This window comes from Azospirillum sp. CT11-132 (assembly GCF_047302835.1).
GTDB lineage: Bacteria > Pseudomonadota > Alphaproteobacteria > Azospirillales > Azospirillaceae > Azospirillum.
Genome location: NZ_JBGLZA010000002.1, coordinates 425515 through 475000 on the forward strand (window position 1 = coordinate 425515; position 49486 = coordinate 475000).

General features: G+C 67.6%; 43 protein-coding genes and 2 rRNA genes (2 of these 45 running past the window's edge). 32 read left to right on the top strand and 13 right to left on the bottom strand.

Going from position 1 to position 49486, the window contains the following annotated elements; genetic code table 11:
- Positions 1-241: the start of an aldehyde dehydrogenase family protein gene (locus tag ACCD06_RS03755; RefSeq protein ID WP_413338901.1), read on the bottom strand. It extends 1232 nt beyond the left edge of the window; the window shows 241 of its 1473 coding nt (coding positions 1-241); the start codon lies at positions 239-241; the stop codon falls past the left edge of the window.
- 63 nt (positions 242-304) lie between these two features.
- On the opposite strand from ACCD06_RS03755, the gene crtI reads away from it, so the two are divergent.
- Genes crtI through ACCD06_RS03780 form a run of 5 tightly spaced genes read left to right on the top strand, consistent with a single transcriptional unit; the run spans position 305 to position 6488 of the window.
- Positions 305-1858, top strand: coding sequence for a phytoene desaturase family protein (gene crtI, locus ACCD06_RS03760; RefSeq protein ID WP_413338902.1), 1554 nt, complete (start codon positions 305-307; stop codon positions 1856-1858).
- Complete coding sequence (locus ACCD06_RS03765; protein WP_413338904.1) at positions 1855-3381, top strand: phytoene desaturase family protein; 1527 nt, start codon at positions 1855-1857, stop codon at positions 3379-3381. Before crtI ends, ACCD06_RS03765 begins: the two co-directional genes overlap by 4 nt.
- Before the next feature lie 31 nt (positions 3382-3412).
- Complete coding sequence (locus ACCD06_RS03770) at positions 3413-4228, top strand: lysophospholipid acyltransferase family protein (protein WP_413338906.1); 816 nt, start codon at positions 3413-3415, stop codon at positions 4226-4228.
- Complete coding sequence (locus ACCD06_RS03775) at positions 4225-5376, top strand: glycosyltransferase (protein ID WP_413338907.1); 1152 nt, start codon at positions 4225-4227, stop codon at positions 5374-5376. Before ACCD06_RS03770 ends, ACCD06_RS03775 begins: the two co-directional genes overlap by 4 nt.
- Positions 5373-6488 carry a sulfotransferase family protein gene (locus ACCD06_RS03780; protein ID WP_413338909.1) on the top strand — a complete coding sequence of 372 codons (1116 nt, stop codon included), beginning with the start codon at positions 5373-5375 and terminating at the stop codon, positions 6486-6488. The genes ACCD06_RS03775 and ACCD06_RS03780 overlap by 4 nt, the downstream gene beginning before the upstream one ends.
- A gap of 4 nt (positions 6489-6492) precedes the next feature.
- On the opposite strand, the gene mazG is transcribed toward ACCD06_RS03780, so the two are convergent.
- A complete protein-coding gene (gene mazG / locus ACCD06_RS03785; RefSeq protein WP_109074218.1) occupies positions 6493-7302 on the bottom strand; it encodes a nucleoside triphosphate pyrophosphohydrolase in 810 nt (269 codons plus the stop codon).
- 286 nt (positions 7303-7588) lie between these two features.
- A complete protein-coding gene (locus ACCD06_RS03790) occupies positions 7589-8101 on the bottom strand; it encodes a hypothetical protein (protein ID WP_413338911.1) in 513 nt (170 codons plus the stop codon).
- A 69-nt stretch (positions 8102-8170) separates the two neighbouring features.
- Between ACCD06_RS03790 and ACCD06_RS03795 the strand changes: the two genes are divergently transcribed.
- The 19 genes from ACCD06_RS03795 to ACCD06_RS03885 all read left to right on the top strand — a co-directional run bounded on the left by ACCD06_RS03795 (position 8171) and on the right by ACCD06_RS03885 (position 26331).
- Positions 8171-8623 (top strand): MarR family winged helix-turn-helix transcriptional regulator, encoded by a 453-nt coding sequence (locus ACCD06_RS03795; protein ID WP_413338913.1) that lies wholly within the window; start codon positions 8171-8173, stop codon positions 8621-8623.
- A gap of 91 nt (positions 8624-8714) precedes the next feature.
- Positions 8715-9632 carry an efflux RND transporter periplasmic adaptor subunit gene (locus ACCD06_RS03800; protein ID WP_413338915.1) on the top strand — a complete coding sequence of 306 codons (918 nt, stop codon included), beginning with the start codon at positions 8715-8717 and terminating at the stop codon, positions 9630-9632.
- 10 nt (positions 9633-9642) lie between these two features.
- Positions 9643-11730, top strand: a complete 2088-nt coding sequence (locus ACCD06_RS03805) for an FUSC family protein (RefSeq protein ID WP_413338917.1) — start codon at positions 9643-9645, stop codon at positions 11728-11730.
- Complete coding sequence (locus ACCD06_RS03810) at positions 11727-11936, top strand: DUF1656 domain-containing protein (protein WP_295833976.1); 210 nt, start codon at positions 11727-11729, stop codon at positions 11934-11936. The genes ACCD06_RS03805 and ACCD06_RS03810 overlap by 4 nt, the downstream gene beginning before the upstream one ends.
- Before the next feature lie 44 nt (positions 11937-11980).
- Entirely contained in the window at positions 11981-13360 is a 1380-nt protein-coding gene (locus ACCD06_RS03815; RefSeq protein WP_413338919.1) for a sensor histidine kinase, read from the top strand.
- A complete protein-coding gene (locus tag ACCD06_RS03820; RefSeq protein ID WP_413338921.1) occupies positions 13357-14367 on the top strand; it encodes a HupU protein in 1011 nt (336 codons plus the stop codon). Before ACCD06_RS03815 ends, ACCD06_RS03820 begins: the two co-directional genes overlap by 4 nt.
- A gap of 4 nt (positions 14368-14371) precedes the next feature.
- Positions 14372-15835, top strand: a complete 1464-nt coding sequence (locus ACCD06_RS03825) for a nickel-dependent hydrogenase large subunit (RefSeq protein ID WP_413338923.1) — start codon at positions 14372-14374, stop codon at positions 15833-15835.
- A gap of 475 nt (positions 15836-16310) precedes the next feature.
- A complete protein-coding gene (locus tag ACCD06_RS03830; protein ID WP_413338925.1) occupies positions 16311-16961 on the top strand; it encodes a HyaD/HybD family hydrogenase maturation endopeptidase in 651 nt (216 codons plus the stop codon).
- A 15-nt stretch (positions 16962-16976) separates the two neighbouring features.
- Positions 16977-17288: a HypC/HybG/HupF family hydrogenase formation chaperone gene (locus ACCD06_RS03835; protein WP_109157276.1), complete on the top strand. Its 312-nt coding sequence runs from the start codon at positions 16977-16979 to the stop codon at positions 17286-17288.
- Positions 17289-17293: 5 nt separating this feature from the next.
- Entirely contained in the window at positions 17294-17722 is a 429-nt protein-coding gene (locus tag ACCD06_RS03840) for a hydrogenase (protein WP_109157277.1), read from the top strand.
- Complete coding sequence (locus ACCD06_RS03845) at positions 17719-18588, top strand: hydrogenase expression/formation protein (RefSeq protein WP_109157278.1); 870 nt, start codon at positions 17719-17721, stop codon at positions 18586-18588. Before ACCD06_RS03840 ends, ACCD06_RS03845 begins: the two co-directional genes overlap by 4 nt.
- Positions 18585-19430 (top strand): [NiFe]-hydrogenase assembly chaperone HybE, encoded by an 846-nt coding sequence (locus tag ACCD06_RS03850; RefSeq protein ID WP_109157279.1) that lies wholly within the window; start codon positions 18585-18587, stop codon positions 19428-19430. The genes ACCD06_RS03845 and ACCD06_RS03850 overlap by 4 nt, the downstream gene beginning before the upstream one ends.
- Before the next feature lies 1 nt (position 19431).
- Complete coding sequence (gene hypA, locus ACCD06_RS03855; RefSeq protein ID WP_413338928.1) at positions 19432-19764, top strand: hydrogenase maturation nickel metallochaperone HypA; 333 nt, start codon at positions 19432-19434, stop codon at positions 19762-19764.
- 30 nt (positions 19765-19794) lie between these two features.
- Complete coding sequence (locus tag ACCD06_RS03860) at positions 19795-21282, top strand: sigma-54-dependent transcriptional regulator (RefSeq protein WP_413338930.1); 1488 nt, start codon at positions 19795-19797, stop codon at positions 21280-21282.
- A gap of 100 nt (positions 21283-21382) precedes the next feature.
- Positions 21383-21931 (top strand): HupE/UreJ family protein, encoded by a 549-nt coding sequence (locus ACCD06_RS03865; protein WP_413338932.1) that lies wholly within the window; start codon positions 21383-21385, stop codon positions 21929-21931.
- A gap of 191 nt (positions 21932-22122) precedes the next feature.
- The gene (locus ACCD06_RS03870; RefSeq protein WP_413338934.1) at positions 22123-23196 is read left to right on the top strand and encodes a hydrogenase small subunit; all 1074 of its coding nucleotides are present in this window, start codon (positions 22123-22125) and stop codon (positions 23194-23196) included.
- Positions 23197-23198: 2 nt separating this feature from the next.
- Positions 23199-25013: a nickel-dependent hydrogenase large subunit gene (locus ACCD06_RS03875; protein WP_109151994.1), complete on the top strand. Its 1815-nt coding sequence runs from the start codon at positions 23199-23201 to the stop codon at positions 25011-25013.
- Between the two features lie 24 nt (positions 25014-25037).
- Positions 25038-25832 (top strand): Ni/Fe-hydrogenase, b-type cytochrome subunit, encoded by a 795-nt coding sequence (gene cybH, locus ACCD06_RS03880; protein ID WP_413338937.1) that lies wholly within the window; start codon positions 25038-25040, stop codon positions 25830-25832.
- Between the two features lie 136 nt (positions 25833-25968).
- The gene (locus tag ACCD06_RS03885) at positions 25969-26331 is read left to right on the top strand and encodes a hypothetical protein (protein WP_109157283.1); all 363 of its coding nucleotides are present in this window, start codon (positions 25969-25971) and stop codon (positions 26329-26331) included.
- On the opposite strand, the gene hypF is transcribed toward ACCD06_RS03885, so the two are convergent.
- Complete coding sequence (gene hypF, locus ACCD06_RS03890) at positions 26301-28541, bottom strand: carbamoyltransferase HypF (RefSeq protein ID WP_413338939.1); 2241 nt, start codon at positions 28539-28541, stop codon at positions 26301-26303. The two genes, ACCD06_RS03885 and hypF, sit on opposite strands and share 31 nt — an antisense overlap.
- A gap of 150 nt (positions 28542-28691) precedes the next feature.
- On the opposite strand from hypF, the gene ACCD06_RS03895 reads away from it, so the two are divergent.
- From ACCD06_RS03895 to ACCD06_RS03925, 7 genes are all read left to right on the top strand, one after another.
- Positions 28692-28925 carry a hypothetical protein gene (locus ACCD06_RS03895; RefSeq protein WP_109157284.1) on the top strand — a complete coding sequence of 78 codons (234 nt, stop codon included), beginning with the start codon at positions 28692-28694 and terminating at the stop codon, positions 28923-28925.
- Between the two features lie 206 nt (positions 28926-29131).
- Positions 29132-30190, top strand: a complete 1059-nt coding sequence (locus tag ACCD06_RS03900; protein ID WP_413338941.1) for a type III polyketide synthase — start codon at positions 29132-29134, stop codon at positions 30188-30190.
- 2 nt (positions 30191-30192) lie between these two features.
- Entirely contained in the window at positions 30193-30774 is a 582-nt protein-coding gene (locus ACCD06_RS03905) for an isoprenylcysteine carboxyl methyltransferase family protein (protein WP_413338943.1), read from the top strand.
- A gap of 26 nt (positions 30775-30800) precedes the next feature.
- Complete coding sequence (locus ACCD06_RS03910; protein ID WP_413338945.1) at positions 30801-31826, top strand: SDR family oxidoreductase; 1026 nt, start codon at positions 30801-30803, stop codon at positions 31824-31826.
- Positions 31827-32130: 304 nt separating this feature from the next.
- Positions 32131-33114 (top strand): C4-dicarboxylate TRAP transporter substrate-binding protein, encoded by a 984-nt coding sequence (locus tag ACCD06_RS03915; protein ID WP_109157288.1) that lies wholly within the window; start codon positions 32131-32133, stop codon positions 33112-33114.
- 149 nt (positions 33115-33263) lie between these two features.
- The gene (locus ACCD06_RS03920) at positions 33264-33782 is read left to right on the top strand and encodes a TRAP transporter small permease (protein ID WP_109152004.1); all 519 of its coding nucleotides are present in this window, start codon (positions 33264-33266) and stop codon (positions 33780-33782) included.
- Positions 33779-35056, top strand: coding sequence for a TRAP transporter large permease (locus tag ACCD06_RS03925; protein WP_413338948.1), 1278 nt, complete (start codon positions 33779-33781; stop codon positions 35054-35056). Before ACCD06_RS03920 ends, ACCD06_RS03925 begins: the two co-directional genes overlap by 4 nt.
- Before the next feature lie 344 nt (positions 35057-35400).
- Here the strand turns inward: ACCD06_RS03925 and ACCD06_RS03930 are convergent, their stop codons facing one another.
- The 7 genes from ACCD06_RS03930 to ACCD06_RS03960 form a co-directional block, all read right to left on the bottom strand.
- Positions 35401-36393, bottom strand: a complete 993-nt coding sequence (locus tag ACCD06_RS03930) for an SDR family oxidoreductase (protein ID WP_413338950.1) — start codon at positions 36391-36393, stop codon at positions 35401-35403.
- A gap of 70 nt (positions 36394-36463) precedes the next feature.
- On the bottom strand, positions 36464-38278 hold the full coding sequence (locus tag ACCD06_RS03935; RefSeq protein ID WP_413338952.1) for a thiamine pyrophosphate-requiring protein: 1815 nt from the start codon (positions 38276-38278) through the stop codon (positions 36464-36466).
- 114 nt (positions 38279-38392) lie between these two features.
- Entirely contained in the window at positions 38393-41500 is a 3108-nt protein-coding gene (locus tag ACCD06_RS03940; protein ID WP_413338954.1) for a molybdopterin dinucleotide binding domain-containing protein, read from the bottom strand.
- A gap of 46 nt (positions 41501-41546) precedes the next feature.
- A complete protein-coding gene (gene nrfD, locus ACCD06_RS03945) occupies positions 41547-42662 on the bottom strand; it encodes an NrfD/PsrC family molybdoenzyme membrane anchor subunit (protein WP_413338956.1) in 1116 nt (371 codons plus the stop codon).
- A complete protein-coding gene (dsrO, locus tag ACCD06_RS03950) occupies positions 42659-43393 on the bottom strand; it encodes a sulfate reduction electron transfer complex DsrMKJOP subunit DsrO (RefSeq protein WP_413338958.1) in 735 nt (244 codons plus the stop codon). Before dsrO ends, nrfD begins: the two co-directional genes overlap by 4 nt.
- Positions 43394-43561: 168 nt before the next feature.
- The gene (locus tag ACCD06_RS03955; protein WP_109157294.1) at positions 43562-44200 is read right to left on the bottom strand and encodes a response regulator transcription factor; all 639 of its coding nucleotides are present in this window, start codon (positions 44198-44200) and stop codon (positions 43562-43564) included.
- Positions 44197-46002 (bottom strand): PhnD/SsuA/transferrin family substrate-binding protein, encoded by a 1806-nt coding sequence (locus tag ACCD06_RS03960; RefSeq protein WP_413338960.1) that lies wholly within the window; start codon positions 46000-46002, stop codon positions 44197-44199. Before ACCD06_RS03960 ends, ACCD06_RS03955 begins: the two co-directional genes overlap by 4 nt.
- A 201-nt stretch (positions 46003-46203) precedes the next feature.
- Between ACCD06_RS03960 and ACCD06_RS03965 the strand changes: the two genes are divergently transcribed.
- A complete protein-coding gene (locus ACCD06_RS03965; RefSeq protein WP_413338962.1) occupies positions 46204-46623 on the top strand; it encodes a hypothetical protein in 420 nt (139 codons plus the stop codon).
- Positions 46624-46739: 116 nt separating this feature from the next.
- Here the strand turns inward: ACCD06_RS03965 and rrf are convergent.
- Together rrf and ACCD06_RS03975 are read right to left on the bottom strand one after the other, a co-directional pair.
- Positions 46740-46855 (bottom strand): 5S ribosomal RNA (gene rrf / locus ACCD06_RS03970).
- A gap of 130 nt (positions 46856-46985) precedes the next feature.
- Positions 46986-49486, bottom strand: a 23S ribosomal RNA gene (locus tag ACCD06_RS03975); it runs 244 nt beyond the window's last position.

Sequence of the window (49486 nt, forward strand, 5' to 3'; positions counted from 1 at the left end):
CCGCCAGCGGCAGGATTTCGGCACTGACGCTCTCCGCGGCATGTCGGCCCGGTCGAGTTTCCAGTGATCGAACAAGTCTCTCGGCATTGGCCGCAATGCGGTGGCGAAGTCCGTGAATAACCGAAAGTCGTAGTGAGATGTCCTGGGCGGACCAAGCCTTAAACTTGGCGGGCGAGCCAAATTTTTCATTGCCCATCGAAAGGGTTACGACATCAGGAGAGGAGCTGTTGTTGCGATCCATTTTCGACCCGGCTTCGTAACCACGAAGACAGAGTTCGGCAGCGCAGGAGCGTTTGGCAAGCGGATGGAACGACAAGTCGTGATCATCGGCGCGGGACCGGGCGGATTGGCATCCGCGATGCTCCTGGCGCTTACGGGTGCGAAGGTGACGGTGCTGGAGCGGCAGGACCGCATAGGCGGCCGGTCGGCCGGCTTCTCGATGGACGGATACCGCTTCGACAGCGGCCCCACCTTCTTCCTCTATCCCCGTATCCTGGAGGAGATCTTCGAGGCCTGCGGGCGGCGCCTGTCGGACGAGGTCGACCTGATCCGCCTCGACCCGCTCTACCGGCTGGTGTTCGAAGGCGGCGGGGAACTGCGCGTCCAGGCCCAGATGACGGCGCTGATGGCGGAGATCGCCAAGCTCAGCCCGCGCGACGCCGAAGGTCTGCCGCGCTTCCTGGCTGACAATCGGGAGAAGATGGAGCGCTTCCGCCCGGTTCTGGAGTCCGACTTCTCCAGCCCCTGGGCGTTGGCCTCGCTGCCGATGCTGAAGGCGTTGGGCCGGCTGTCGCCGCACCGGTCGGTGGACCGCGACCTGTCCCGCTATTTCCAGGACCCGCGCATCCGCCTCGCCTTCTCGTTCCAGAGCAAGTACCTAGGCATGTCGCCCTTCCGCTGCCCCAGCCTGTTCACCATCCTGTCCTTCCTGGAGCATGAACACGGCGTCTTCCATCCCCGCGGCGGGACGGAGGCGGTGATGGAGGCGATGCGCCGGGTGGCGGAAAGCCTGGGCGTTACCGTGCGGCTGAACGAGACGGTGCGCCACATCAAGTTCCGGGGCCGCCGCGCCGTCGGCGTGCGGACGGAGGCCGGCGACTATCCGGCCGATGCGCTGGTCATCAACGCCGACTTCGCGCGGGCGATAACGACGCTGGTGCCCGACGATCTGCGCCGGCGCTGGAGCGACGCCCGCCTCGCCACCAAGAAATTCTCCTGCTCCACTTTCATGCTGTATCTGGGCATCGAGGGCAGGTTGGACGGGCTGGACCACCACACCGTCTATCTTGCGGAGGATTACGCCCGCAACCTCGCGGAGATCGAGGAGTGCCGGGAACTGCCGCGCCGCCCGTCGATTTATGTGCAGAACGCCTGCGTCACCGATCCGGAGATGGCGCCGCCGGGCGGCAGCACGCTCTATATCCTGGTTCCGGTCGGCCACCAGCGCGGCCACATCGACTGGCAGGCGGAGGCACCGCACTACCGCCGACTGGTGCTCGACCGGCTGGCAGGCTTCGGCCTGACCGATCTTGAGCGCCGCATCCGGGTGGAGCGGGTGGTGACGCCGGCCGATTGGGAAAGCCGGTTCGCGGTCCATCGCGGCGCCACCTTCAATCTGGCGCACAGCCTTGACCAGATGCTTCACCGCCGCCCGCGCAACCGGTTCGAGGATCTCGACGGCGTCTATCTGGTGGGCGGCGGCACCCATCCCGGCAGCGGATTGCCGGTCATCTTCGAAGGCGCACGGATCACGGCGCGGCTGCTGGCCCAGGAACTGGGCCTGCCGACGCCCTGGCGCACAAAGACCATCGGCGTGTCCGGCATGCTGCGGCAGGCCATTGCAGGGGGAATCGCATGACGGATCGGATCGCGGTGATCGGTGGGGGCCTTGGCGGTCTGGCGGCGGCGGTGGTGCTGGCGGCGCGCGGGCACAAGGTGACGCTGCTGGAAAAGAACGCCTGGGTCGGCGGCAAGGCGGCGGTGCTGGAGGACGCCGGCTTCCGCTTCGACATGGGGCCGACCATCCTGACGGTGCCGCGCGTGCTGCGCCGCATCCTGGAAGAGGCCGGCTGCGACCTCGACCGCGAGTTGGAGCTGGTCAGGCTGGAGCCGCAATGGCGCTGCTTCTTCGACGACGGCACGGTGCTGGACCTGTCGGAGAATGTCGGGACCATGGCGGCCGAACTGGACCGGCTGGCGCCCGGAAAGGGGGCGGGGGAGGGCTATCGCCGCTTTCAGGCGATGTCGGAACGGCTGCACGGCATCTCCGAACGATTCTTCTTCTGGAAGTCGGTGGAGGATCTTGGCGACACGCTGAACTTCCGCAACAGCTTCAACGCCAGCACCCTGTCCGACGTGCTGGCCCTGCGGATGGGCAGCACGGTGGCGGGTACCATCCGCAACCATGTGCCGGATGCGCGGGCGGCGCAGATGCTGGACCATTTCACCCAGTATGTCGGCTCCTCCCCCTACGGCTCGCCGGCGGTGCTGTGCGCCATCGCCCATATGCAGACCAACGACGGCGTCTGGTACCCGATCGGCGGCACCCGCGCGGTGCCGGCGGCGCTGGAGCGGGTGGCTGGGCGGCTGGGCGTGGACATCCGCACCAACACCGGCGTCCGCCGCCTGCAGGTGGAAGGTGGGCGCGTCGTCGCTGTCGAGACCGACGGGGGCGAGCGCATCCCGGTTTCCGCCGCGGTGTCGAACATGGATTCCGTCCGCACCTATCAGGAACTGGTGGGCGGGCAGCCGGCCAAGCGGTTCGCCAAGCGCCGCAGCTACGAGCCGGCCTGTTCCGGCGTGGTGTTCTATCTGGGGCTTGACCGTGCGTACGATCACCTGCTGCACCACGACTTCGTCTTCTCCCGCGATCCGGAGGAGGAATTCGACTGGATCTATCGTCAGGGGGAGCCGGCGCCCGACCCGACCTGCTACATCGCCGCGCCCGCCCGCACCGAACCGGGCGTCGCGCCAAAGGGTGGAGAGGCGCTGTATGTGCTGGTCCACACCCCCTATTTGCGCGAGCGCCATGATTGGAGCCGCATGCTGCCGGCCTATCGCCGGGTGGTGTTCGACAAGCTGAAGCGCACCGCCGGCATGGCCGATCTGGAGGACCGCATCCGCGTCGAACATGTGCTGACGCCGCAGGACATCCACGACCGATACAATGTGCTGAACGGCGCCATCTATGGCTTGGCGAGCCACGGCCGCTTCATGGGCGCCTTCAAGCCGGGCAACCGCTCACGCGATGTGGAGGGGCTGTATCTGGCCGGCGGGGCCGCCCATCCGGGGCCGGGCATGCCGATGGTGCTGATGTCGGGGTGGATCGCCGCCGACAGCCTGGATCAGGACATGCGCGGCTCCGCCCGTGCCGTGGCCTGACGGAAGGCGGCCCAGGGGATTGACGAACGGCATGACGGACGATCCGGTTGCGTTACGATCACAGTTTCTCTGCTGGTTCTTCGGCGGCGTCATGGCGCGGCGCCTGCGGCGCGGCTTCCATGCGGTGCGGCTGGCGCGGCCGGGCTGGCCGGTGCTGCCGCCGGGCCGGCCGGTCATCGTCTATCTGAACCACCCGTCCTGGTGGGATCCCGCCCTGCTGATCGTGATGGGAACCACCCGCTTCCGCGGCCGGCCGGGTTTCGGGCCGATCGATGGGGAGATGCTGCGCCGCTACCGCTTCATGCGCCGGATCGGCCTGTTCGGGCTGGAACCCGGCCGGGCCGGGGCCGTCACCTTCCTGCGCACTGCCGAGCATATCCTGGCCGATCCGCGCGCCATGCTGTGGATCACCGCGGAGGGCGCCTTCACCGATCCGCGCCGACGTCCGGTGACCCTGCGGCCTGGAATCGCCCATCTGGTCCGCCGCATGCCGTCGGCCTCGGTGGTGCCTTTGGCGGTCGAATATCTGTTCTGGGACGAACGCACGCCGGAGGCCCTGCTCCGTTTCGGCGAGCCAATGGAGGCCGCCTGCTTCGCCGATCTGCCGGTGCCGGAGATCGCCGTGGATCTGGAAAGGCGGCTGGAGGCGGTGATGGACCAACTGGCGCTCGACGCGCAAAGCCGCGACCCGGCGCGTTTCCTGACGCTGATGGAGGGAACGGTGGGGATCGGCGGAGTTTACGACCTGTGGCGCCGGGCGCGGGCCTGGGCCGGCGGACGGGCATTTTCCGCGGCACACAACGATGGGCAGAGGCCGATGCCGCAGCGGGAGGTGAAACGGCCATGAGCGTCATCGACCTGATCGCCGGACTGTCGCTGGTTCTGGCTATGCTGCCGCTGGGGCAGGGGATCTTCAACCTCTATCTCTATCGCCGTCCGACAGCCGCCCCGCCGCTGGGTACCGCCGTCAGCATCCTGATCCCCGCCCGCAACGAGGAGGCCGGCATCGCCGCCGCCGTCGAAGCGGCGCTGCTCAGCCGTGGTGTCGAGGTGGAGGTCGTGGTGCTCGACGACCACTCCACCGATCGCACGGCGGACATCGTCCGCGCCATCGCTGCCCGCGACCCGCGCGTCCGGCTGGAGCCTGCACCGCCGCTGCCGCCGGGCTGGTCCGGCAAGCAGCATGCCTGTCAGATGCTCGCCGGGCTGGCGCGCCATCCGGTGCTGCTGTTCCAGGATGCCGACGTGCGTTTGTCCCCCGCCGCCGCCCGTCTGACCAGCGGCGCCCTGCTGTCGGGCGGAAACGGCTTGGTCAGCGGCTTCCCGCGCGAGGAGACCGGGACTCTGGCCGAGGCCCTGGTGATCCCGCTGATCCACTTTCTGCTGCTGGGCTACCTGCCGATGGCGGGGATGCGGCGATCCACCGACCCGCGTTTCGGCGCCGCCTGCGGCCAACTGATCGCGGTGAGGAAGGAGGCCTATCTGGCGGCCGGCGGCCATGCCGCTATCGCCGCCTCGCTGCATGACGGGGTGACGCTGCCGCGCGCCTTCCGCCGGGCCGGGCAGGGTACCGACCTGTTCGACGCCACCGGCCTTGCCCGCTGCCGGATGTATCGCGGGTGGCGCGAGCTGTGGTCCGGCTTCTCCAAGAACGCGACGGAGGGGATGGCGACCCCGGCCGCCCTGCCGGTCTGGACCCTGCTGCTGTTCGGCGGCCATGTGCTGCCCTGGATTCTGTTGGGCTGGGCGGCTCTGCACCCGCTGCCCATGGCGGCGGTCGTCATGGCCGGGCTGGCGGTGCTGGCCGGGGTGATCTTCTGCCTTCTGCTGGCCGTCCGCTTCCGCCAGAGCATCGTCGGCGCCCTGCTGCACCCGGTCGGAATCCTCATCATGCTGGCGATCCAATGGGTGGCGCTGCTGCGCGCGCGCCATGGCAAGCCGGCGGAATGGCGGGGCCGGGCCTATCCGGCCGGACCGGGACCGGACGCGCCATGACACCCTGGCTGCGCCGGAACGGGCACCGCATCTTCCACCCGCTGGCGGGAGCCGACGCCGTCACTTTGGCGACCGTGCTGCGCGACGGTGGCGGAGTGGGGCCGCTGCACCTGCACCGCGTCGCGACCGCCGCCGGCGCCGCCGCGATCCGCGCGCCCTTCGACCTGCTGGAGCAGCGGCGGGTGAAGCGGCTGGCGGGGCAGGGCCGCCGGGCCGCCGAGCCGCCGCCGCTGTTCATCCTCGGCCATTGGCGCAGCGGCACCACCCATTTGCTGAACCTGCTGGCCCAGGATCCGCGGTTCGCCGCCCCCGATCCGCTGGCCGTCGGCCTGCCCTGGGGCTTCCTCGGTTTGAGTTCCTTCTGGCGGTCCCGGCTGGAGGAGTGGCTGCCGCCCGACCGCATCATCGACGCCATGTCGGTCGACCCGACCTCCCCGCAGGAGGACGAGCTGGCCCTGGCCCTGATGCAGCCGCTGTCCTATTACCACGGCATCTTCTTCCCCAAGCATCTGCGCCGCGCCTTCCGCCAGGGCGTGCTGTTCGAGGATTGCCGCCCGGAGGCCATCGACCTGTGGCGTCGCCGGATGGACCTCTACCTGACCAAGATGCAGATCTATTGCGGCGGCCGGCGCCTGCTGATCAAGAATCCGGCCCACACGCCCAAGCTGGCGGAGTTGCTGGCCCTGCGACCGGACGCCGTTTTCGTCCACATCCACCGCGACCCTTACGAGGTCTTCAGCTCCACCCGCCGCATGCTGCTGACCCTGCTGCGGGAGTTCTCGCTGCAATCCTACGATCCGCGGGTGGTCGACGGTCTGGTGCTGGACCTCTACCCGGCGATGATGGCGCGGTTCGATCGCGACCGGGCGCTGCTGCCGCCCGGCCGGCTGGTGGAAATCCGCTATGACCGTTTCGTCGCCGATCCGCTGGAGACGCTGGCCGCGGTCTATGACGGGCTTGCTCTCGGCCCGTTCGAGCCGGTACGTCCGCGGGTCGAGCGCTACCTCGCCGACGTCCGCGACTACCGCCGGGCCCGTCACGACCTGGAGGACCCGGCCCGCAGCGCCGTCCGCCGGCGCTGGGCCTTCGCCTTCGACCGCTGGGGCTATTGAGCCGTCACGCCTCGCCGCGTTCCTCGCGCTTGGCCTGCTGCCACAGGCCTTCCATCTCGTCCAGCGTGGCGTCCTGCGGTTTGCGCCCGCCGTCGGCCAGCAACGCTTCGATACGGTGGAATCGGCGCTCGAACTTGGCGTTGGTGCCGCGCAGCGCCGCTTCCGGCTCCACCTTCAGCCGGCGGGCGAGGTTGACCAGCGCGAACAGCAGGTCGCCCAGCTCGTCGGCCACCCGTTCCTGCGCCGAATTGGCGTCCATCTCCGCCCGCAACTCCCGCACCTCCTCCTCGATCTTGTCGAGGATGTCGCGGGCGTCGGTCCAATCGAACCCGACGCGCGCCGCGCGGTTCTGCAGCTTCAGCGCGCGGGTCAGCGCCGGCAGCCCGGCGATCACGCCTTCCAGCGCCGATGGCGCCCGGCCTTCCTCCGCCGCCTTCGCCGCGCGTTCGGCCGCCTTGTGGTCCTCCCAGCGCGAGGTCTGCTGGTCGGACGACTTCACCTCTTCCGGTCCGAAGACGTGGGGATGACGGCGGATCATCTTGTCGGTGATGACGCCCGCCACCTCGTCGAAGTCGAACAGCCCTTCCTCGCGCGCCATCTGGCTGTAATAGACGACCTGGAACAGCAGATCGCCCAATTCCTCGCGCAGGGCGACCTTGTCGTCCTTCTCGATGGCGTCGGCGACCTCATAGGCCTCTTCGATCGTGTGCGGCGCGATGGAACGATAGGTCTGCTCCAGATCCCACGGACACCCGCCGTCGGGATTCCGCAGCCGCGCCATCACGTCGAGCAGCCGGTCGATGTTGCGGGTCATGTCGTGCCGTCTCCGATTGCGGGGAGGGGAAAGTCCGCGACGATAGCGGACGGGCGGCGGCGGGGGAAGGTTCGCCGCACCGGCACTGACATTCCAACTTTGCGGGCACTCGTTCCGCACATAATCAACATTATGGAAATCACTTTTTCGATCGGTATGGGTCGGCTTGATCCAAGGCTTATAAGGCGCTACTGTATTCCGCAGGGCGTTGACGTGAATTGTTGCGATACCGGGTAGCCTTCGGGTCCGCTGGGGTGCTTCGCTCCCAGGTCAACGCCCTGTCCCTTCAGAGTTTCCTCGCTTCCCTGACCAAGTTTCCCTTTGCGGGGAAGTCTATCACCTGCTTCTTACGCATTCGATGTAAGGACGAAAGATAGACCTCATTCAGGTTGCCGGTCACCTTGAGAATGGCACATCGCCAAACCCCGCGGAGATGAGCAACCACAACATGTTTATCGCGGTCGGTCCGAACTTCTCCGCTGTCTAAAATTTCTTGAAGATGGTCGAAGTCTTCACTTGTCCATCGATGCTTCTGATGAGAATCGCGGGTGTCGGATGAGAGAAGCACGCGCATCGTCTTCGCCTTCAGATGCGTCTGTATATCAAGCGGCAGCTTGGCGACCACGATCACGCCCGACGCATCCCCCTCCAGAAAATCCTTCACGCCGACGGATCCTTCACCACGGTTTGCGATCGTGACGCTAGCGCAGTCACCGGAAACGCGAAAGCGCGCGCCCGCATACAACCGCGCGACAAATGGCCTGCCCTTTTCCCTCCCGCACCGCAGCAATCCAGCCATGCGGCAAGCGGAGCCGCAGGCGCACTCTGCCCCCTTGCCAAAATTAGATAGCAAACCTATTAAATAGGGATGCTACAAGATAAGCTTCTACGCCTTCCCCCCAATTTCGGCCTGCACCTGTTCCGCGCCTCCCATCTGTGGCGGCGGGCGGCGAACAAGGTGCTGGCGGACAGCGGGTTTTCCACCTCCGCCATCGCGCCGCTGATGTTGCTGGCCGAACTCGGCGACGGACTGCGGCAGCGCGAATTGGCGGAAGAGATGGGCGTCGAAGGCCCGTCGCTTGTCCGTCTTCTCGACGGGCTGGAAGCGGCCGGGCTGCTGCAACGGCGCGAGGATGCCTGCGACCGCCGGGCGAAGACCCTGCACATGACCGACGCCGGCCGTCATCTGTTGGTTCAAGTGAACGAGGCGTTGAACGACGTCCGCCAGCGGTTGATGGCAGAGGCAACGGAGGCCGACGTGGAGGCCTGCTATCGCGTGCTTTCCATCATCGAGGCCAACGCCAAGCGTGAACAGAACTGACCGGTGCGTGTTCTCCGGGGATGCGCCACGGCCAGGATCGGCCGCGCTGCGCCTCCGGCCGTATCGGTGCGGTGATCAAGGAACCCAGACCGTGAATTTTCTTCCTTCCTTCCGGGCCGTGGCCCGGATCGCCGTGACCCTGCTGGCGACCGTGGCGGCGGTCGGCGGCGGATTGTGGCTGTGGGACTACTATATGAACGAGCCCTGGACCCGCGACGGCCGCGTCCGCGCCGACATCGTCCAGATCTCCTCAGACGTCGCCGGTCTGGTGACCGACGTGCGTGTGGCCGACAATCAGCTGGTCCACAAGGGCGAGGTGCTGTTCGTCGTCGATCCCGGCCGCTACCGGCTGGCGGAAGAGCAGGCGCAGGCCAACCTCGACAGCGCCAAGGCCGAGCTGGCCTATCGCACCGCCGAGGCGCACCGGTACGAGCAGCTGGGCAACAACGTCGTCTCCACCGCCCAGCGCCAGGAGGTGATGGCGGCGATGGCCAAGGCCGCCGCGGCCGCCAAGCAGGCGGAGGCCGCACTCGATCTCGCCCGCTTTAACCTCGACCGTACGGAGGTGAGGGCGACCGTCGACGGCTATGTCACCAACCTGCAGATGAAGGCCGGCAACTATGTCGCCGCCGGGCAGGCGGTCGTGGCGCTGATCGACAGCCATTCCTTCTACGTCATGGGCTATTTCGAAGAGACCAAGCTGCCGCGCATCCATATCGGCGCCCCCGTCTCGGTCCGGATCATGGGCGTGAGCACCGAACTGCGTGGGCGGATCGACAGCATCACCCGCGCCATCGTCGACCGCGACCGGGCGGAGGGCACCGGGCTGGTCGCCAACGTCAACCCGACCTTCAACTGGGTGCGGCTGGCCCAGCGCATCCCCGTGCGCATCGCCCTGGACGAGGTGCCGGAGTCGCTCCAGATGGTTGCCGGGCGCACCGCGACGGTGTCGGTGGTGGGGGGCCCCGACAGAACGCCGAAGGTCGCCGAACTGCCGGCCGGGCAGTGAGCGCCCGCCGATGCCCAAAGCCCCTATCCTCGACGAGCTGGTCTTTTCGCTGAAGTCGTTCGCCGCCTCCATGCTGGCGCTCTACATCGCGTTCGGCATGGGGCTGCCGCGTCCCTTCTGGGCGATGCTGACCGCCTATGTGGTGTCGAGCCCGCTGTCGGGCACCGTTCGGTCGAAGGCGGTCTATCGCGTCGCCGGGACGGTGGCCGGCAGCATCGCCGCCATCGTCCTGACGGTCGAACTGGTCAATGCGCCGGAGTTGCTGTCGCTGGCGGTCGGGCTTTGGGTCGGCGGCTGCCTGTTCATCTCGCTGCTGGACCGCACGCCGCGCAGCTACGCCTTCATGCTGGCGGGATACACCGCCGGGCTGATCGTCTTTCCCGGCGTCGCCAACCCGGAGGCGATCTTCGACACCGGGCTGGCCCGGGTGGAGGAGATCATCCTCGGCATCGTCTGCGCCACCGTCATCCACAGCGTGATCCTGCCGCGCGGTATGGGTCCGGTGCTGCTCGGCAAGCTCGACGCCGCCCTGCGCGATGCGGAGCGCTGGACGCTCGACGCGCTGGAACAGGTCACCACCGACACGCGCCTGCAAGACCGCCACAGGATGGCGACCGACCTGACCGAACTGCGGGTGATGACCACCCACCTGCCCTACGACACGTCCGACCTGCGCTGGATGACCCGGCCGATGCGGGCCTTGCAGGACCGCATGGTCTATCTGCTGCCGGTGCTGACCGCCGTGCATGACCGGCTGGGTGCGTTGCGGCGGCCGGACGGGGCGATGCCGCCGGATGTGGCGCCGGTGGTGGCTGCCGTGCGGGACTGGATCGCTGCCGGCGCCGATGCCGATCCGGCGGACGCCGCCCGGCTGATCGGCTGGCTCGATCGGCTGGAAGCGGAGGAAGCGGGGCGGGCTTCGGCCGGCTGGCAGGCGGCGACACGCTTCAGCTTCATCCGGCGCCTGCGGTCGCTGGTAGAGATCCACCGCGACTGCCGGGACCTGCGGGCGCACATCGCAACCGGCGACCACGACCTGCCCGATCATCTGGACCCGCTGGCCCGCAAGCGCTCCCGCGGCGTCTTCCATCTTGACCAGGGCATGGCGGCTTGGTCGGCGGCGGCGGCCCTGCTGGGCATCACCACCGTCTGCGCCTTCTGGATCCTGACCGGCTGGTCGTCCGGGGCGGCGGCGGCGATGATGGTGGCGGTCTTCACCTGCTTCTTCGCGTCTTTCGACGATCCGGTGCCGGGCATCCGGCTTTTCCTGGTCTACACGCTGGCGTCCATGCCGCTGTCCGCCTTCTATCTGCTGGTGGTGCTGCCATCCTTCGACAGCTTCCCGATGCTGGTGCTGTGCCTGGCGCCGACGCTGGTGGGCCTGGGCATCTTCGTCGCCCGGCCGGCGACAATGGGCAAGGCAATGGCGCTGATCTTCGGCGTCGGCGGCTCGCTCAGCCTGCTCGACACCGGAAGCGGCGATTTCGCCTCCTTCCTGAACAGCAGCACCGGGCAGATCGTCGGCATCGTCACCGCGATGCTGGTCACCCGCATGTGCCGGTCGGTGGGCGCGGCCTGGAGCGCGCGGCGCATGCTCCACATCGGCTGGCGCGAGATCGCCGATCTGGCGCGGATGCGCGGGGTGCCGGCGAATGACGGGTTCGAAAGCCGCATGCTGGACCGCGTCGGGCTGCTGTCGGCCCGGCTGGCGCAGGCCGGCGGATCGGTGGATGTGGACGCCATCGACGCGGTGCGCGACCTGCGCGTCGGGCTGAACGTGGTGGAGCTTCAGCGGGCACGCCCGGTCCTGGGCCATGCCGGCGGGGCGGCTCTGGAGCGTCTGCTGCGCGGCGTCGCCACCCATTTCCGGGCTCTGTCCGCCAAGCGGCCCGACCCGGCGCCGGCCGGACTGCTGGACAGCATGGACGATCTGCTGTCGGCCATCGACGCCGCCCCGCCGTGTCCCGAGCGCGACCGCGCCGTGGTGGCGCTGGCCTCCCTGCGGCGCAGCCTGTTCCCGGACGCTGCCCTGGAGGTGCTGCCGATCGCCCCGGATGGGACCCAAGAGCCGATGCATCAGGAAAGGGCGCGCGCATGATCGGTGAAATCGACGTCTATGGCCTGTTCCTGCCGCCCTTGCTGATCCTTGCCGTGGTGGCCTGGGCGGTATCGGCCCTGCTGCGCCGGGGGCTGCGCGCCGTCGGCGCCTATGGCTGGGTCTGGCACGCGCCGCTGTTCGACTTCGCGCTCTATGTGCTGGTGCTGAGCGGCCTTGCCGGCCTGTGGTCGATCTGGTCGGCCTGAAATCGTCCACACCAGGGCTGTTATGGCGTGCTAGTCTGCGCGCCATGACCGCCCCGCTGTCGCAGCCATTTTCCATGCCCGGCATGACGCCCGATGCCGACGCCGAGAGCGCCTGGATCGACGTGATCCGGAAGATGGACGAGACCTATGCCAATCTCGTGACGCAGCAGGTGGAACTGGAACGCAAGAATGCCGAGTTGGAGGAGGCGCAGGCCTTCATCGCCAGCGTCCTCGGCTCCATGACCGACGTTCTGATCGCCTGCGACCGCGACGGCCGGATCGAGCAGACCAACCCGGCGGCCGAATGGGCGCTGGGCTGTGCCGGGCGCGAGTTGACCGGGCGGCCGCTGCGCGATTTCCTTGACCCCGCCTTCCATCCCGCCTTCGCCCGGCTGTGCAGCGCCGCCCTTCAGCGCGAGGAGGTCAGCGATGTGGAACTCTCCTTGCGCGGGCCGGCCGGCCCCTTCCCCATCGCGGTCAACAACACCGTGCGCTACGACCAGCGCGGCCATGCCATCGGGCTGGTTCTGGTCGGCCGGCCGGTGGGCGAGTTGCGCCGCGCCTACCGCGACCTCGCCGCCGCCCATGAAGGACTGAAGCAGACACAGCAGCAGCTCGTCCATTCAGAGAAAATGGCTTCGCTCGGCCGGCTGGTCGCCGGCGTGGCCCATGAACTGAACAATCCGATCTCCTTCGTCTATGGCAACGCCCATGCCATGCGCCGCTATGTCGACCGCATGACCGCCTATCTCGACCGCGTGCACGAAGGCGCCACTCCGACGGAACTGGCAGCCCTGCGCAAGGAACTGCGCATCGATCGCGCCCGCGCCGACGCCGCGGCGACGCTGGACGGCATGCTGGAGGGGACGGAGCGGGTTCGCGACATCGTGGCAGAGCTTCGCCGCTTCTCGTCGGAACAGAAGCACGCCTCCGAACGCTTTGATCTGACGGGACTTCTTCGCTCCGCCGTTACCTGGGTGGCCAAGGCGCAGATGCCGGACCTGACCGTCGTCTTCGACCTGCCCGACACGCTGGACATCGCCGGTCATCCCGGCCACCTGCATCAGGTCGCCATGAATCTGGTCCAGAACGCCATCGACGCCATGGCCGGGGCGGTAGTCAAGCGGCTGGAACTGCATGGCCGGGAGGAGGCGGGTACGGTCGTCGTCACCATCCGCGACACCGGCCACGGCATTCCCGACGCGATCGTGGGCCGCGTCTTTGACCCCTTCTTCACCACCAAGCCGGTCGGGAAGGGCACCGGGCTCGGCCTGTCGATCAGCTATCAGCTGGTGCGCGACCATGGCGGCGACCTGGCCGCCGCGAACCATCCCGATGGCGGAGCGCTGTTCACCCTCACCCTGCCGGCCGCCGGGGGCCAAGCCAACGGCCGGGCCAAGGGTCCGGAAGGAGCCGCGCGATGAGAGAGCGCCCGCTGTCGGTGCTGTGGCTGCAATCGGGCGGCTGCGGCGGTTGCACCATGTCGCTGCTCTGCGCCGAATCCCCGGACCTGATGACGCTGCTGGAGACCGCCGGCATCCGCCTGCTCTGGCACCCGAGCCTGTCAGAGGAAAGCGGGGCCGAGGCGGTGGACCTGTTCGAGCGCATCCTGTCGGGGGCCGAGCCGCTGGACGTGCTGTGCGTGGAGGGCTCACTGCTGCGCGGGCCGAACGGCACCGGGCGCTTCCATGTGCTGGCGGGCACCGGGCGGGCGACCATCGACTGGGCGCGCGATCTCGCCGCCGTCGCCGGCACCGTGGTCGCCGTCGGCACCTGTGCTGCCTTCGGCGGTATCACTGCGGGGGGCGAGAATATCGCCGACGCCTGCGGCCTGCAGTATGAGGGCACGCAGCGCGGCGGCGCCCTGGGCGCGGAGTTCCGGGCGCGCGGCGGCCTGCCGGTGGTCAATGTCGCCGGCTGCCCGACCCATCCGAACTGGGTGACCGAGACGCTGATGCTGCTGGCCGAGGATGCGCTGGCCGCCGGAGATCTGGACGTCTACCAGCGCCCGCGCTTCTACGCCGACCATCTGGTCCACCATGGCTGCCCGCGCAACGAGTATTACGAGTACAAGGCCAGCGCGGAAAAACCATCCGATCTCGGCTGTCTGATGGAGCATATGGGGTGTCTCGGCACCCAGGCCCATGCGGACTGCAACACCCGCCTGTGGAACGGCGAGGGGTCCTGCACCCGCGGCGGCTATGCCTGCATCAATTGCACCGCACCGGGTTTCGAGGAGCCGGGGCACCCGTTCCAGCAGACGCCGAAATTCGCCGGCATCCCCATCGGCCTGCCCACCGATATGCCGAAGGCTTGGTTCGTGGCGCTGGCATCTCTCGCCAAGGCTGCGACGCCGGAGCGGGTGCGCCGCAACGCCGCCGCCGACCGCATCGTCGTCGCCCCCACCGTCCGCCCCACCCGGAAAGGCTGACCCGGTGAGTGAAGAGCCCAAGCGCCGCCTGATCGTCGGTCCTTTCAATCGCGTCGAGGGCGATCTTGAGGTCCGGCTTGAGGTTTCCGGCACAAGTGTTTCTGCCGCCTATGTGAATTCGCCGCTGTTCCGCGGGTTCGAGCGCATCCTGGAGGGGCGTGACCCGATGGATGCGCTGGTGGTGGCGCCGCGCATCTGCGGCATCTGCTCCGTCTCACAAAGCCATGCGGCGGCGCTGGCGCTGGCTGGTGTGATGGGGGTGGAGGTGCCGCGCAACGGCCTGCTCGCCATCAACCTGATGACGGCGACGGAGAATGTCGCCGACCATCTGACCCATTTCCACCTGTTCTTCATGCCCGACTTCGCCCGGCCCGCCTATGAAGGGCGCCCTTGGTTCGAGCAGGCGGAGGCGCGTTTCAAAGCGGCCCAGGGTAGTGCCGTGCGTGGCGCCACATCGGCGCGGGCGGAACTGTTCCATGTGCTGGGCATCCTGGGCGGCAAGTGGCCGCACACCCTGACGCTCCAGCCCGGCGGCGTCACGCGGGCGGTGGACGCGCGCGACCGGGTGCGTCTGCTCACCACCGTCCGCAGCTTCCGCCGCTTTCTGGAAAACAGCCTATTCGGCGCGCCGCTGGAGCAAGTGCTGGCGCTTGGCGCGCCGGAGGATCTGGAGCGTTGGCGGATCTCCGGTCCCGCCGGCGACTTCCGCCTGTTCCTGGAGATCGCCGAGGATCTGGATCTCGCCCATCTCGGAAGAGCCTATGGCCGCTTCCTCAGCCACGGCGCCTATGCCGGTCTGGAGGGCGGACATCTTTACCGGCGCGGCACCTTCAGTGACGGAAATGACGCTCCCTTCGATCCGGATCAGGTGGCGGAGCATCACCGGTTCAGCCGCATGGCCGGGCAGGACCGCCCTCACCCGCCTTTCGCCGGCTCGACCGTGCCGGACGGAATGGACGAGACCGGGTATAGCTGGTGCAAGGCACCGCGGCTTGCCGGACTGCCCTACGAGACCGGTGCTATCGCCCGGCAACTGGTGGACGGACACCCGCTGATCCGGGCGCTGGTGGCGCAGGATGGCGGATCGGTGCGCAGCCGCGTCATCGCTCGCCTGCTGGAACTGGCGCGCACCACCGACGCCATGGAAGGTTGGCTGCGCGCCATCGATCCGGCTGCCCCCTGGTGCGTGGCGGGGGAGACGCCGGACAACGCCGAGGCGGTGGGATTGACGGAAGCGGCGCGGGGAGCGCTGGGACACTGGCTGCGGGTGGAGCGCGGGCGCATCGCCGGCTATCAGATCATCGCCCCGACCACCTGGAACTTCTCACCCCGCGACCTCGACGGCGTGCCCGGTCCGCTGGAGCAGGCCTTGGTCGGCGCCCCGGTGCAGGAGGGAGAGCGCACGCCGCTGTCGGTGCAGCACATCGTCCGGTCCTTCGACCCCTGCATGGTGTGTACGGTTCATTGAAGAAAATACCGGATTTAACAAGGCGTTACATTAAGATTCTGAAGTGCTGTCACAAGACGGTGTTCAGGAAGCGATGAACGCCGCATAGGACATGACGCCGACGAACATCATCAAGGAAACCATGCGTGCCATTTGAACCTCCATCGGACGGGAGATGATCCGTCCTGCTGGAAGAGATCTAATCCCGCAGAGGATCGGGATAAACGCACGGATCCTGATTTCACCGTTCGACCAGCGCGAACAATCACCCGTCACCCTCTACGGCAACTGTGCAGCCAGAGCGGCAACCAACTTGCCACCTGCCACGCATGCTGTAATGTTGATGTCCACAATCGCTGCTATATCGAGCGATGGCTGCGGAAATATGCAACCCGATCAATGACCTGACCTGACCACCGATCCTGGCATGGAACTTGTACGAACGAAGGTTCGGCGGCAGGGCGCCGCTCCATCGGACAGAGGCCGGGGCACGGGAATGGATTTGGCGGGGGACGAAAGCGGTCGGGGGACGGCGCAGATCCTGGTGTTGGGCATCGGCAACATCCTATGGGCCGACGAGGGCTTCGGCGTCCGCACGGTGGAGCGTCTGGCCGCCGATTGGCGCTTTCCCGACAGCGTCACGCTGATGGATGGCGGAACCCAGGGGCTGTACCTGCTGCCGCATCTGGAAGCTGCCGACGCGCTGATCGTGGTCGACGCCATCGACTATGGCCTGCCGCCCGGCACCCGCCGGGTTTTCCACGGCGACGATGTGCCGGCCTTCCTCGGCGCCAAGAAGATGAGCCTGCATCAGACCGGCTTTCAGGAGGTGCTGGCCAGCGCCATGTTCCTCGGCCGCTGCCCGCAAAAGCTGATCCTGGTCGGCGTCCAGCCGGAATGCCTGGAGGATTACGGCGGCGGCCTGACCGACACCGTCGCCGCGCAGGTCACCCCCACCATCGACGTCATCCTGAATCTGCTGTGCGACGAGTTCGGCGTGGAGGGCACGCCCGTTGAGGCCGCCGCCGACATCGCTGCCCCAGCCATCGCCCGCGACGCCTATGAGGGCGGACGCCCGAGCGCCGAGGACGCCTGCCGCATTGGCGACCCCCGTATTCTGGCGGCGCTGTCCGCCTCTGAGACCTGAGCGGAGCGCCCGTCCATGTGCATCGGCATTCCCCTGCGCCTGACCGGTGTCGACGGCGTCGCCGGCCGGACGGAGGACGGCTCGGTCATCGACCTGTCGCTGGTCCCCGAAGCCGGTCCCGGCGATTGGGTGCTCGGCTTCCTCGGCGCGGCGCGCCGGCTGCTGGACCCGGAGGAGGCTGCCCAGATCCTCGACGCGCTGGCGGCGATGGCCGCGGCGCTGGACGGGGAACGGCTCGACAGCGCCTTCGCCGACCTGATCGACCGTGAACCGACCCTTCCCCCCCACCTGGAGGCGGCCCGCGCGGCCGGCCTGACGGAGGCCTGACGCCCATGACCGACCTTGCCCCGCCGCTCGCCAAGCCGCGGCTGCCCCTGCCGCCGCTGGTCGATCTGCTGACCGACGTTCATGGCTATCTGCGGCTGGATCATGTTGACGACCGGCCCTGGCTCAATGATCCGGCCAAGGATTGGGTGGTCTTTCTGCCCGGCCATGGCAAGGGTAATGCCGAGACCGCCGACGTCGCCGTCATCCTGCCGGAGCTGGTCCGCGCCCTGCACCCGCGCCTGACCCCGGCGGTGGCCGGCGAGGCGGCGGAGCGCGCGATCCTGGCCCTGACCGGTATGATGAGCCTGCCGGCCCTGGTCTTCCTGCGCGGCGACCGGCTGCTGGGCAGCATTCCGCGCGTGCGCGACTGGGACGATTATCTGCAGCGGATCGGTGAGATCCTGGAAGGCGCTTCGGAAGGCGGTGCGGCATGAGTTCCCTGTTCGGCATGACCCACCCGCCGGTCGGCTTCGGCCCCGGCAGCCAGCCAGACGCGACAGAGGAAGGGCTGGAATATTTGCCGATGCCGTCGGGCATGCGCGTCTACGAACCGCACCTGCCGGAGGTCGCCGACCCCGCCCGCGCCGCCGCCGCCCGTGCCGTGCTGACCCGCATTCACGAGGCGCTTGTCAACTGGACGGCCGGCGAGGAAATCCGCATTCCGGTCGATGACCTCGACGCCCCGGTGCTGGCCCTGGTCGATGAAGTGCTGGGCGAGGGCGAAGTCGCGGTCAAGGTGGAGCGGGCCGGCGACCGGCTGGAGATTCAGGAGGCTTCCCTGGCCGGCGTCTGGCGTGTGCGCGGTTTCGGCGACGGGGCCGTGCGCGAAAGCCTGCTGATCGGCGCCTTCCCGCGGGTGGCGCTGAACCGCGCCTTCACCGCCGTTGCAGCGGTGGCGGCAGGGCCGGCGCCGGCCGGGCTGATGAACGGCCAGCCGATCCTGACCGAGCTGCTGGACCGCAGCGCCGCTTGGCGCCGCGGCGATGCGCCCCATGCGGTGAATTTCAGCCTGCTGCCCCACACGCCCGAGGATCTGGCCTTCATCGAACAGCGGCTGGGTGTGGGTGCCACCACCATCCTGTCGCGCGGCTACGGCAATTGCCGGGTCACCGCCACCGCGACGCCGAATGTCTGGTGGGTGCGCTATTACAACTCGGTCGACACGCTGATCCTCGATACGGTGGAGATCGTCGACGTGCCGGCGGTGGTCTGCGCCGCGGCGGAGGACATCGCCGACAGCGCCGAACGGCTGGCCGAAATTCTCGACGCGCTGGCGACCGATCTGGAGCGGGCGCGATGAGCGCCGCCGCCTCCCGCTTCGAGGGCTCCTATCTCGGCGACGCCACGCGCATCGGCGCGGCCACCCGGATGGAATGCAAGATCTGCTGGCACGTCTACGACCCGGCAGAGGGCTGCGAGCACTGGCAGGTGCCGCCCGGCACCGGCTTCGCTGCCCTGCCTGACCATTGGCGCTGCCCGGTCTGCGACGGCGCCCGCGACCAGTTCATGGCGCTGGATGGCGAGGCGGTGACGGCCGAAGCGGCTGCGGCTGCCGTCCTGCCGGCGGAGTCCGGCCCTGCCCTGCCGACCGAGACCATCGCCCGGCTGGAAGCGGCCTTCCGCGAGATCCACACCGCGCAGATGCGCGGCCTACCCATCGTTAACGACGCACTGGCGGTGAAGGCCGTGGGCTTCCGCCGCCATGGCGAGCGCTGGCTCGGTGCGCTGGTGACGCCCTGGTTCCTGAACCTCGTCCTGTTGCCCGGTGAAGGCGACGAATGGTCGGAACTGGTGCCGGGCGCGAAGGAGCTGATCGAGTTTCCGTCCGGCCGCTACGAATTCGTCCATGCCAACCGCAAGGGTGTCGGCGCCTACAAGGCCTGCTCCCTGTTCTCGCCGATGTTCGAGTTCGCCTCCATGCTCCAGGCAACCGAAACGGCCTCGGCGGCTCTGGTCTCCCTCTTCGATCCCTCCATCCGCGAAGACGGTGCCCAGACCGCCGAGATCCGCCGCAGGCGCGAGGAAGAACTGGCACCGCCGCCCGATCCGGCGCCGGCCCAGGTCGAATCGGTGGCCGAGCCGGCGCGCCCGTCGCGCCGGGCGCTGCTCGGCATGGGGTCCGCAGAGGCCGCCGATGCATGAGATGGCGCTCTGCGAAAGCCTGCTCCAGGCGATGGAGGAGGCCGGGCGGGCGAACGGCTTCAGCCGCGTGACCAAGGTCCGGCTGGAGATCGGCCGCTTCGCCGGGGTGGAGGTGGAGGCGCTGCGCTTCGGCTTCGACGTGGTGACGCGGGGATCGCTGGCCGACGGGGCGGAGTTGGTGGTGCTGGATGTGCCGGGCCGCGGCTGGTGCTTCGACTGCAACGACACGGTGGATCTGGACGACCGGCTGTCGCCCTGCCCACACTGCGGCGGCAGCCGGCTGCATCCGAATGGTGGCACCGAGATGACGATCAAGGATCTTGAGGTCGAGTGAGGCAGGTCGAATGAAGAAGGATTCCGTGCGATGACCGATCCCGCCCGTCCCGGCATCCTGGTGGTGGATGACGAGCCGCGCTCCGTCGAGGTCATCGCCCGCCTGTTGAACGAGGAGTTCGAGGTCTTCACCGCCCTGTCGGCGGAAGACGCCCTGCGCCTGCTGGAAACCGAGTGGATCCAGGTGGTCTTCTCCGACCAGCGGATGCCGGAGGTCAGCGGCGTGGAGTTCCTGACCCAGGTGCGCGAACGCTGGCCCGATGTGGTGCGGATCGTCATCACCGGCTACATCGACCCCGAGGACATCATCGGCGCCATCAACACCGCTGGCATCCACCAGTTCATCACCAAGCCCTGGCACCCCGACCATCTGCTGCTGACCGCCCGCAACGCGGCGAAGCTGTACCAGCTCCAGCGCGAGCATGACCGGTTGACCAGCGAGTTGAAGCTGCTGCCGCCGCTGGCCGAGACCCGCGTCGCGACCAAGCGCGAGCGGGTGCGCCAGTCCTATCGCTTCGACGGCCTGATCCGTGCCGAGGGCAGCCCGGTGGAGGAGGTCTGCCGGCAGGCGGAGCGGGTGGCCGGATTCAACGTCCCGGTTCTGGTGCTGGGCGAGACCGGCACCGGCAAGGAGTTGCTCGCCCGCGCCATCCATTACGGCAGCCCGCGATCCGACCAGCCCTTTTATTGCGAAAACTGCGGCGCCATCCCGGACGAGTTGCTGGAAAGCGAGCTGTTCGGCCACAAGAAGGGTGCCTTCACCGGCGCCCACAGCAACCGTGTCGGCCTGCTGGAGCAGGCCGACGGCGGCACCATCTTCCTGGACGAGATCGGCGACATCAGCCCGGCCTTCCAGGTCCGGCTGTTGCGCTTCCTGCAGGAGGGCGAGATCCGGCCGGTGGGGTCCAACGAGACGCGGCGGGTCGATGTCCGCGTCGTCGCCGCCACCCACCGCGACCTGACCGCCGAGGTGAAGGCCGGCCGCTTCCGCGAGGATCTCTATTACCGGCTCAGCACCATGACGCTGACCATGCCGCCTTTGCGCGACCGGCCGGACGACATCCCGGTGCTGGCCCGCCACATCCTCGACCGGCTGTCCGCCGCCCATGGCAAGCTTGTCTCCGGCTTCGCTGCCGACACGATGGCCTGCCTGGAGTCCTATGGCTGGCCCGGCAATGTGCGCGAGTTGCAGAACGAGATCATGCGGATGCTGGTGCTGTGCGAGGGCGAGACGCTGGGCGCCGACCTGCTGTCCGACCCTGTGCTGCGCGGTGCGGCGCTGAACGCCCGCCCGGCCTCGCCGGAGGATGGACCGCTGCCGCCGCTCGACCTGATCGGCCAGGGCGGGCCGCTGAAGTCACGGATCGAGCGGGTGGAGGCCGGCATCCTGATGGAAACGCTGGTCCGCTGCCGCTGGAACAAGAGCAAGGCCGCCGACGAGCTGGGCCTGTCCCGCATGGGCCTGCGCGCCAAGCTGGAACGCTACGGCATCGAGCGCGGGCCGGCGCAGCGGCACTGATCCACCCTCTCCCACTCAGGATCCCCTCTCCCCCCGGGGAGAGGGAGAATTGGGCGGGAGAAACCACCAGAACCACAAGAACCCCGAGGAGCCGTTCGATATGTCGAAAATCACTCGTCTTGCCGCCATCTCAGCGGCCATCGCGCTTGCCGCCACCCCTGCCCTTGCCCATCCCGGCCATCTCGCCGGGGCCGGCTTCCTCGACGGCGCCGCGCATCCGCTGGGCGGGCTGGATCACCTGATCGCCATGGTCACCGTCGGCGTCTATGGCGCCACCATCGGCGGCCGTGCCATTTTGGCGGTGCCGGGAGCGTTCCTGGCCGCCATGCTGGCCGGTGGCCTGTTCGCGCTGACGGGCGGCGAGCTGCCGCTTGTCGAACCGACCATTTACGCCTCCACCGTCGTGCTGGCCCTGCTGTGCGTCATGCCGATGTCGCGCAACAGTCTGATCGGCGTCGTCTTCGCCGCCGGCTTCGGCCTGTTCCACGGGTTCGCCCATGGCGCGGAGATGCCGGCCGACGCCGCGGCGCTGGGCTATGCCGCCGGCTTCCTCGCCAGCACGGCCGGGCTGCATGCGGTCGGTGTGGCGATTGGTTACTCGATCCATCGCCTGATCGGCCGGCCGGAAGAAGACGGCCGGACGGCCTGACCCACCGGCAACTCTCCTTCCACCCCGGCCGCCGTTTCGGCCGGGGAGTTGCCAGCGGCAGAGGCCTCTGTCCCTTTGTGACCGTTGGTTTGCCCAATGTTCGTAGTACGGCACGATTGTTGCCTATGGCCCGCGGAGAAGCGCACCGGATCCTCGCACGCCGGTGCCGCCCGACGGGAGAAAACAAACCGATGGCAACGCTGGAAACCTTCTACGAGGTGATGCGGCGGCAGGGGATCACACGCCGTTCGTTCCTGAAATACTGCTCGCTGACCGCGGCGGCGCTCGGCCTCGGGCCGGAACTGGTGCCAAAGATCGTCCACGCCATGGAAACCAAGCCGCGCACCCCGGTGCTGTGGCTGCACGGGCTGGAATGCACCTGCTGCTCCGAATCCTTCATCCGCTCGGCGCACCCGCTGGTGAAGGACGTGGTGCTGTCGATGATCTCGCTGGACTATGACGACACGCTGATGGCGTCGGCCGGCCACCATGCCGAGGCGATCCTCGAAGAGGTGATGGAGAAGTACAAGGGCAACTACATCCTGGCCGTGGAGGGCAATCCGCCGCTGAACCAGGACGGCATGTCCTGCATCATCGGCGGCAAGCCCTTCACCGACCAGCTGCGCAAGGTCGCCAAGGACGCCAAGGCGATCATCTCCTGGGGCTCCTGCGCGTCCTTCGGCTGCGTCCAGGCGGCGCGCCCGAATCCGACCCGCGCCACCCCGGTGCATGAGGTCATCACCGACAAGCCGATCATCAAGGTCCCCGGCTGCCCGCCGATTGCCGAGGTGATGACCGGCGTCATCACCTACATGCTGACCTTCGACCGCATCCCGGAACTGGACCGCCAGGGCCGGCCGAAGATGTTCTACAGCCAGCGCATCCACGACAAATGCTATCGCCGGCCGCATTTCGACGCCGGCCAGTTCGTGGAGTCCTTCGACGACGAGGGCGCGCGCAAGGGCTATTGCCTCTACAAGGTCGGCTGCAAGGGTCCGACGACCTACAACGCCTGCTCCACCGTGCGCTGGAACGAGGGCACCAGCTTCCCCATCCAGTCCGGCCACGGCTGCATCGGCTGCTCGGAGGACGGCTTCTGGGACAAGGGCTCCTGGTACGCCCGCCAGTCCGACATCCTCCAGTTCGGGATCGAGGCCAACGCCGACCAGATCGGCACCACCGCCGCCATCGGCGTCGGCAGCATCATCGCCGCCCACGCGGCCGTCAGCGCCCTGAAGCGCGCGCAGCACAAGGGAGACGTCTGACCATGGGCATCGTCCAGACCCCGAACGGGTTCTCGCTCGACAATGGCGGCAAGCGCATCGTCGTCGATCCGGTCACCCGCATCGAAGGGCACATGCGTTGCGAGGTGAACGTCGACAGCGACAACATCATCCGCAACGCGGTGTCGACCGGCACGATGTGGCGCGGGCTTGAGGTCATCCTGAAGGGACGCGACCCACGCGACGCCTGGGCCTTCGTCGAGCGCATCTGCGGCGTGTGCACCGGCTGCCACGCCCTGACCTCGGTCCGCGCGGTGGAGGATGCGCTTCAGATCCGCATCCCGAAGAACGCGCACCTGATTCGCGAGATCATGGCAAAGACGCTGCAGGTCCATGACCACATCGTCCATTTCTATCACCTGCACGCGCTGGACTGGGTCAACCCGGTCAACGCGCTGAAGGCCGATCCGCAGGCGACCTCGGCGCTGCAGCAGGCGGTGTCGCCGCGCCATGCCAAGTCCAGCCCAGGCTATTTCCGCGACGTCCAGACCCGCCTGAAGAAGTTCGTGGAGAGCGGCCAGCTCGGCATCTTCAAGAACGGCTACTGGGACAACCCAGCCTACAAGCTGTCGCCGGAAGCCGACCTGATGGCGGTGACCCATTATCTGGAGGCGCTCGACCTCCAGAAGGACATCGTCAAGATCCACACCATCCTGGGCGGCAAGAACCCGCACCCGAACTACATGGTCGGCGGCGTTCCCTGCGCCATCAACATGGACGGCACCGGGTCGTCGGGCGCGCCTCTGAACATGGAGCGGCTGAACTTCATCCGCGCGCGCATCCAGGAGGCGACGGCCTTCGTCGAGAACGTCTATCTGCCGGACGTGCTCGCCATCGCCAGCTTCTACAAGGACTGGCTCTATGGCGGCGGGCTGGCGGCGACCAACGTCATGGACTACGGCGATTACGAAAAGGTGCCGTACGACCATTCAACCTGCCAGCTGCCGGGCGGCGTCATCCTGAACGGCAACTGGAACGAGGTCCATCCCATCGACCCGCGCGACCCGGCGCAGGTGCAGGAGTTCGTCGCCCACAGCTGGTACCACTACGAGGACGAGAGCAAGGGCCTGCACCCGTGGGACGGCGTGACCCAGGCCAAGTTCGAGCTGGGCGCCAACACCAAGGGCACCCGCACCGACATCAAGGAGCTTGACGAGGCCGCCAAGTATTCCTGGATCAAGGCCCCGCGCTGGCGCGGCCATGCGGTGGAGGTCGGCCCCCTGCCCCGCTACATCCTGGCCTATGCCCAGGGCGTCGGCTATGTGAAGGACCAGATCACCGAATCTCTCGGCGCCTTCAACAAGCTGGCCGGCACGAACTTCACGCCGCAGCAGGCACTGCCGACCACCATCGGCCGCACGCTGGCCCGCGCGCTGGAATGCCAGTACTGCTGCACCATGATGATGGACGACTGGAACGCCCTGATCGCCAACATCAAGGCCGGCGACACCGCGACCGCCAATGTCGAGAAGTGGGACCCGAAGACCTGGCCGAAGGAGGCCAAGGGCGTCGGCACCGTCGCCGCCCCGCGCGGCGGGCTCGGCCACTGGATCAAGATCAAGGACGGCAAGATCGACAATTACCAGTGCGTCGTGCCGACGACCTGGAACGGCAGCCCGCGCGATCCCAAGGGCAATATCGGGGCGTTCGAGGCCTCGCTGCTGAACACGCCGATGGCCCGCCCGGACGAGCCGGTGGAGATCCTGCGCACCCTGCACAGCTTCGACCCGTGCCTTGCCTGCTCCACCCACGTCATGGCGCCGGACGGCGCCGAACTGGCCCGCGTCACCGTGCGCTGACCGGCAACCGAGGAGGATTACGTCATGGCTCCTCTCGACGATGCGAAGCCGGTCGCGACACCGGATGAGGAAGGGACGGCCACCCCGGCGGCCGGCCGCTTCCTGAAGGCGATCTATGTGTACGAGGTGCCGGTGCGGGTCTGGCACTGGGTCAACGCGCTGGCGATCGTGGTTCTGTCGGTCACCGGCTACCTGATCGCCAATCCGCTGCCGACCATGCCGGGCGAGGCCAGCGCCAATTTCCTGATGGGCTACATCCGCTTCGTCCATTTTGCGGCGGCCTACATCTTCGCCGTCGGCTTCATCGGCCGGCTCTATTGGGCCTTCGCCGGCAACCACCATGCCCGGCAGCTGTTCCGCTTCCCCTTCTGGGACCGCCACTGGTGGGGGGAGCTGTTCGTGGAAGCCCGCTGGTACCTGTTCCTGGAGCGCAAGCCGAAGCTCTATGTCGGCCACAACCCGCTGGCGCAGTTCGCCATGTTCTGGGCGATCGCGGTCGGCAGCGTCTTCATGATCGTCACCGGTTTCGCGCTCTACAGCGAGGGGGCGGGACAGGGCAGCTGGCAGGACCGGCTCTTCGGCTGGGTCATCCCGCTGTTCGGCCAGAGCATGGACGTCCACACCTGGCACCATCTGGGCATGTGGGCGATCCTGCTGTTCGTGATCGTCCACGTCTATGCCGCAGTGCGCGAGGACATCATGTCCCGCCAGTCGATCATCTCCACCATGATCAGCGGCGTCCGCACCTTCAAGGACACCGAAGCCCCGGCGGACGGGGAGCATGAGCGCTCGGTTAAGAAGGTGGCGCGGGCGGGGTGAGATTGCGCGCCCCACCACTCCGCACCCTTTGAAAACCTTGAATTGTTCCGCATGCGTTCCCATATCTGGGAGGTTCCGAAACAAACGGAGTCTCCCAGATCAGCGCCGCCCCGTCCGGGTGCGGCCGGAGGACGTCATGCCTTACTTTCCGACCATCGAATTGACCCCGCAGGTGAAGATGCTGCTGGCCCGCGGGGCATTGACGCTGAACCCCGGCCAGTGGGTGCGGGGTGAGAAGGGACGCGGCCGGTTCCTGCGCACCGATCCGCGCACCGGCACCACCTATGTCAGCTGGCTGAGGCCGGGCGACGATTGGGAAACCGCGTCGCAGCGCTTCCACCGCGCCTGCCGCAAGGGCTATATCGGCAAGTATCGCGGCCTGTACGAGTTCGACAAGGCCACCCGGACTGCCGATGTCCCTGTCCGCCGCGAGAAGGTCCGGGTGCCGGTCCAGATGCCGCTGTTCGCCTACAAGGCGAAGGACGCAATCCACGCCTGACCGAGGCTGAGCCCACCGTCGTTGGCCGGCGCCAGCCTCGGCAGCAGCGCCTCCACCCCGGCGACGTGGAAGCCGGCAACCAACTCCTCCGCCAGAACCGCGTTCATCAGACAACCGCCGGACAGCACCACCCGGCCGAGGCCATGGGCGCGCAGTACCGGCAGCGTCCAGTCCATCAGCGCCGCCGCCAATGTGCCGTGGAACAGGTCCGCCCCCTCGCTGGCATCGGCAACGGTCAGCAGCCTTTCCAGCAGCGGCGTCAAATCAAGCTCGCCCTCTTCGATCCGCCAAGTGCCCTTCGCCGCCCGTGGCCGGCGCACCAGGGATTCCAGCGCCATCGGCGCCTCGCCTTCGAAGCCGGCCACGGCGCGAACGCCCAGCAGCCCGCAGGCGGCATCGAACCAGCGCCCGCAGGAGCTGGTCAGCGGCGCGTTGATGCCACGCTCGATCATCCGGCGCACCCCCTCGGCCGGACCATGACCACCGAAGCGGGGAACGATCTCATCGGCACGGCCCATGCGGACCAGGGCGGATGCCGCCATCCGCCAGGGCTGGCGGGCGGCGACGTCGCCGCCGGGCTGGGCGAGCGGAGCGAGGCTGCCGAGCCGCTCGGCCCGCAGCCCGTCGACCAGAAGCATCTCCCCACCCCAGGAGCCGCCATCCTCGCCCAGCCCGAACCCGTCGAGCGCAAGGCCCAATGCCGGCCCTTCCACCCGGTGTTCGGCCATCACGGCGGCGATATGGGCGTGGTGGTGCTGGACGGCAACGGCGGGCAGGCCGGTTCGCTCGGCGAAGCGGGTGGACTGGAAATCCGGGTGCCTGTCATGGGCGACCGCCACCGGCTCCACGCCCAGGATGTGCAGCAGATGGGCGACCGTCTCCTCCAGGAAGCCCAGCGTCGCGGCATTGTCGAGGTCGCCGATGTGCTGGGACAGGAAGGCCTCGTCGCCGCGGGTGACGCAGACCGTCGCCTTCAGGTGGCCGCCGACCGCCAGGATCGGCGGCACGGGGCGGGCCAGCCGGATCGGCTCCGGCACATGGCCGCGGCCCCGGCGCAGGAAGGCGGGGGCACCGGCCAGCTTGCGCACCACGCTGTCGTCGGCGCGGATGACGATGTCGCGGTCATGGTCGACGATCAGGTCGGCGATGCCGTCCAGCCTCTCCCGCGCCTCGTCGTTGCCGATGGCCAGCGGCTCCCCGCCGGGATTGGCGGAGGTCATCACCAGCGTCAGGTCCTGCGGCTCGCCCAGCCAGCCGGCGCCGTCGGGGCGACCGGCCGCCTCGTGGAACAGCAGGTAATGCAGCGGCGTGTAGGGCAGCATGACGCCCAGCCAAGCCAGACCGGGGGCGATGTCGGGCGCCAGTTCCGGTGCGTCCTCCCGCCGCCGCAGAAGCACGATGGGGCGCGCCACGCCTTCCAGCACTGCGCGTTCGTCGGCATCCATGCGGACATGGCGGCCGGCGGAGACCGCATTGGCGACCATCAGGGCGAAGGGCTTGCCGTTGCGCTGCTTGACCCGCCGCAGCCGCTCCACCGCATCCGCCCGCGTGGCGTCACAGGCAAGGTGGAAACCGCCCAGCCCCTTGATGGCAACGACCTTGCCATCCCGCAGGGCGGCCAGGACATCCTCCGGCGGGTGAGACAGCCTGGGGCCGCAGGTCGGGCAGGCCGTCGGCTGGGCGTGGAAGCGGCGGTCGGTCGGGTCCTGGTACTCCGACAGGCAATCGGGACAAAGCGTAAAACCGGCCATCGCCGTCTGTGGTCGGTCATAAGGAAGCCGCCGCGTGATGGTATAGCGCGGGCCGCAATGGGTGCAATTCAGGAAGGCATAGCAATAACGGCGGTCGGCCGGATCGAACAGTTCGGCGAGGCAGGCCGGGCAAACCGTGGCGTCCGGCCCGATGCCGGTGGCGACGGCGCCCGCGGAATCGCTGTGGCGGATAGAAAAGGAGTCCTCATCGGGGAGCGGGGCGACCGTCTCGCACTCCACCGCATCGATGCGGGCCAGCGGCGGCGCCTCCGCCGTCAGGACCGCGACCAGATCGGCGGCGGCGGTGCCCTGCACCTCGATCAGCACGCCCTGCGGGTCGTTCAGAACCCAGCCGGTCAGGCCGAACCGCCGGGCGAGCGCATGGACATGCGGGCGGAACCCCACCCCCTGCACCCGTCCGCGCACGCGGATCCGCAACCGGTTCTCAACGCCTGTCATCGGCTTTCCCGAATGGTCTTCGGCTGCGCCGAACCCCTTTATCCTAACCGTCTCATGACTTTGGGCGAAACTTGGATTCGCCCGGTCGCAACGATCCCGCCTGCGGCCGGTTGACAGGGGGACATGCGGAACCGGAACGGAGACGCCGTCATGAGCGCAAGCAAGCACGAGAAGACCGACAAGCCCACCGACGCCGACCTGAAGAATAACCCGCAGATCGGCGGGACCAAGGGCGCCCGCGCCGCCGGGATGTCGGCGGACGACATGGATCTTGCCCAAGGTGAAAGCACCTTCGAGGGCGACGTCGAGAACCAGACCAATGACAAGGGCGGGGTCGACAAGCCCTTCCGCGACACCGCCCCGCTGAAGCCACGGCAGGCTTAGTGAAACGGTCTTTTGAAAATGACGGGGGCGGCGCTCGCAGGGGCGCCGCCTCTTTCTCGTTGCCGCTCGGGAATTTTCGAATGGCGATAGCCTTTTGAAGCACGGCCGCTTGGCGCAACTATGCTGCGTCATACCTATTTCCTAACGGAGCGGAACCGCCGCCCAGACCCCGCCGTCCCCACCGGCGACAGCATGCAGGAGGCAGGATGTCACCCGATCCGCGGCTGTTGGCGGTCGCCACGGCGTTGCCGCCCCACCGCTTCGAACAGGAAGAAACGTTGACCGTCGCCCGGACGGTCTTCGCCCACCGTCTCCGCGACTTCGACCGGCTGGCCCCCGTCTTCGCCAACACCGGCATCCGCACCCGCCACGCCGCCTGCCCGCTGTCCTGGTATCTGGAGCCGCACGGCTGGGCCGAGCGCGCCGCCGTGTTCGAACGGGTGGCGCTGGACCTGCTGGAAGAGTCGGCGGCGAAGGCGCTGTCCGCCGCCGGCCTGAGCCCCGCCGATGTGGACGCCATCGTCTGCGCCACCACCACCGGCATCGCCACCCCCAGCCTGGAGGCGCTGCTGCTCGATCGCATGGGCTTCCGTCCCGACACGGTGCGGCTTCCGGTCTTCGGGCTGGGCTGCGCCGGCGGTGCGCTGGGGCTGGCGCGGGCCGGCATGATGGCCCGCGCCATGCCCGGCCGCACCGTCCTGTTCCTGGTGGTCGAATTGTGCACCCTGTCGCACCGGCCGGAAGAGGCCACCGCCACCAATGTCGTCGCCAGCGCCCTGTTTGCCGACGGTGCCGCCGCCGCCCTTCTGCGGACCTCCGGGGCCGATGACGATACCCCTGGTCCGCGCTTCGTCGACAGCGCCGAGCACACTTGGCCCGGCACCCGGCGGATCATGGGCTGGCGCATCGAGGACGAGGGCTTCGGCGTCGTCTTCAGCCAGGACATCCCTCGCCTGATCCGCGAACGGCTGCCCCCGGTGATCGACGGTTTCCTGACCGGCCGCGGCATGAGCCGTGCCGATCTGGCCGGGGTGATCTGCCACACCGGCGGCGCCAAGGTCCTGCAGGCGCTGACCGAGGTGCTGGACCCCGCCGTCGCCGGCATGGACGACTCCTGGGCGGTGCTGGGCGACTGCGGCAACATGTCGGCCGCCAGCGTGATGTTCGTTCTGGACCGGCGGATGCGCAGCGGGGCGACCGGACCGCATCTGATGCTGGCGCTCGGCCCCGGCTTCACCGCCGGCCTCACCCTGCTGGATCTGTGACCATGGACGCAATCGGCTGGCCGCAGATCATCCTGCTGGCGGTGGCCGCGCAACGGCTGCTGGAACTGGTGATCGCCCGCCGCAACACCACCCGCCTGCTGGCCGACGGCGCGCGGGAGGTCGGGGCGGCGCATTACCCGCTGTTCGTTGCGCTGCATGCCGGCTGGCTGCTGGCCCTGTTCGTCATGGTGCCGGCCGATGCGCCGGTGAATGGCTGGCTGCTGGCGCTGTTCCTGCTGCTTCAGGCCGGGCGGGTCTGGGTGATCGCGACGCTCGGCCGCTTCTGGACGACGCGGATCATCACGCTGGACGGCGCCCCTCTGGTCCGGCGCGGCCCCTTCCGTTGGGTCCGGCACCCCAACTACCTCGTGGTGACGGGGGAGCTTGCGGTGCTGCCGCTGGTTTTCGGCGAGGTCTGGATCGCCGTTGCCGCCACGCTGCTGAACATCCCGCTGACCCTGCACCGCATCCGGGTGGAAGAGGGAGCGCTGAGCGGACGGGACGGAACCTCAGCGGGAACTGGGGGCGGTGCAGGGAGTTGGACAGGATGGAGCGGCCGACGGCCAACCCCTGACCGCTCCTGAGGCGCAATAAGAACAGGACCATCGCCATGTACCCGACCAACGGCCTCCCCCACTCTCCCGTCGTCTGCATCACCGGTGCATCCGCCGGGGTCGGCCGCGCCACCGCGCTGGCCTTCGCTGCCTACCGCCAGGCGTCGATCGGCTTGATCGCCCGTTCGTCCGACGCGCTGGAGGAGGTGAAGGCGGAGGTCGAGCGGCTGGGCGGGCGGGCGCTGGTCCTGCCGCTGGACGTCGCCGATCCCGATGCGCTGGATGCCGCCGCCGACCGGGTGGAGGAGGCCTTCGGTCCCATCGACGCCTGGATCAACGTGGCGATGGTGACGGTCTTCGGTCCGGTGCATGCCGTGACACCGAATGAGTTGAAGCGGGTGACCGAGGTGACCTATCTCGGCTCCGCCTACGGCATCCAGACGGCGTTGCGCCGGATGCGGCCGCGCAATGCCGGCACGATCCTGCAGGTTGGCTCCGCCCTGGCCTACCGGTCGATCCCGCTGCAGTCGGCCTACTGCGCGGCCAAGCATGCGATCACCGGCTTCATCGACAGCCTGCATTCCGAACTGATCCACGAGGACAGCGGCGTCAGGCTGACCACCGTGCATCTGCCGGCGGTCAACACGCCCCAGTTCGATTGGGCACGCAGCCACATGCCCCGACGCGCGCGGCCGATGGGCACCATCTTCCAGCCGGAGGACATCGCCCGCGCCATCCTGCATGCCACCGAGAATCCCCGCCGCGAATATTGGCTGGGTTGGTCGGCGATGCAGGCGATCCTGGGCAACTCCCTGGCGCCGGGCTTCGCCGACCGCTACCTCGCCAACAACGCGGTGGACGGCCAGATGACGGAAGAGCGCGAGACGCCCGGCCGGCCCGACAACCTGTTCCACCCCGTCGACGGACTGCACCGCACCCGCGGGCGTTTCGGCCTGCCGCACAACACATTGCGACTGGAGGCACCAAGCGCCGCCGCCCGCGGCGTCGCGGTGGCGGTCGGCTTTCTCCTGGCCGGCGGGCTGGGCTTCGCCATGAGCCGGATGACCCCGCGCCTGCGCTAGGCGGCAGACCATCGACACGAAACGGGCCGGCATTCGCGATGCGAGCGCCGGCCCGTTGCGTGTGAAGACAGTTTAGCAGCGACATTGGTTGAATACGAACATTCCGCCCGAAACGCTATTGCCAACCGCAATCAGGCATACTACCATACCAGTGACTGAACAAACTGGTCATCGGCCATCCCCTTCCCTGCTGGACCGCCCCTTGAATCGGGGCGTTCGCCGGTGTTCCGGCGGCGGGCCGAACACGCACCAGTCGAATGCCGGCCGTCGGTTGCCGGCGGTCCATATTGCTGGGAGGAAAAGCATGTCTGTCATGGCGAACGCCGTGCGTACGGCGCTGTTCGGCGCGGTGGTGTCCCTGGTTTCATTCGGCGCCTCGGCGGCCGACTACACGCTCAGCGTCAACACGGCCCTGTCGCAGCAGGACCCGCTCTACAAGGGCCTGGAAGAGTTCAAGGCCAACGTGGAGAAGCGGTCGGCCGGCAAGATGGCCGTCCGCCTGTTCCCCGCCTCGCAGCTTGGCAAGGACGAGGATCTGCTGGAACAGGCCCGCGCCGGCGCCCCGGTCGCGGTGGTGGTGGACGGCGGCCGGCTCGCTGTGTTCGTCAAGGAGTTCGGCGTGCTGGGCGCGCCCTACGTCGCCCAGGGCTATGGCGGCATCCGCAAGGTCGTGACCTCGCCGATGTTCGAGGAGTGGGTGCAGAAGCTGCGCAAGGCGTCCGGCCATCAGGTGCTGTCCTTCAACTGGTGGCAGGGCGAACGCCACATGCTGACCAACAAGCCGGTGAAGGTGCCGGCCGACCTGAACGGCGTCCGCGTCCGCACGCCGGGCGCGCCGGTGTGGATGGAGACCATCCGCGCCATGGGCGCCACCCCGACGCCGCTGCCCTGGTCGGAGGTCTACACCGCCATGCAGCAGCAGGTGATCGACGGCGCCGAGGCGCAGGACCCCGCCATCTACGGCGCGCGCCTCTATGAGGTGGCGAAGTACCTGACCAAGACCGGCCACATCAACCTGATCACCGGCATCGTCACCAGCGCCGCCTGGTTCGACAGCCTGCCGAAGGACATGCAGACGATCCTGCGCGAGGAGTCGCTGAAGGCCGGCGACGAGGCGTCCAAGGCGACCGAGGCGTCGCTGGCCGATTTCGAAAAGCAGATGACGGAGAAGGGCATGCAGGTCGTCGCCATCGACGTCGCGCCCTTCCGCGAGGCCACCGCGCCCGTCTATGAGAAGCTCGGCTATGGCGAGCTGCACAAGCAGGTCGACGCGCTGCTGAAGCAGTGACCGGCCGGCCTTTCCAGTAGTGACCGGGGTGGGGCCGCCTTTGCCGGGCCGCCCTGCTCCCCTCCCGCAACCGACGCCCGCACCCAACGCCCATTGCCATCCGCACCACCGGCGCACGCCCGCGGGCCGGACCGGAGCACCCCCTTCCGATGAAATCTCTGTACGTCAAGGCGGAGACGGTGCTGGCGACAACGCTGCTCGCCGTCATCGTCCTGCTGGTCTTCGTGGCCGGCATCAGCCGCTGGTTCGGCTATCCCCTGGTCTGGTCGGTGGACGTCGCGCAGCTGCTGTTCGCCTGGGCCAGCTTCCTCGGCGCCGACCTCGCGTTGCGCAAGCATGCCCACATCGGCATCGACTATGTCGTCAAGCGCCTGCCGCCGCGCGTGCGCGCCATCCTGGACATCCTGCTGGCGCTGCTGGTGCTGGCCTTCCTGCTGACCATGGCGGTCAAGGGCTATCAACTGACCATGCTGAACCTGGAACGCCAGTTCGGCGACAGCGGCATCAGCTATGCCTTCGTCACCTCGGCGGTGCCGGTCGGCTGCCTGTTGCTGTCCTTCACCCTGCTGGGGCAGACGATGGCCGCCATCGGCCGGCTTCGCCGCACCCCGCGCCCGATCTTCAACACGCCGTCGGACGTCCCGGTGGCGGAGGAGGTGATGCCGTGATCCTGCTCGCCCTCACCTTTTTCGTCCTGATGGGGCTTGGCGTTCCGATCGCCTTCGCCATCGGCATGGCCGGCTTCACCTTCTTCCTGACCAACGGCATCATTCCGGTGTCGATCGGGGTGCAGCAGGTCGCCACCGCCTCGCAGAGCTTCCCGCTTCTGGCCGTTCCCTTCTTCGTGCTGGCCGGCCACATGATGAACCGGACCGGCATCACCCACCGGCTGATCGGCTGTTCCAACGTGCTGGTGTCGTGGATGTCCGGCGGGCTGGCGCAGGTCTGCATCGTGCTGTCCACCCTGATGGGCGGCGTGTCCGGCTCCGCCGTCGCCGACGCGGCGATGGAGGCGCGCATCCTGGGGCCGGACCTGATCCGCAGCGGCTATTCGAAGGGCTTCACTTCGGCCGTCATCGCGGTGGGATCGCTCATCACGGCGACTATCCCGCCCAGCCTCGGCCTGATCCTGTACGGCTTCGTCGGCAACGTCTCCATCGGACGGCTGTTCCTGGCCGGCATCGTTCCCGGTTTCCTGATGATGGCCGTGCTGATGGTCACCGTCTGGTGGATCGCGCGGCGCCGCGGCTATGGCGCCGCCACAACCCAGCGGCCGACCGGCAAGGCGATGTGGGAGGCGGTCGTCCACGCCAAATGGGCTCTGCTGTTCCCGGTGGCATTGCTGGTCGCCATCCGCGGCGGCCTGTTCACCCCGTCGGAGGTCGGCGCCTTCGCCGTCATCTATGCCGCCGTCATCGGCTTCTTCGTGCACAGGGAACTGACGCTGCGCGGCATGGTGGACGCGCTGGTTGAGGCGGTGACGGACACCGGGCTGATCCTGCTGATCATCCTGTTCTCCGGCATGGTCGGCTACGCCATCGTCTTCGAACAGGCGCCGCAGAGCATCGCCGCCGCCATGACCGGACTGACGCGGGAACCGGCGCTGGTCGTCACCCTGATCCTGATCTTCCTGTTTATCGCCGGCCTGTTCATCGAAAGCACGGTGCTGGTTCTGCTGCTGACGCCGATCTTCCTGCCGATCGTCCAGCCGCTGGGCGTCGATCCGGTGCATTTCGGCATCCTGATGATGACCATCGTCACGCTGGGCTCGATGACCCCGCCGGTGGGGGTGGCGATGTATACCGTGTGCAGCCTGCTGGACTGCCCGGTCGAGGAATACATCGTCGAATCCATCCCCTTCGTCCTGGCCGTGGTGGCGCTGGTCGCGGTGATGCTGCTGTGGCCCGGTCTGGTGCTGTTCGTGCCGAATGCACTGATGTGAATGCCCCGGTGAATGTCACAGTGGAGCAGTCAGGAATCCGACTTGCAGCCTCCGTAAGGCCACCTATATTGGGTGGCGTACGTCAACAACTGAAAGGAGGTGATCTCGTGTCTCATTGTCCGTCTCACTCGTCGTCGAGCGCCAAGGCCGAGGTCTCTTTCTTCGTGGAGGAGATTTTGGTCCGCTAAGGACTGCGCCGTGGTGTCGACGACACACGGATTGACAATGGAAGGGCTGCCGGAAACGGCGGCCCTTCTTTGTTTTTGGGCATATCCGACGCATTTACCCACTTGCCCGACTTCGACGGGCAAATGGTCATCAGCGCGCTGGGCACAAGGTCTGCCTCAGTGCCGCCGCATCCGCCGGTCCGCTCCCCGCCCCAGACTGCGATAAGCCGCGACCGCCGCGACCGCGACGCCGGCCATCAGCACGGGCGAAATCCAGGCCGGCAGCGGGGTGTAGAAGCCGCCGACCACTCCCCTCCCCCGCTCCACCGGGCGGAACAGGTTGCCGTCGCTGGGCGGAGCCGGTGGCTGGCGGTCGAAGTGGCGGTGCATGCCATAGCCGGCCACCTTCTCCACCAGACGCGGCGCCACCGCATAGCCCAGGCGCGACAGCGGGGCCAGCGCCCCGACCATGGCGCGGGCGCGCGGGCGGCGGGCGACCGCCACCATCGTCTCCGCCACGTCGTTGGGGTCGTCGTAGATCGGACCTTCCGGCGACAGCTCGTGGCCGGTGTAGTTGGCGCCGTGCATCATGCCCGGCGTGTCGGTGAAGGACGGGTAGACGCCGCAGACATGCAGGTCCGGGCTGTCCACCAGCTCCGCCCGCAGGCTGTCCAGCATGCCGTCGAGTCCGAATTTACTCGCCGAATAGGCTGCGGCGTAGGGTGCCGGGGCGAAGGCGCCGATCGAGACGGTGGCGATGAAGGTCCCATGCCCCTGGCGGCGGAACAGCGGAATCACCGCGTGGGCGCCATAGAGCGGTCCCAGCAGGTTGGTCTCAATCACCCGGCGGTGCGCCTCGACCGGCGTGTCTTCAAATCGGCCGACGGCGCCGACGCCGGCATTGGCGATCCAGAAATCGATGGAGCCGTATTCCGCCACCGTGCGGTCGGCCAGCCGCTTCACCGCGTCGGCATCGGTGACGTCGGTGGGGAGGACGACGGCGCTGGCGCCGAGGCCGCGGCATTCCTCCGCCACCTCCTCCAGCAGTTCCTCGCGGCGGGCGGCCAGCGCCAGCCGGGCACCCTCCCGCGCAAAGGCCAGGGCGGTGGCCCGCCCGATCCCGCTAGACGCCCCGGCCACCACCACGACGGCCCCGTTCAGATCCCGCATCCCTCGTCCCTCCGGCTGACGCTGTTTGCTCATCAACAGGAGGGGGTGGAGGGTGTTGCGAGCCGGCCGGTCAGCGCTTCTTTCCGCCGCCCTTATCGCCACCGTGCGGCAGGTAGCTTTCGACGAAGTCCTTGGCGGTGCCCTTCAGCATGTCCCACACCTCCGGATCGCCCTTCGCCAGCGTCGCCATCATCGCGGCGGCGTTCTTCAGCGAGATGTGCGGCGGCAGCGGCGGCACATTGGGATCGGTATAGGCCTCGACCACCACCGGGCCGCGGGTCGCCAGCGCCTCGTCCCACACCTTGCCGAGGTCTTCCGGCTTGTCGACGAACAGGCCCTTGAAGCCCAGCATCTCGGCATAGCGGGCATAGGGAACGTCGGGAAGCTCCTGCGATGCCTCGAACTTCGGATTGCCGGCCTGGGCGCGCATCTCCCACGTCACCTGATTGAGGTCGCGGTTGTTCAGAACCAGCACGATGAAGCGCGGGTCGCTCCACTGCTTCCAGTATCTCGACAGGGTGATGAGGCCGTTCATGCCGTTCATCTGCATAGCGCCGTCGCCGACGATCGCCAGAACCGGGCGGTCGGGATGGGCGAACTTGGCGGCCAGCGCATAGGGCATGCCCGGTCCCATGGTGGCGAGCCCGCCGCACAGGGTGGCCTTCATGCCCCGCCGGATCTTGATGTCGCGGGCGTACCAGTTGGTGCCCGACCCGGTGTCGCAGGCGATCACCACGTCGTCGGGCAGCTTCGGCGACAATTCCCAGAAGACGCGCTGCGGGTTGAGCGGCGTGGCGTCGTTCATGGCGCGGGCTTCCAGCACCTTCCACCAGTCGGCGACGCCGGCCTCGATCCCGTCGCGCCAGGAGCGGTCCTGCTTGCGCTGGAGCAGCGGGATCAGCTCGCGCAATGTGCCGGCGCTGTCGCCGACCAGATTGACCTCCATCGGATAGCGGATGCTGAGCATCTTGGGGTCGATGTCGATCTGCACGCCGCGCGCCTGCCCCTCCTTGGGCAGGAACTCCGAATAGGGGAAGCCGGAGCCGATCATCAGCAGCGTGTCGCAGTTCACCATCATCTCGTAGCTGGGCCGGGTGCCGAGCAGACCGATGGAGCCGGTGACGAAGGGCAGATCGTCGGGCAGCGCCGCCTTGCCGAGCAGCGCCTTGGCGACGCCGGCGCCCAGGATGTCGGCCACTTCGATCACCTCGTCGGTGGCGTTCAGCGCCCCGGCGCCGACCAGGATCGCCACCTTGGAGCCGGCATTCAGCACGTCGGCGGCGCGGCGCAGGTCGGCCTCCGCCGGGCGCACGACGGGGGCGGAATAGCCGACGCCGGAATGGATGGTGCCGTGGGCGCGCGGCGGCGTCTCCACCGCGTCCATCTCCTGCAAATCGTTGGGCAGAATGATGCAGGTCACCGTGCGCTCGGCCTTGGCGATTCGCACCGCACGGTCCACGAGGTGCCGCACCTGGGCGGGCGTGGAAGCCATGTGGACATACTCGCCGGCCACGTCCTTGAAGAGGGAGACGAGGTCGACCTCCTGCTGGTAATGGCCGCCGAGCGCGGTCAGCGCCTGCTGGCCGACGATGGCGAGCACCGGCTGGTGGTCGAGCTTCGCATCATAGAGGCCGTTCAGCAGATGGATGGCGCCGGGGCCGGAGGTGGCCAGGCAGACGCCCAACTCCCCGGTGTATTTGGCATGCGCGGTCGCCATGAAGGCGGCCAGCTCCTCGTGGCGGGCCTGGACGAAATCGAACTGGTCGCCGGTGCGGGCAAGCGCGCCAACCAGCCCGTTGATGCCGTCGCCGGGATAGCCGAAGACCCGCTTCACACCCCATTCGGAGAGCCGTTGCCAGAAGAAGTCGCTGACGTTCGCAGCCATTGTCGCCTCTCTTGTGTCTGGTCGTGTTTCACCGCCGCGTCTGTTTCAACTGCGCTCCGTCCCTTCGGTTCGCCCGAAGCGTTCGCTTTTTTTGCAGCCCTGCCCCGTCCGCCGTCAGGCGGAGGCGGCGATCCGCTCCAGCTTCGCCGGAATGCCCTGGCGCACGGCGGTCCCGGCGACCGGATCGACCCACACCGACGCCCCGGCGCGGGACGGATCGGCGATGCCGAGGTCGTTCAGGTTGATGCCCGCCCCAATCTCCGGCACCGAAGGCTGGCTGTGCCCGCCGATCTGGTGCGGACGGGCGCCGTATTCGCGGTGGCCGAAGCCATGCTCCACCGCCAGCACACCGCGCATCACGCCATGGCGGACGATGGCGGTGGCCTCCCGCACCCCGCCGGGCGTGGCAATGCGGATGCGGTCGCCGGTCTCGATACCGAGACGACGGGCATCCTCGGCGTTGATGCCGACCGGGTTTTCCGGATGCAGATGGCGCAGCCGCCCGGCGGCGATGGTGTAGGCGCTGACCAGCACCGATTTGGAGCTGACCAGATGGAAGGGCCATTCCTCCGCGGTGTGGTGCTTGTGGACCGGGCTGCCGTCGGCGAAGACCGGCTCCATCCAGGTGGCGGTGCCGGTCCAGCGCCGGCCGGTGATGCTGCTCTTCGCCGTTCCCACCGCCTCGTTGTAGACCTGCAGCGGCTTGAGGAACTTGTGGGCCGCCTTGTCGCCCTCGAAGCCTTCGGCCTGATTCTGGTAACGGCCGCCGCGCGCCAGGACATAGGCGACCTTGCGCCATTCCTCCGGCTTCAGCGTGGCCTGCAGCGCCGGCATCACCCGTTCGACGCCGGACAGGGCGATGTCGCGGTCGTCGGCGTCGGCAACCGGCTGCTTGCCGAGCCACGCGATGTTGGCGCCGCCGCGCAGATACCAGTCCTCCGGCCGGTCGAGCGGATGGAGCCTGCCGTCCATGTCGGCGATGGCGTCGGCGCCGAAGCCGGGCAGGCCCATCCGCTTGGCGAGCGCGATCAGGAAGGTTTCCATCTGGACATGCAGCCCGTCGGGCAGCGCCTGCGTGCGCGGCTCCACCACCGGCCAGCGCGCGGTGCTGGTCTTGGTCGGCACGCCGCCCCAGGGCGATGCCCAGCCCCAGGTCTCGTACAGCACGGTGTCGGGGACGATGTAGTCGGCGAAGGCGGAGGTTTCGTTGATGAACGGGTCGATGGAGACGATCAGCGGCAGAGTCTTGGGGTCCTTCAGCGCCGCCTCCGCCGCGGCGCGCAGGCCGGGGATGCCGTAGACCGGATTGCTGTTCCACAGGAACAGAGCCTTCAGGCGATAGGGATAGCCGTCGGCAAGCCCGCTGGTCAGATACTCGGTGGTCAGCTGCGGCGCGGCCGGATACCAGGGCGCCTTGGCCGGATAGGGCTTGCCGGCTTCCTTGTTGCGGGCAAACTCGCTGGATTTCTCGTATGGGACCGGGCGGCTGATCGCGGTGCCGGACGGCTTCACCGCGCCGGGGAAGCTGGCCAGCTTGTAACGCGGGCCGTCCTGCTCGTCCGGGAAACGGCCGCCGCCGAAGATGCTGCCGCCCTTCCAGTTCAGGTTGCCGATCAGCGTGTTCAGGGTGACGACGCCGAAGGCGTTGTAGAAGCCGTTGCCGGCCATCATGCCGCCATGGGCGTTGGCGACCGCCTTCTTGCCATGGCTGGTGAATTCACGCGCCAGTCCGGCGATGACGTCGGCGGGGATGCCGCAGGCGTCGGCATAGCCGCGCAGGTCCAGCCGCATCGCCTCCTCGCGTAGCAGGGTCAGGCTGGTCTTGACCGCGACCTCGCCGGCCGGCGTCGCCACCATGCCGTCATGGAACAGCATCGCCGGTCCGCCCAGCGCATCGTGCGCCACCGGCTTTCCTTCCGGATCGAGCGCGACGAAGGCGTCCTTCTCGCCATAGCGTTCCTTCTCGTCCAGCTCGATCCAGCCCATGTCGGAGGCGCGCAGCATCCGCCCCTCGCGCGGGTGGCCCTTCTGCCGGATCACCAGATGGGTGGCGTTGCACCAGCCGGCCTCGCCCGCCGCCGTGGCGGCCTTGGCGTTGGGCTGGGACAGATAGCGGCTGTCGATGCGGTCGTTCTCGAACATCCAGCGCATGATGCCCATCACCAGCGCGCCGTCGGTGCCGGGACGGATCGGGATCCAGTTCGACCGCTCCCCCGCAGCCCGGTTGTCGGCGTTGGTCAGCACCGGATCAACCACCACGTAATTCAGCACGCCGTCGGTTCGAGCCTTGGCAACCAACATGGCCTGCCGCTTGAACGGGTTGCCGGCGTTGGAGGGGGCGGTGCCGATGAACAGCACGAATTCGGCATTCTGCAGGTCGGGCTTGGCGTGCGGCATCGCCTTCAGATCGCCGAACACCGCGCCCGAGCCGGAGCGATAGGCGCCACCGCAATAAGCGCCGTGGCCGGCAAAATTGATGGTGCCGAGCGCCTGATTGAAGAAGCGCCGCACGAAGGGCTCCCGCCCATCATTGACGGAGGCGAGCAGCGCCACCTGGTTGACCTTCGCCCCCAGCTCGGGCGAGGCAGGGTCGATCGGCGTCTTCAGGTCGCGCAAGGTCCGCAGCCCCTCCACCGGCCCCTCGCCGAACAGGTCGCCGCCCTCGGCGATCTCCTCCACCAGCCTGTCGAAGGCAATCGGTTCCCAACGGCCGGAGCCGCGCGGGCCGACCCGCTTCATCGGCGTGGAGATGCGGAAGGGGGAGGTCAGCATCTCCAGCGCCGCATTGCCGCGCCCGCAGGCGGTGGAGCGGCCCTGCAGCCCCTTCTCGTCCAGCCGCGACAGCGAGCGGACGCTCTCCTCGATCGGCGTCGCAAAGGGCAGGAAGGGGTCGGTGGACAGCGGGCTATAGGGGTTGCCGGCCACCCGCAGCACGCGGTTCCGCTCCACATCCACCCGCACCCGGACGCCGCACAGCGTGGTGCAGCCCAGGCAGGCGACGTTGGCGACGATCTGGCCCGGCGTCGGCTCCACGGCGCCGGTCGCCGGGTCGATGCGGAATTCCGGCTTCGGCGCGTTGCCGCTGATGGTGTCGTCGGGCTGCTCGCCGGCCCAGGCGCCCTTGACCAGCTTGCGGCCGGTCTCGGAGAAGCCGCCGGCGAAGGCGGCCAGCGCGCCGCCCGCGGCGGTGGAGGTCAGGATGTGGCGACGGGTGATGGACATGGTGGACACTCCGGTCTTCGCGAGCGGGGCTCAAGCGCGGATTGGATTATTCGGCAGGGATCAAGCTTGCCGGACGGGCGGCAGCGGGAGTTGCGGACACCGGCAGCAGCGCCGTCATCAGGATCAGCAGGAACAGCCACAGCCCCGCGGTGCCGACGATGCCCATCAGCCCGTCCGGGCCGGCCGGCAGCGCGTATTCGTAGAAGCCCGCGCCGGTCTTCGGCACCGACTGGCCGCCGATGAACACGGTCCAGCGGAACATCCAGGCGCTGTGCACGGCAATCAGCCCGGTCAGCAGCCCGGTCCCGGCCGGCCGGGCGACGGCGATGACGAAGGGCACCACCGTCGCGGCCACCGCCCAGACGGCGGTCACCCGCCACGCCTCGGACCCGGCCACGCTGTCCAGCGCCGCCGCATGCCCTGCATCCAGCCCCGACAGGCCAAGCGCCAGCCACAGCCCGCCGCACAGCATCACCGCGGCCAGCACGGCGGCGAGCAGCCGGTTGCCCAGCACCTCCACCCCGCGGTCGGCGGTGCCGACGACGCGGTTGAGGATCAGCACCAGCCCGACGGCGCCGGCCAGCGCGGTGGTCAGGAACTGCACCGGCAGGAAGGGCGTGTGCCACAGCGGCCGGGCCTTCACCACCGCCACCTCGACGCCGGTGTAGAGCGCGACCAGCGCCGCCCCGGCCAGCACGAACAGGCCGGCGGCACGGATCAGCCGGTCGTCGCGGCCACCGCCCAGCGCTGCCAGCCGGTACAGCCCGGCCAGCCGGCTGTCGATCCGGCCATGCGCCTGCAACTCCTCGCGCAGGCAGGCCCAGCCATAGATCAGCAGGCCGCCGATGTAGAACGGGATGAACAGCGATCCCCACCACATCCAGGAGGTCGGCCGGAACACCACGTAGAAATGCCAGAAGCGGCCGGGCTGGTGCAGATCGGACAGAAGCGCCACCGGCGCCGCCAGCCCGCAGGTCAGCGCCACGATCAAGGCGAGCCGCCCCAGCGGGCGCCAGCCGTCACGGGCGAAGGCGTAGCCGGGCAGGCTGAGCAGCAGGCCGCCGACCGACAGGCCAATCAGGAAGAAATACTGCACGGCCCAGGGAAGCCACGCGACCTCGCGGGTCACGTTGATGACTTCGACGATGTGCGTGTCCATCATGCATGCTCCTTCCCGGCTTGCGGCGCCGGCCGCCACAGGGTCGGCGTGCCGTCCACCTTGCCCTGCATCTTCGGATCGAGGCCGATGTAGAAGACCCGCGGCTGGGTCCCCATCTCGGGCTTCAGCACCTTGGGGTTCTGCTCGCGCACCAGCTTCGACACCGTGCTGTCGGGGTCCTTCAGGTCACCGAAGATGCGGGCGCCGCCGACGCAGATCTCGACGCAGGCGGGCAGCAGCCCGGCTTCCACGCGATGGACGCAGAAGGTGCATTTGTCGGCGGTCTGGGTTTCGTGATTGATGAAGCGGGCGTCGTAGGGGCAGGCCTGGACGCAATAGGCGCAGCCGACGCACACCGAATTGTCGACCACCACGATGCCGTCCCGCCGCTGATAGGTGGCGCCGGTCGGGCAGACCGGGATGCAGGGCGGATCCTCGCAATGGTTGCACAGGCGCGGCAGCATGTAGGAGCCGGCCCGACCCTGCTCCGTCACCTCGTAGGTGGAGACGATGGTGCGGAAACTGTTTTCCGGAACGTCGTTCTCCATGATGCAGGCGACTGTGCAGGCTTGGCAGCCGACGCATTTGCGCACATCGACCACCATGGCCCAGCGGTGCGCCGCGTCACCGGTTGCCGTGACGGCACCGGCGTCAGCGGGTACGGCCGCCAGCGTGGCGGCGCCGACGGTCGCGGCCCCGGCGCCCAGGCAGAAGTTGCGTCGTGATCGGTCCATGGCAGGCTCTCCCGGCACCCATTCCCAGCCCGCAAAACATGCGGGCCGATCTCAGGGCCAAGGATAGCCGGGGGCACGGCGGCGCCCCATTGTGGTCATCCCCACACTTCTTAGGGTTTTCCCCCGCGACGCCAAGCCGCAGGCTGCTATCTGTCTGCGCGATCCGATCTATTCCGCTTCCAGCAGAAGCCGGGTCAGGTCCGCGACCGACGACACCTCCAGCTTGTCCATCACGTTGTGGCGATGGACCTCGACCGTCTTCATCGACAGGTTGATCTCGGCGGCGATGACCTTGTTGGGCTTTCCGGCGACCACCAGCGCCGCCACCTGCCGTTCGCGCGGGGTCAAGCGGCCGATCAGCGCGCGGACGGAACGCTTGCGCTCCGCCGCCTCCCAGGCGCGGCGGGACTTCTCCAGCGCCTCGTGCACGCGGTCGAGCAGAAGCTGATCGTTGAAGGGCTTCTCGATGAAATCGACCGCCCCCGCCCGCAGTGCCCGCACCGCCATCGGCACATCGGCATGGCCGGTGACCACCACCACCGAAAGCAACGATCCCGCCCGCGCAAGTGTGTCCTGCAATTCCAACCCGCTCATCCCCGGCATGCGGACATCGGTGACGAGGCAGCCCGGCCGGTCGGGCTTGAACGCACGCAGGAATTCCTCCGCCGAAGCGAAGCTCTGCACCGCCAACCCCAGCGAGCCGATCAGCCAGCCCAGCGAATGACGCATCGCCGGATCGTCGTCCACCACATAGACGGTGCGTGGCGGGGCCGAACTCTCCGCATCATGACTGGCTCCATTACTCATGGGATCTCTTGCTCCTGTGCCGCCGGCAGGACGAAGCGCATCTCCACGCCCCCGCCGGGATTGTCCGCGGCCCACAGATGACCGCCATGGGATTCCAGGATGGTCCGGCAGATCGACAGGCCGAGGCCCATCCCCTCCGGCTTGGTGGTGAAGAAGGGGTCGAACAGCCGCTCCCGCGCCTCCGCGCTCAGGCCGTGGCCGCGGTCGGCGACCGTTACCCTTACCCGCCCCTCGCCGTCGGGGCCGGTCCGCACGGTGATCCCGTCGGCCGGCGGGCACCCCTCCATCGCGTCCAGCCCGTTCTTCATCAGGTTGAGGACGACCTGTTCGATCTGCACCGCATCGGCGGCGACACGCGGCAGCCCGTCGGCCAGATCGAGCGTCACCGCAATGCCGGCGCTGCGCGCCCGGTCGGCGCACAGGGCGGCGGCGGCGCGGACGGCGTCGTTGATGTCGACCGGCTCGATCTGCGGAGCGCGCTTGCGGACAAAGTTGCGGATGCGGGCGATGATGTGGGCGGCGCGGTCGGCCTGATCGGCGATGGCGCGGGTGGCGTCGGCCAACTCGACGGGCCGGCCGGGTCCGGCCTCCAGCCGGCGTGTGCAGCCGCGCGCATAGTTGGCGATGGCGCCCAGCGGCTGGTTCAGCTCATGCGCGAGATTGCTGGCCATCTCGCCCAGGATCGACAGGCGGGCGACATGATCGATTTCGCGCTGGCGTTCGCGGGCATTCTCCTCGGCACGGCGGCGCTCCGCCATTTCGCGGAGGAGATCACGATTGACCGCTCTCAGTTCGGCGGTACGGACCTTGATCAGATGCTCCACCCGCAGCGAATGGGCCGCCCACCACACCAGGGCCAGCGCCGCAAGCGCCAGCCAGTGCCAGTTCTCGCGCGCCAGGTCGACCAGCGAAACATCGCGCAGCGACCGGTAGGGACCGATGCGCAGGGAGCGGAACAGGGCATGGACCGGCTGGTAATCACGCGGCACCGCCCAGCCCTGGTAACCGCCGGCCTTTGCCGCGGGATGGTCCTGCGGCATCTGGAACAGGGCGACCACCGCCTGCTTCGCCAGTTCCTCCGGCGTGCCGGCGAGGCGGGCCAGCGGCCAATCGGGATAGAGGTCGGTGGAATGGGCGCAGGCGAAATCCGACGCGGTCCGGGGAGCGAGGACGCGGAAGGCCGCCGGGTCGATCCGCCCCTCCGCCGCCAACTCCTCCAGCACGCAGGCGCGCAGCACGCCGGCATCCACCGTCCCGTCGCGCACGGCGAAGGCGACGCGGTCCACCGGGAAACCGGAAAAGCGCAGGTCCTTCAGATCGCGGAAGGGATCGACGCCGGTATCCAGCAGTTCGCCCCAGGCGACCTGGAAACCACCAAAGGCATCGGGGTCGATGGCCATCAGCGTCCGCCCACGGAGGTCGCGCAGCGCCGTCAGGTCGTGGCGGTCGGCGCGCACGACTATGGCCGAGCCGATGGCATTGCCGGAAGTCCGCCCGGACTGCAGGGTGGCGATGCGGGTGACGCCGTACCGCGCCTCCAGATCGACATAGTTGCCGGTGTTGGTCAGGATCAGGTCCACCGTGCGATTCTGCACGGCGGCATCCATCCCGGCGAGGTCGAGCGCCACCATCTCCGCCCCGCGGCCGGGGAAATGGTCGCCGAGATAGCGGATCGTCGGTTCCCACACCGCCGCAGCATGCTCCTCCCCCCGATAGGCGAGCACGCCGACGCGGACCGGCGGCTCGGCAGCCCATCCGTGCGACGACAGCAGCAGGAAAACGAACAGCAGTCGGGCGATCATGGCGGCTGATCTTGTGAGGGGATCCAGCCCTTTAGCGCGTCCGCCGCCCCGGCACAAGACGGCGCGCGTCCTGGACATATGCACCGCCGAAGGGCGATCGCGACCAGACCGCTCCGCACTGTGCCGGCGGTATCGCGCTCCGATCTCACGGACCGTTTGCGCCGATGGTGCGTTATTGAATGCAGCAACAGGGAGACAGACATGGCCGAGGCCAACATCAACGACCGGGCAAGTTTCGAACGGGCCTACGACCGGCATTCCTTCGAACAGGATGCGGCAATGAATGCACGCAGCGACACGACGGTCGTTCACGGCGTGACCATCCTCTCCGCCCCGGATGCCGAAGGACGGGTCGAACTGTCCCGTACCTCTCAGCATGTGGGGGAGGGAAACCCGGAAGGCGATCCCGTCTTCGTCGCTGCCTTTCGGCTTCACGACACTGCCGCCGACACCGCCAGCACCTATGCGAGTTCGGTCGAGCCGGTTGCTCCAGCCCGGAGCGATGCCACGGACGACTATAGGGCCTTTATCGACCAGCTTCTGGACACGGCAAGGAACGCGCAGTTCAAGCCCGCCATCGGCCGCGGCGAAGAGCGGCTGAAAGGCTTCCACGGCGGATGAGCATCTGCGGAGTGCAAAACGCCGAAACGCCCCGGCTCTGGTGAACCGGGGCGTTTCGATGTGGTGTGAAGATGCAAGCTTGTGCTTCGTGATTGAGCGTCTCTTGAGCCTGAGTGACCTGGCGGCGACCTACTCTCCCACGTCTTAAGACGCAGTACCATTGGCGCGGAGGCTTTTCACGGCCGAGTTCGGGATGGGATCGGGTGTTTGACACCTCGCCATGACCACCAGGTCACCAAGGCTCAAGACCGACGCTTTCTCCGAAGCGCTAAGCTTGTTCAGTGCAAGTGAGGGAGGAGTATCGAACTGGCGGGCTTGCGTCAAGCAGGCTTGCTGCTGCGCATGGCGCGGTTTGTGGTGTCGAGATCAAGCCGATCGAGCGATTAGTAAGGCTTAGCTTCGAGCATTGCTGCCCGTCCACATGCCTCCTATCGACGTGATGGTCTGTCACGGCTCTCAAGGGAGCTCTGGTTTAGAGGTGGGTTTCCCGCTTAGATGCTTTCAGCGGTTATCCCGTCCATACTTAGCTACCCGGCCATGCCACTGGCGTGACAACCGGTGCACCAGAGGTATGTCCATCCCGGTCCTCTCGTACTAGGGACAGATCCTCGCAAAACTCCGACACCCACGGCAGATAGGGACCGAACTGTCTCACGACGTTCTAAACCCAGCTCACGTACCACTTTAATCGGCGAACAGCCGAACCCTTGGGACCTGCTCCAGCCCCAGGATGTGATGAGCCGACATCGAGGTGCCAAACGACTCCGTCGATATGGACTCTTGGGAGTCATCAGCCTGTTATCCCCGGCGTACCTTTTATCCGTTGAGCGATGGCCCGTCCACGTGGAGCCACCGGATCACTATGGCCGACTTTCGTCTCTGCTCGACTTGTCAGTCTTGCAGTCAGGCGGGCTTATGCCATTGCACTCGACGAGCGATTTCCGACCGCTCTGAGCCCACCATCGCGCGCCTCCGTTACACTTTGGGAGGCGACCGCCCCAGTCAAACTACCCGCCATGCAGGGTCCCGGACCCGGGTAACGGGCCACGGTTAGATGCCAGAGACTTCAAGGGTGGTATTTCAAGGATGGCTCCACACGAGCTGGCGCCCATGCTTCCAAGCCTCCCACCTATCCTACACATGAAGTCCCTAGCACCACTGCAAAGCTGTAGTAAAGGTGCACGGGGTCTTTCCGTCTGACCGCGGGAACTCCGCATCTTCACGGAGAGTTCAATTTCGCTGAGTTGGTGTTGGAGACAGCGGGGAAGTCGTTACGCCATTCGTGCAGGTCGGAACTTACCCGACAAGGAATTTCGCTACCTTAGGACCGTTATAGTTACGGCCGCCGTTTACCGGGGCTTCAATTCAAGGCTTGCACCTCTCCTCTTAACCTTCCGGCACCGGGCAGGCGTCAGACCCTATACGTCGCCTTGTGTGGCTTCGCAGAGCCCTGTGTTTTTAGTAAACAGTCGCTACCCCCTGGTCTGTGCCCCCCGCCATGGCTTGCGCCACAACGGGGCCCTCTTCTTCCGAAGTTACGAGGGCAATTTGCCGAGTTCCTTCAACACCATTCTCTCAAGCGCCTGGGTATACTCTACCAGTCCACCTGTGTCGGTTTGGGGTACGGTCTATACGGCGGGGCTATTTCCTGGAACCGGTCCACAGCATGTCCAATCCGATAAGGACATACACGCTTTCCAATCCGTCACCTCCGCCAGGCCCACGAGTATTAACGTGGTTCCCATCGACTACGCCTTTCGGCCTCGCCTTAGGGGCCGGCTCACCCTGCGTGGATTAACCTTGCGCAGGAACCCTTGGACTTTCGGCGACAGTGTTTCTCACACTGTTTGTCGCTACTCATGTCAGCATTCTCACTTCCGATACCTCCAGGCGGCCTCACGGACACCCTTCGCAGGCTTACGGAACGCTCCGCTACCACGTGATCAAAGATCACATCCGCAGCTTCGGTACACGGCTTGAGCCCCGATACATTTTCGGCGCAGGCCGGCTTAACTAGACCAGTGAGCTATTACGCTTTCTTTAAAGGATGGCTGCTTCTAAGCCAACCTCCTGGTTGTCATGGCCTTCCCACATCCTTTCCCACTTAGCCGTGATTTGGGGACCTTAGCTGGCGGTCTGGGCTGTTTCCCTCTCGACGATGGACCTTAGCACCCACCGTCTGTCTGCCGGACTGCACTCTGCGGTATTCGGAGTTTGGTTAGGTTTGGTAAGGCTCGCGCCCCCCTAGCCCATCCAGTGCTCTACCCCCGCAGGTGATATCCGACGCGCTACCTAAATAGCTTTCGCGGAGAACCAGCTATTTCCTGATTTGATTGGCCTTTCACCCCTAGCCACAGGTCATCTCCGACTTTTTCAACAGGCGTGAGTTCGGTCCTCCAGTGCGTGTTACCGCACCTTCAACCTGCCCATGGCTAGATCATCAGGTTTCGGGTCTAAAGCATGCAACTCGGTCGCCCTATTCAGACTCGCTTTCGCTGCGCCTCCACCTACCGGCTTAAGCTCGCTGCATACTCTAAGTCGCTGACCCATTATACAAAAGGTACGCCGTCACCCCATGAAGAGGCTCCGACTGCTTGTAGGCATCCGGTTTCAGGAACTGTTTCACTCCCCTTGTCGGGGTGCTTTTCACCTTTCCCTCACGGTACTGGTGCACTATCGGTCACTGAGGAGTACTTAGGCTTGGAGGGTGGTCCCCCCATGTTCAGACAGGGTTTCACGTGCCCCGCCCTACTCGAGCATTCGATCCGGTTTATCCGTACGGGGCTATCACCCGCTATGGCCCGACTTTCCAGACGGTTCCGGTTATGTAGATCGAATGACTGGCCTGGTCCGCGTTCGCTCG

Bases quoted from the DNA above. Each gene is read 5' to 3' on its own strand.
- ACCD06_RS03805 (WP_413338917.1), top strand. From the start codon at position 9,643: ATGCCCAAAGCCCCTATCCTCGACGAGCTGGTCTTTTCGCTGAAGTCG.
- ACCD06_RS03865 (WP_413338932.1), top strand. From the start codon at position 21,383: ATGTCGAAAATCACTCGTCTTGCCGCCATCTCAGCGGCCATCGCGCTT.
- ACCD06_RS03840 (WP_109157277.1), top strand. From the start codon at position 17,294: ATGACCGACCTTGCCCCGCCGCTCGCCAAGCCGCGGCTGCCCCTGCCG.
- ACCD06_RS03875 (WP_109151994.1), top strand. From the start codon at position 23,199: ATGGGCATCGTCCAGACCCCGAACGGGTTCTCGCTCGACAATGGCGGC.
- ACCD06_RS03930 (WP_413338950.1), bottom strand. From the start codon at position 36,393: ATGCGGGATCTGAACGGGGCCGTCGTGGTGGTGGCCGGGGCGTCTAGC.
- ACCD06_RS03790 (WP_413338911.1), bottom strand. From the start codon at position 8,101: ATGGCTGGATTGCTGCGGTGCGGGAGGGAAAAGGGCAGGCCATTTGTC.
- ACCD06_RS03845 (WP_109157278.1), top strand. From the start codon at position 17,719: ATGAGTTCCCTGTTCGGCATGACCCACCCGCCGGTCGGCTTCGGCCCC.
- ACCD06_RS03775 (WP_413338907.1), top strand. From the start codon at position 4,225: ATGAGCGTCATCGACCTGATCGCCGGACTGTCGCTGGTTCTGGCTATG.
- ACCD06_RS03860 (WP_413338930.1), top strand. From the start codon at position 19,795: ATGACCGATCCCGCCCGTCCCGGCATCCTGGTGGTGGATGACGAGCCG.
- ACCD06_RS03900 (WP_413338941.1), top strand. From the start codon at position 29,132: ATGTCACCCGATCCGCGGCTGTTGGCGGTCGCCACGGCGTTGCCGCCC.
- ACCD06_RS03915 (WP_109157288.1), top strand. From the start codon at position 32,131: ATGTCTGTCATGGCGAACGCCGTGCGTACGGCGCTGTTCGGCGCGGTG.
- ACCD06_RS03770 (WP_413338906.1), top strand. From the start codon at position 3,413: ATGACGGACGATCCGGTTGCGTTACGATCACAGTTTCTCTGCTGGTTC.
- ACCD06_RS03960 (WP_413338960.1), bottom strand. From the start codon at position 46,002: ATGATCGCCCGACTGCTGTTCGTTTTCCTGCTGCTGTCGTCGCACGGA.
- ACCD06_RS03795 (WP_413338913.1), top strand. From the start codon at position 8,171: ATGCTACAAGATAAGCTTCTACGCCTTCCCCCCAATTTCGGCCTGCAC.
- hypF (WP_413338939.1), bottom strand. From the start codon at position 28,541: ATGACAGGCGTTGAGAACCGGTTGCGGATCCGCGTGCGCGGACGGGTG.
- ACCD06_RS03765 (WP_413338904.1), top strand. From the start codon at position 1,855: ATGACGGATCGGATCGCGGTGATCGGTGGGGGCCTTGGCGGTCTGGCG.
- ACCD06_RS03905 (WP_413338943.1), top strand. From the start codon at position 30,193: ATGGACGCAATCGGCTGGCCGCAGATCATCCTGCTGGCGGTGGCCGCG.
- ACCD06_RS03850 (WP_109157279.1), top strand. From the start codon at position 18,585: ATGAGCGCCGCCGCCTCCCGCTTCGAGGGCTCCTATCTCGGCGACGCC.
- ACCD06_RS03895 (WP_109157284.1), top strand. From the start codon at position 28,692: ATGAGCGCAAGCAAGCACGAGAAGACCGACAAGCCCACCGACGCCGAC.
- ACCD06_RS03810 (WP_295833976.1), top strand. From the start codon at position 11,727: ATGATCGGTGAAATCGACGTCTATGGCCTGTTCCTGCCGCCCTTGCTG.
- ACCD06_RS03835 (WP_109157276.1), top strand. From the start codon at position 16,977: ATGTGCATCGGCATTCCCCTGCGCCTGACCGGTGTCGACGGCGTCGCC.
- ACCD06_RS03965 (WP_413338962.1), top strand. From the start codon at position 46,204: ATGGCCGAGGCCAACATCAACGACCGGGCAAGTTTCGAACGGGCCTAC.
- ACCD06_RS03920 (WP_109152004.1), top strand. From the start codon at position 33,264: ATGAAATCTCTGTACGTCAAGGCGGAGACGGTGCTGGCGACAACGCTG.
- hypA (WP_413338928.1), top strand. From the start codon at position 19,432: ATGGCGCTCTGCGAAAGCCTGCTCCAGGCGATGGAGGAGGCCGGGCGG.
- ACCD06_RS03830 (WP_413338925.1), top strand. From the start codon at position 16,311: ATGGATTTGGCGGGGGACGAAAGCGGTCGGGGGACGGCGCAGATCCTG.
- ACCD06_RS03910 (WP_413338945.1), top strand. From the start codon at position 30,801: ATGTACCCGACCAACGGCCTCCCCCACTCTCCCGTCGTCTGCATCACC.
- nrfD (WP_413338956.1), bottom strand. From the start codon at position 42,662: ATGATGGACACGCACATCGTCGAAGTCATCAACGTGACCCGCGAGGTC.
- cybH (WP_413338937.1), top strand. From the start codon at position 25,038: ATGGCTCCTCTCGACGATGCGAAGCCGGTCGCGACACCGGATGAGGAA.
- ACCD06_RS03955 (WP_109157294.1), bottom strand. From the start codon at position 44,200: ATGAGTAATGGAGCCAGTCATGATGCGGAGAGTTCGGCCCCGCCACGC.
- ACCD06_RS03820 (WP_413338921.1), top strand. From the start codon at position 13,357: ATGAGAGAGCGCCCGCTGTCGGTGCTGTGGCTGCAATCGGGCGGCTGC.
- ACCD06_RS03780 (WP_413338909.1), top strand. From the start codon at position 5,373: ATGACACCCTGGCTGCGCCGGAACGGGCACCGCATCTTCCACCCGCTG.
- dsrO (WP_413338958.1), bottom strand. From the start codon at position 43,393: ATGGACCGATCACGACGCAACTTCTGCCTGGGCGCCGGGGCCGCGACC.
- crtI (WP_413338902.1), top strand. From the start codon at position 305: ATGGAACGACAAGTCGTGATCATCGGCGCGGGACCGGGCGGATTGGCA.
- ACCD06_RS03815 (WP_413338919.1), top strand. From the start codon at position 11,981: ATGACCGCCCCGCTGTCGCAGCCATTTTCCATGCCCGGCATGACGCCC.
- ACCD06_RS03870 (WP_413338934.1), top strand. From the start codon at position 22,123: ATGGCAACGCTGGAAACCTTCTACGAGGTGATGCGGCGGCAGGGGATC.
- ACCD06_RS03935 (WP_413338952.1), bottom strand. From the start codon at position 38,278: ATGGCTGCGAACGTCAGCGACTTCTTCTGGCAACGGCTCTCCGAATGG.
- ACCD06_RS03940 (WP_413338954.1), bottom strand. From the start codon at position 41,500: ATGTCCATCACCCGTCGCCACATCCTGACCTCCACCGCCGCGGGCGGC.
- ACCD06_RS03885 (WP_109157283.1), top strand. From the start codon at position 25,969: ATGCCTTACTTTCCGACCATCGAATTGACCCCGCAGGTGAAGATGCTG.
- mazG (WP_109074218.1), bottom strand. From the start codon at position 7,302: ATGACCCGCAACATCGACCGGCTGCTCGACGTGATGGCGCGGCTGCGG.